The sequence below is a fragment of the Paenibacillus sp. RC84 genome (assembly GCF_041260495.1).
In the GTDB taxonomy this organism is placed as follows: domain Bacteria; phylum Bacillota; class Bacilli; order Paenibacillales; family NBRC-103111; genus Paenibacillus_F.
This window is the reverse complement of sequence record NZ_JBGBYL010000007.1, coordinates 1-57,671: the sequence shown is the minus strand read 5'-3', so window position 1 is coordinate 57,671 and position 57,671 is coordinate 1. Positions and strand designations below refer to the sequence as shown.

Here is a 57,671-nt window from a genome sequence, read left to right as displayed (position 1 = left end):
ATAACTTTGTTGGCGGCATCTTTGTGCTTCAGCAAGTTTCTGGACACGATATCGTAGGTTAACCGCAGGTCATGCAGCGCCTCCAGCTTGCCCACTGTCTCCAGAGGATAAATAGCCGCAAGGAATAAGGCGGTATAGGTTGCCGATTCATAATGCTCGAGCCATTCCGAATAATGACCGGCGCGCGCCATCCCGTCTTCCAGTACGGCGAGCTCACCGACCATACGATCGAACCCTTCCCGGTACAAGGAGAGCAGGCGGCTTCGCAGGGACGGCGAAAGACACAGGTACGTAAAGAAAGTGGACATGGCGAACAATTTCAAGTTGATAAACTGCCCTTCATCGTCAAAATGGACACGATAGTTTACCAGCTTCCGGAAAATATCTTTCCATTCGGGGTCATTAAATTGAGCGGTCAAATCTTCAACGGCAGAAAGCGGATTATGCGAAAAATCGTACGAGCTGTCTAAAACAAACCGGATGATGTGAAAAATCGTTTGGTAATCGCTTTGCTGAAGTGCGCCGTCTTCGACGGATTTTACGGTCATATAACAGGTCCAGGTTCCGGCTACCTTCTCGTAATGAGTGCGGAAACGATAAGCCTCGAACCAGTCGTTGCACTTGTTCATAAAGGACGCAAAAGCCGATAATCTCGCGATTTCGTCGTCATGTACGGAAGGAGGCTCGCTAAATTCGACAGAAACGGAATGCTTGTAGAACATAAACCCTGCCTTGTGCGTACACATCGCCAGCTCGATTTCAAAAAAGTCCTTTTGCATCCGCAGCAAACGGTTTTCCTGTTCGGAAAAAGATTGGGCGAATGCCACCATATCTTTGACGAAAAGAGGCATATGAGCGCCATTGGACGCGGGAACCAAATATAGCGACCACTGGTGCAGCACATTGTGCAGTTGATGCAAATTGGTTAACGACAAGTCTTCGGCAATACCGGCCTCGGCTTCTTGTATTCTTGTTTTCCAATGAATTTCTTCCAGGAAGTAATCTTCGATTTCCGCTTGCCGATCTTCTTGGACCCCGATCCAGTCAAGGAAGGTTTGAATCACTTGCTCGTTCTTATCGAACTGCCGGATTAAACCGAGCCATTCGGTTAACAGTCTGAGATACGCTTGATAATAAGACGGACTCCCGTCATCTATCACACTTAAAAGAATTTCTTTGGCCGATTTGTCATACGTTTCGACTACGGTATGAAAAATAGAGCTGCTTAACTCGCCGAGCGACTCGTATTTATTCATCTCGTTGTTCAAATCAACGAAAACCTCATTAAAATACGGGAATCTGCCGATGACGCTCAAATCGTACGGAATGATGGCAAACTCTTTGCTGACTAGAGAATAATTCCGGTAGAGATCGAACAAGTGCCGGTTCTCTATGGCATGCTTTAAAAATTGGCACAGGTGACCCGCGTTAAAAATCCCGTTGCGGGCTAGATCCAGAACGATCGGCAGGTCTTCATCCTTAACGGAAGAAAGAATGCCGATAAAGCTTTGGATCAGCGCCTCTTCCTCTCGCTTCGAATAAATGCACAAGGCGTCCAGATATTGCTCGAATAAAAACAGCACGTCCAGCCGCAGCTCGATTACGGCCGAATTCACGTTCATTTCCGCACGGACCCGCTCCAACAGCGTTTCCCGGTCCCGGCTGCTGCATTTGGCCAGCAGATGATGGATGCGCAGCACTTTCCAGTACACGAGCGTTTCATTAGACCGGCCCCGGTCTTCCGGCTGCCGTTCGAAATAAGCGGCGATGTTCCCGTCTTTGAGCAAGTTTTTCGCATGAAACAAGGCCAGGAAATAATTCGCCGATGCTTCCGGCCACTCACGGCTTTTTAGAAATGCGTCAACCGTTTCAGCCGTCAACCGTTCGGCCTCATTGGCGTAGTAACTCGGTGAGCGGACACCCTCTTCTCCGTGAAAAATGAAGCCGTAATCCGGATAGGCGCTATTTGCCGTCAAATGCTGTTTAGTCTTTTCCGAGAAGAAGGGCTTGTTCAACGCCTCGTTAAAGTGCTCGTCCGCCGATACCGCCATAGCTTCCCGCTGCTGCTTCTCTTCGCGATCCTGAACAAGAATGCAGTTATCCGGAAGAGGAATAATTTCCCTGGTCTCGTATTGCAATGCCTTGACTTCTTTGTTGTGGCTGTACAAACGGCACTGCAGGGAAAACGGATCAAGTACGATATAATTCATACTTTCCGGTATAAGCGTAATTTCGATACGAATGACCGGGATTCCGACCTGGTTAAACATAATTCCGGCATGTTCCGTTCTCGTGCCGAATTCCACCAGGATAGCGGCAATATCCTCCTTAACGTCTTTGCTGGTGTACTGAAGATAGGCGTTCCAGGCTTCGTTCAAGGTAACCGCCTTAATAAACTTGCCGAAGAACGGCTTGCCGCCCTGCGAGATGAACTCCTTTGCATCCAGACAAAGGGCGGCGTCCTTTTCCAATTCCTTTTTGGAGGAAGCCGACAGCTCGTAGACATGCTGGAACAAGCGGTAGTTCTTGGCCGGTCTTGTCTGCACCAGAAACAAGCTTTGCAGGTTCACTTCCTGAAAAATATGCCCCTGCCACAAGTTCAGCTCGTCGCCCGGCAGCAGATACCGGACACTATTGTTCGCTTTCACATGCTGCGTAGAGAAAAGATCGAATCCGAAAGCAATCTGCCCCGTAAGATTTCCGTCGACAAGTTCCGTTAAGCTTGTCATGGAAATCGTTCCGAAATCCGAGTCCCCTACCCATTCGCAATCAAGCGCATAGTCCGGCATGGTGCTGTGGAGGTTTTTAAGCAGACCGATGATCGTTTGTAAATCCTCTCCCTTGACATAAGGGGTTGCCTCATAAGGAACGGGATGGCCCGCATGCTCCGATTGGACCAACGGCTGGACAAAAACGGGAATAGGTTCATGATCGTGCAGATGCCGGTTCACGAAACGTCTATTCTGGTTCCTGGCGTGCTCCGTGCTTCCGCTGAGCATGACCTGCGCAAGCACCTCGTAAAAGTTATCCCTGCGCTCACAAACTAAACTGAGATAAGCGCCGGCATTCGTCGTTTCGTTTAAGTCTTCTTCCCCGGAGCTTCTGACAATCCATGGCAGGTCCCCGCAAACTTTTTTAATTTGATCGAACCGGGATGGTTCGCGCTGCTCTATGTACCGGGCCAGCCTACCTGGCAATTCTTCCTCGGTACCGCTGTATTGTTCCAGAAATTCAACGGCAGCTATAGGATCGATCGGATAAAGAGGGGGAATATGCGCTGTAAACGTTTCATTGTTCCGCAGCTCCAACAATCTCTCGCATTTTATTCCGAAGCTATTCATACAAAGCCTCCTCAAACATGTGCGTGGTTTCGTTCGACCGTGACAGTTATCTTACATCCGAAAGCTTCGGCTTCATGGCCTGAAGATATTCGAATGATTGCATCGCTTCCGACAAAATCAGTCCTTTCGGCAAACGGCTTTCACCCTTCGCCTGTTTTAAAAGATTCGCGACTTGTAGGATGCAAGCGATCGGCAGGGCATCGGTAACCGCTCCGATGGTTAAGGATTCGGCTTCTTTTTTCACCTGGTTTACCAGCAGACGGAAGTCCTCGGGCCTCACCCTGTTTTCCAAAAGAAACGAAGCCAGCTCCACCTCGATGCTGGAAGTGCCTCCCCAGGTGGAATCGATGTGAAAACGGTACGTTTTCAAGCGTTTCCCGGCTGAAAGCCTCGCTTTCCAGTGCCCATACCGGTTGGCGTAAGGCAAGGACGTGTAAACATGAGCGGACGAGGTCCATTCGGTATGCAAACTTTGTTCGAACCAATCCAGATCATAAGGCAGCTTTCTCCCGATGAAGTCCTCCATCTCTCCAAGATGGGCTTGCCAATGATCGGCTAAAGGATGAACGGGATGACCTCCCCTTACTTGGCACGAATCAAGCAGCGTTTTCCAGTAACCGGAAATGTTTTGGCAAATCTCACCTGTCACGGCTGAAGGCATGTTGACGAACATATCTCTCATTTCCCGTAATCCCGGTTCATATTTGGTCATCACATAACCGTCCCGGTACGCTAAAATATCAGAGGAATACTTTTCAAACTTTTTCAGCTGATGAAATTGAAAGTCGCCGAAAAGATCTTTCCCGATAAATTTTGCGAATACGACCGGCTCATTCGTGCTTTTTCGTCGGATGAAAAACGGAGTTTTCTTCGGATTAATCCGGAAGGGAACTTCACGGCGATAGATCGGATCGTTCCAATGAGGCACGGATTTATAAGGGACCGCTTCCAAATCCGCCGGACGCGCGTCAGATAAACCGATCTTCGGCAGAAGAAACTCCACCACTTCTTCCGAATTGCCGAGCATCTGCCAGATGCGCTTTCTTGTCGCCGTATTTAGAGGAATACGATCGATGCACTTCGCAAGCCGGCCGTTCTCGACTTTGAACAACCGGCCCGGAGAAGAAACCCAGACAGGCTTGTTCAGCAGATATTTCACGCTAAGTCTTCCGGCCAGCTCCAGAACGGTCCCGCCCGTATGCGGCTGATCTTCCAGGATCACGATGTCCGTATCCGGCTTTATTGCCGCCGGCAGCATCGAGAGTTCCTCGGGCAAATACAAGGACGCGCCCGGATCGGAAGGCTTCCGCAGAGCCCTGACTGTGTGATATAGGGCTTCATTCCCCCACCTCTGCTTCAAAGCCGATGCCCATAACGGAGCGTAGAAAGCCCCTCCGGTTCGAACGCCGATGAGTATAGGCGGTGAAGACGGATCGGCATGGTCTCTCAGCCAGTGCAGAGCATCCTCCCGGCAAACCTCCAGGTCGCACAAATCATACCCGGAGCATTCCGGGGTACGAAGCTCCTGCATCACTTTGATTAAAGAGAGCAGCTCCGGTCTTTTCTGCGTAACGGAGGATTTGGCAGCCTTGTAGTCCTGCCATGCCGGTGTACTTCCACTCGCCTTCTGCGTACCTTCCGCAATGTCGGAAGCAGCCTGCACGCAAAGGCTGCGTTGAGAGGCCAGCCGGACAGCCAGACGATCCCTGTCTTCAGGATGTACGCCGCACCGGCTCAGCAAAAGCAAATCCGCCAATCGCTGCTCCAGGATACAGGCGTACATGTAACGATGAAGAGGGTCCTTGCTTCCTCTGACGTAGCTTTCCAATTCGTGAAACAAAGAGATCGGATTATCCTTCATGGACGGCAGCCTCTTTTGAAGCGTACAAATTCAAATAATTCGGATACACGCAGTGAGGCAAAAATTTACTGACAACTTCGGGTCTGGAATGGAGCCTCAGGGACTCGGCAACGGAGTCGTTCGTCAATATTTTATAAGCCTCGTCAGCGATCCCCAACACGTCGCTCGGGTCCGTTAAAATCGCGGTTTCACCGTGTGTGAAAATATCGGCGGGGCCTCCGTTATTGGTCGAGATGATCGGAACTCCCGCAATGGCCGCTTCGATCAGGCTTCCGCCGAATTCCTCATGGTGGGAGGGCAGCAGGAACAGCTGGGCATGGTGCAGATAGCAGGAGACGAATTTATGTGAAATAAAACCGGTGATACGGAATTGGTTCTGCAAATTCGCCGCTTTAATTTGTTCTTCCATCGCCTCGCGCTGGGGACCGTCCCCGCACACGATGAATTGCAAATCGCCGATTTTGTCCGCGAGCTCTTTCGCAACGCTTACAAAGGTGGCCCAGCCTTTCTCGTGTGCGATTCTGCCCAGAAACAAAACCGTTTTTTTGCCGAGAAGCTCGGTTTTTAATTGGTTGCAAAAAGGACAATCGATGGAATGACTGAGATGATTCGATCCGATACAATCGCTGATCGCCGTCATTTTCGACGAATCCTCAAGCAGCCGGTTGTAGCTGTCCAGTCTCTTATCCGTAAGAACGACGGCTTTATGGCTGAGTTTGATGCTCTTTAATTCCACGGATTTAACAAAATCGTGAACGAATTGATCCCACTTGTTCATGGGCTTGTACGTAAATATCCGGCTGCAATGTATCGTTAAAATCAACGGCTTTTTTAAATATTTTTGAGCGAACATTCCGGCGAGTAACGGCCACACCACTCCGCTTGCATGGACATGAATCGCATCGTAGTTCTTCTTTTTCCCGTTCAGAACGATCCATTTGACAGCGCCCATGAACCAGCTCTGATCGAGAAACACCGTTCCCGTTTGGCTGGACTTAAAGGGCAGCGTCATAAAACGGACGGAATGGACGGTCAACCGGTCGCGAAGTTGTAACGTTCGGGGGATGCCGGGAAGGCCGGTTGTGAGCACATCCTGCCGGACTCCTTGATCGGCCAGCCATTCCGTTAAATTCGTGATTTGAACCTGCATGCCGCCCATCGGATCAAACCGGCTCGGCCATTCGGTAGTCTCAAAGTAGTAATGAGGGGTAAGCCGCAAAATATTCAAACGTACACCCCCTCTTCGTTACAGCACATAATCGTATTGTTCTTCCGTCTGCACGCTTACATTGTTGCAATTTTTGCATAGATCCGATTTGCCTCTATGCCCTTCTTTTAACATTTTCCGGAAGGATGTAAATTTTTCATTGTTCCAGATATCGGAAATATGATGTTCGCTGATATTGCCCATAACCATCTTTTGATTGAAATCTTCAAAGCATGGAAGCACGTTCCCCAAAACGGTAACAACGGCCAGATTGGATGGCACCATGCACGACATGTTGGCTTTCGAAGCTTGAGGAATATTATCCAGAATCCCGCCCCGATTGGATAAAATCAGATCCGAATGATCGAGATAGACCACTTTTTCTTTGTCCGCTCCCGCCAGTTGGTCGTATACGCCTCTGAATTTGTGCTTGGCTCCGGCATGCTGGGTCACAATGAATTTTTGTATGCCCAGTTCCGTTAAAGTCTGTAACCGTTTTTCGGTAAGAAAATCGCCGTTTGTGTAAATAATGGGCCTTGCTCTAGGGATATATTCCGTTGTCATGCCCACGAACAGATCGAGATTTTTGCACAAAAGCGGCTCCCCGTAAAAGTGAAACGAAATACGTCCCGCAAAATCCAGCGAACTTAACTGTTCCATCAGCGTTTTATACAAAGCGGGGTCCATCTCTCCGTTCTCTTTACGCTGAGATACACTGTTGGGGCAGTACCAGCACGTGCGGTTGCATTGAGAATTGACTTCTACTTCGATCATCGAAAACAGCTTATCCATCCCAATTCCTCCTCGCTAATCATCCTTCGTTAATGAGTCACGCAAAATTTCCGGGCAAGTTCGGCTACGGCATCGACCAGAAGCGACAGATGTGAGGGTTCAGCCAGTAAAATAGCATGGTGGATAACGATGGATTGCTCGGAAGCCCTTTCGGAGACCGGGTAATGAAGCCCTCTCCAATAAGCTTCTGTCTTACGAACCGATTTCAAATAACGGTTTTTTGTCCAAGGGCAGAACAACGGATTTTTGTGTACGGGAAGATACGGCGGATGCAGGTAAAACGTCCCCATATTGAGCTTTTCACGAAGAATTTCACAGAACTCATCCGCATTCAACCCGCCGAATTTTACCGGATCGAACCGGAACACATACCCGTAATAAGTTTGTCTGCTGACTTGAGGAGGACGCTTCATCACCTTAATGCCGTCAATTTTGCTTAAGGCATCGTTCAAGAACATGGCGTTCTTTTCCCGGATCGCATTCTTGTCATCCAGCTCCTGAAGTTGGTCGAGAAGGATGGCCGATTGAAATTCGGACAAGCAATAGTTGGAGCCTTGAATGTCCCCTTTTTTGACCAGCTGCATGTCACCGTGCATCAATTCGGAGGAGTCATCGCAATAAACCCTGGAATCCGCTCGCAATTGTTGGATGAGTTCAAAAAAACGGGGATTTTTCGTCACGATAATCCCCCCTTCTCCGGCCGTTAGCACTTTGCCCTGCTGACAGCTGAACGCCCCTATATCTCCAATCGTTCCGGCACGCTGGTTGTTCCATACGGAACCGTGGCTTTGCGCGCAGTCTTCAATCACAAAAAGGTTGTGTTCTTGCGCAATTTCGTTTATTTCATCCATATTCGCCATACTTCCGAACAAATGGACCGGGATAATGGCTTTCGTTTTATCCGTAATGGCCGACTTTATCAAGTGAGGATCGATACAATAGGTATCCGCCTCGACATCCACAAAAACAGGAAGCGCATTCACGTTTAATACGGCGGTAGCGGTTGCAATCCAAGTCAGGCTGGGAACGATGACTTCGTCCCCTTCGCCTATTCCGAGCGCTTCAAGGGCAAGCATTAAAGCCGTGGAGCCGCTCGTCGTCGGCACACAGTAAGGAACCCCGTTGAAATCCGCAAAAGCCTTCGCGAATTTCCGTTCCATGCTTTCCTCGCCCGTCCAATATCCGCTTATCGCCCATCTGTTCGACTGAAACACTTCTTCAATTTTCTGACGGGTACGATCGGAGTGTTGAGGCCATTCTGGCCACTGGTCAAATGGAATGGTCATGATAACTCTCCTTTGGGATATTTAAAGTCTATTAATCGACTATAGTTTCCATAATGTGTTATTTATGGATACATTTACATCCTATAATTACCAAAATTAAATGTCAACTACCATTTTTGGAAATTAATTGGTTTTTAACTTTTGTTTTAGAACTAAAATGAATGATATATAAACCTTAAATATATGATTATTTCCTATATTTGGATTTTCTTTCTTCTGCTTCTACGCACAATCCGTGTTTCGGTTGCTCATTTTGCAGAAAATAAGGCTTGAGTCACAACGAATAGGTCCGGACTTTCAACCGGCTCATTCTCTTCTGCTTCTTTCGTACCTAACGCTTGCCGGTTCCTTAATCGGCATTTTACGACAATAACCGGTAAAAAATTAGCTCTTAATAGTCTCAACGCATTATATGCAGGGTCTTAAATCCGTGAAATTCCGTTGCACAGGTTCATTTCGGATAAGAAGCGGATAGAGCCGATCGCCTACTTGCTCCTATGACCTACGGTATTTCCTGTTTTTTCAGCTGCACAAAAAACGGCTCCTTAAACAAATAGGTACCGTGTCCACCATCCGTAAGGAACCGTTTTCACTTTCCTTTTCGACAAAAAAAGGCCCGTTTCCAGGCCCTCATCTCCGTGCGATATAGTCCGTTACTCCTGTATTTGCAGCGAATTCAGAATCTCTCCGATCTCCTCGGTTCCAGCCTCAAGTCAGCCGATAACTTCCACTACGTTTCCTTCGCTGTCCTTAATGTTTGTTTTCACGATGCGAATGACCGTTCCCTGCAAGGACGGAATCTCAAGCACGCTTTCTTTAGGCATTAAGCCTCTGCTCAGCTCGCCGGCAGCCTTCTCATCGAGAATGATGCGGACCTCGCCGTCTCCGGCGACACACTCCGGCTTTTCTCCCGCCTTAAAGATCACGCGGACTTCCGGTCCCACGAGAGTGAGGTCTTTTCCTTTCAAAATCCGCCCTTGCAGCAGCTTGCCGATTATGCCGGCTTGTTTGGCCCCCAGCGTCAGCGCTGCGGGAGTTTTGCTCAACCAGCCTTTTTTACCCGTTTCCCAAGCGAGCTGATCCACAAACAAAAAGCCGGTATTGGAGCCGTCTTCCCGCATTCCTTTCTCAGCGGCTTCGGAAACGGCTTCGACTTTAAGCAGAGAATCCCGCGATAAATTCGTTATGTAGTGCGGCATATACGGCAAACAGGCGGACAGCATACCAAGCGTATTCCACGTTTGCATGGCTTCCAGCTCATCTCTCGTAATTCCGACCATCTGGATAAATTCCACCCGTCCGTTAGGCGTATCGATTGCAGGAAGCTCCGGATCTTGGATAAAAGCCAGAGCGGTCAGCCGGGTATCGGAACCGAGGCAAATCGGACCGTTGGCGTCCATGTAATCGCCCGACCGAAAAATATTGCCGCTGTTGAATACGTATCTCCCCATATTTTGCAGCAGGTTGATCGCCCAAGCCGGAGGCTCTTCCTCTTCTGCCCCGCGGTCCAGCCGAAACGTCAATTCGAATCCGTAGCCGCTCTCTTCCGGATGAGCGGATTCCTTATCGTAAAGTTCCGAAAATCCGAACGTTACGAAATGCCAATGCGGGGCAGGTTCGTCCGTTTTGTACGCACTGATTCCATCCAGCGGATCCGGTCCCCCCAGCGCATAGGAGATAAGCGTACCGTAATGTTTCGGTTCCTGATCTCCGTAAAGCTTTACGAACTCCTTGTCAATGGCGTCCCAGCCCGCCGTATTCGGTTCTGTGCTCATGTCCGATTCCTCCCAAGTTCTCACCATGTGTCTGTTTGGTACCAACCATTCCCATTATACTCTCCCGGAATCCGAACGTCACATAAGCCGAAGTTCCCCGTGTGAGGAGCATCGGCTTTGTTTTTTACAGGGAGGCCTGCATCTTCTGTTTCATTTCGTTAAGCATTCTCTGCCGGGCAATCCGGGGATCAAGCTCGGGAGCCAAGATATGCCGGATATATCGCTCCGCGCTGCTCTCGATCTGTTCGTCCGCCGCCTGATTCGCACCGTGAAATTTGAAGTGCGGAAGCATCGTCATGCCGATCTGATTGGCAAAAGCTTGCAGAGGGCGGGTCAATTCACTGATCGTGTAGCCGATCAGGCCGCCTGCCTCATAAGTCTCCTCCGCCCCTCCGATAGAAACGGCGAGCAGGAGTTCTTTTCCGGCAACGGCTTTACCGCCCGGACCGAACAACCACGCCGTTGTGAACACTTCGTCGAGCCACTGCTTCAGAAGCGGCGGTGTGCTGTACCATTGAAGCGGAAACTGCAGCACGAGACGTTCACATTCCGCCAACAAAGCCTGCTCCCGCCCGATATCCAATACCTTCTCCGGATACGCGCCGTACAGGTCTTGCACGGTAACCTCGCCGGAATGTTTTCTCAATTCCTCCACCCATCGTTTGTTGACGCGGGACTGCTGCAAATTCGGATGAGCCACGACGACTAGCGTTTTCAGACAAACATCACTCTCCTTTACCACATTTTATTTTTGATTGAGTTACAAGTCAATATTAAAATAAAAAAAATTAGCGCAGCCTTAAGATGGAAACGGACGACTCCACCACCTGATTCAAAGCCTTCTCCCATTGTTCCTTCTTTTCCGTCTCCGGCATGCCGTTTGCCATCCATTCCTGCCGGGCCTGATCCAAGTAATTCATCCCTTGCGACACGGCTCCCCAGAACTGTCTCGCCATAAGATCGGAATTACCCGGCCGAATCGTGCCTTCTCCGATCCCCTTTTCAATGGCCTGAGTCATCTCCTGCAAAAAGCTTTTCACCCACGAAAACGGAGAGAATTCCTCCGGCGTATACAAATGATGCACATCCAAACTAATCCGCATGTAAAAACGCGGGATCACGGGATCAACCCTGACCCGTTCGCAGACGACCCGGGCATAACTCTCGAACAGGTCTGATACGGACCCCTTTTGCTCAAAATAAGATTTCGTAAAGTGTTTGGATTCTTCCATCATGGTTTCGTAAAGCTCGCGGAACAATGCTTTCTTGTTTTTGAAATAATAATAAACGAGACCGTGAGCGAGCCCCGCCCGATCCGCTATCTCCCCCATTTCGGCCGCCGCATAGCCTTTCTCGACATAGACCTGAATAGCCGCCTGCAGCACTTCTTGTTTGCGCTGATTCCGGATCGCTTCGTTTTGTTCTTTAGTACGTGGAGACATGCCGTTTCACCTTTAGTTCCGTCTTTAAAATCCATGCCATTATAGAAAAAATAAAACGGTGTTGTCAACCGGCGTCCGCCTCGACAAGCATACACCCGACTACCGCCAAGCTCTCGGTTATCAGGTGTATGGCCGTCTCTTCCGGATGTGCGACGGTTATTTGACGGAAAGCAGACTTTCCGATATGAATTTCAGCTCCGCTTCAAGCGATACCGGGTCATTGAACGTGTCGCCCTTCGAATTCGCTGCCGCATAATCATGTACCCGCTTAAAGCACTTGCTAATGTTTTCACGCCTAAACCGGCTTCAGCAGCCTGCTTTGTGAAGGTAAACTTATCATTTGCATGCATGTTGTAAGATGAAATTGTATTCCATAAAATGGTTAACGTGAAGGGAGTTTACAACTAAATGCCTACAACCCAAGCATTAAGCGATTTCTTGAAAGAACAGCCGCAAAACAAAATTGGGGCCGTCGCCGCCTTTATTGAATCTCATGTTCGCGAGAACTGGCAGGAGATTCTGGTTAAAGAGCACGACCGGCTGCTGAAAGCTTACGCGGAAGCGGGAGATCCGGCTTACGGAACGTACTTGAACCTGCTTTTCCTGCCGGTACACCGTCAGCTAAGTGAAGCCGGACTGAGGCCGGAACCCCGCCTGCCCGGTAATTTTGATATTTCACGCGAATGGGGACGGAATCCGGACCAAAGCGATCAAGAGCGCTGGATGTGGAGTACGCTTCATCCAACCGAGGGTCCGCCTGTCGGAACGATTGTCACCATTACTTATCATGACCATACCCGGTTTCGTATTCCCCGCCGGCCGGGAATTATCGCGCTTACGGAGACGAGTCAGCAAGACATCGTAGAAGCCTTGTCCCGCTTGTCCTCCGATTTCAAACAAGCGCTCGAATTCAGCGTCGAATATGAGAATTATTTGCGCAGCCTGGAGCAGTAAACAAGGCTGACGGGCGTCACAGGTTCAGCTATTCGCATTCAGTGCGGCAAAAAACCGTACCGGATATCCGGTACGGTTTGGGTTGGTTTGTTTCTCACTCCGGAAGAGCGGTTTTCGATATAAGCCGCACCTGTACGGCTCACGCCCGATCAGGGATAAATTTTTTCGCCCCGCTCAAGCATTTCGATAAACTGTAAAATGCGTTTTTCCCGGGTTTCCTGCTTTTTAACATTCTGGATTCTAAAATGGATCGCAAACTTGTTTTGCTTGTTTAACGTGTCGTAAAACGCTTTAGCCTGCGCATTAAGCTCCAGCCTGGCGGCAAAATCTTCCGGCGCGGCGCCGCTGCTTTGCGGTTCGTAGGCCTTGTCCCACTGACCGCTGCGTTTGGCGTCTTCAATCGCCTTGAGGCCCCCCGGCTTCATTCTCGCGTCCGCGATAAGCTGCTCCGCTTTGTCTTTATTCACCTTGGACCAGATGCTTCCGGCCCCGCGCGGCGTAAACCGCTGAAGCCACGATTGGTCGTCGAATGTTTTCTTCTGGCTGTCGATCCATCCGTAACAGAGCGCGCTTTCGAGGGCTTCCTGATAAGAAACCGTCACAAGGCGGGCATTTTTTTTCGCGATTTGCAGAAGGATTCCGGGCGATGCTTTATGATTGCTTTCGAGCCAAATCTCCAACGCTTCTTGATTCTCAAAACAAAGAACCGGCAGCTCGGGGGCTTTCTTGCTCATGGGTTCCGCTTCCTCCCTGTCCTGGATAGTTATGCAAGATAATTCAACTATACGTCAAGAGAAGGTTTGATTCAATGCGGGTCAGGCTTCCTTCATCCCGCCCCATCTGTTGGCCGCAGACAAGGGTACGCCCAAGCCCGGGCAGGTCCGCTATGCCGAGATTGATCCGCCGATCGAATCCGATACCGCGATCATTACGCTTGAGCACCAGATTGTGTCCCAAGCGGCCCGCAGCTTCAAAAAGCTGCTGATCGACTCCCTACACTAATTTCTGCATGTCAGTTGCTCGGCTGGGGAATTATTGCAGTCATGCGACACTAAAAATCCAGCTCGCCGGCAGCTGCGTGCGGGGTAAAGAGTGATGGACGGCTTACTTTAGCCCTCTGCGGCTGAACGTCGTGATCCAGCACCACACTGTGTGACGGAGACTCCAGCGGCTTGAAAAGGTAGCTGCCGCGTCCTTTTTCCATCGAATCATTCATCCCTCCGACAGCGGCAACCGTACCGGCCGAAAGGATGATCGTCATCAAAACAAGCCGGACCATGCCCTGCAAACTATCCCGGCTGCCGGGAACTAAGCGCTGCGCCCAGAAGCCTACGGCAGCTCCTAACGTATTAATCACGATGTCATTGATATCGAAAGCCCCCAAGCGCGTAAGCATTTGCAACGTTTCTAGAAACGTGATCGACGCCAGGAAGCACACCATAAACGGGACGAATTTGCAGCGGAACAAGAGCGGAATGAGCAGCCCGAAAGGAACAAAAGCGGCAAAGTTGCCGAATTCGAAAAACCAGCTTTGAAAGTCTCTGCCCATCGGAAAATGAAGCGGAATTCCATGCGGAGTCAGATTGCAGCGCATACCCCGGTCTGCAAGATGCGAACTGCGGTTAAATCCGATATATAAGAAATAGAAAATCAATCCGGTGTATAAGCCTAACAAGAGAAGAGTCATTTTACGCAGCTTACCTTGATACATAGGTGGGTATAATCCTTTCTTGTCTGCAAATTAGCGGCCGCACATGCAGTTCTTCGATAATGAATCGGTCTACAGGAGACGTTTGTTTGCATTATACAACGGAGGGCCGCTTTCATTCCGAAACGAAAAATAAAGCCTTTATTAAGGAATTGTTACTTTCCTCTATACAATCGTTTAGAAAAGAAAAAAACCGTTCAGAAACTGAACGGTTTTTTAAGAGATCCTCTCGCTTCGCGAGTGTGTTTTTTCAAGAATTGTTTTCCGGTGCACAAGTTTGTTTAGTCGACGGAATAGACGTTCCGGCCCGGCAGCTCGAGGCAGTGCAGCACCCCTCCGTATACGGCTCCGCCGTCGATTCCGATGATGTTGTTGTCGCCGAAATAAACATCCCGCTTGCCGTGAAGGGTTTCCGTTATTGTGTGCCCGAACACGACCGTTTTCTCGCCCCGGTAGCCCTTGTGAAACTCGTCGCGGATCCACATCAGCACATAAGCATCCGTCTCTGCAAGCGAAGTCGAAGGATGCACCCCGGCATGAACAAAAATGGTATCTTCGGTTTCATAATAGGTTTGAAGGCCGTCCAAAAAGGAAAGGTGTTCCTCCAGCAGAGGCGTAAGCTCCATTGTTTCGGGAGCAGGAGCTTCCGAAACGGCCCCCGCATGTTCATAGCTGGTTAATGTTGCACGTGCCCCATTCCGGAACCAGCGTTCGATGAATACAGGGTCCCGTTCGAACGATTTGACCATCATATGATCGTGGTTCCCTTTGAGGACGATCGCGCCTTCCCGGTGAAGCTGCATCACCTTCTCCACCACTCTTCTGGAATCGGGCCCCTTATCCACATAATCGCCGAGCAAAATCAACTGATCCCGAAGGGGATTGTAGCTCACCTTTTCCAGCAGCCTTGTTAATTTGTCTATTTCCCCATGTATGTCACTGACAACCAGCGTTCGTTTCATATCGTTCCTTCTTTCGTGTGTAGATGACAGACGGATGAAAAATGATTCCGCGAAATAGTTAATGAGATTAAATATATCAAATAATTAATACCATTAATTAATATCCGTATTTAGGTTGTACGACTACGTCCTCCCTTCCATCCTCTCCACATGCCGGACAGGATAAAGAAGGTCCCGACATCTAACCGGACTGCTCCGCTTACGCGAATAACGCCGCTTCCAACTTCTCCTTCAGCAGGCGGAATGCTTCCCGGATCTTGTCTTTGGGCACATTCTCGTACCGGTCGCCCACGCTGATCTCGGTGTAGCAGGTTCCTTCTTCACGCTCATGCAGCCAAGAAGCCAATCCTACCCCCGTGGCCTCGGATACTGCGGTGAGAATCGGAAGAATTGCCGTCTCCGGCAGCTTAAAATGGATATGGAACATGTTGGACACCGGAACCGCGGGTTTTGTATAAACGCCCTCGCAGTCATTGAAGAAAGCGGCGAGTTCCTTCGCTTCCTCGAAGTACTGTGCCATCCTGCCGATCCGCCGGTCGAAATAATAATCCGATGTGATTATGTACGGGTAAAGACTAATCAGATCGCCGCCGTGGCGTCTTTTCCACACTTTGGACCGCTCCGTAAAATCACGGCCGCCCGCCAGTACGGCCCCTGCAATTCCGCCTATTCCTTTGTAAAAGGACACGTAGACGCTGTCAAACAGCGCACCTATCTCAGCGGCCGATTTTCCGTAGTAAGGCGTAATTTCGAACAATCTCGCCCCGTCCAAATGAAGCTTAATGCCTCTTTCGCGGCAGGAAGCAGAAATGGCCTCCAGCTCTTCGAATGCCGGCAGTTGGCCGCCGATTTCCCGCTGCGGCAGCTCCAGAAGCAGACAGGAAATTTCCCCGTCTAACTGCTTCACATCCTCAAGCGTAATCAGCCGGTCCTTGTCGGCCAGCAAAACCGGCTCTATGCGGTGCAGCTCCTTCAAGCCGTCTTCCTCATGTATTTCAAGGTGACAGAGCGGATGATACGCGACCCGCCTGCTTCCTTTTTCATCGCACCAGATTCTTAGCGCAATTTGCTGCGCCATCGTTCCGCTCGGGAAAAATACGGCCGTTTCCTTGCCCAGGTAGGCGGCTATTTTGCTTTGAAACTCCTCAATCAGCGTCCCCGTTCCGTAAACGTCACTTTCCAGCGTTCCCTCGATCTCGTCAAAGACCTGCTTCAAGATTCCGATATCCCGGGGCCCGTTGCCGCCCAGCGGATAAGGCGCCCGTTTAAAGGCCTCTTTTAAAGATTCTTTATCGTTCAACCAGCATCCCCCCTACGGTAAAGTCTTATCTATTAGCATACTAAATCCCGCCCGTCAAAGATATTGATTTTTGCAGGAGCAAATGACATTTTTCATATATAACCCCACGATTGGGTCGTCCTTTTTCATTGATAAGCAATAAGACTGGGTACATAAGAAGGAAGTTCCCAATCAAGAACGAATACTACTGTTTTGCATAAAAATTTAAGGTGGTAGTTGAAATGGGAATGTCTGATTACTATAAAAATCTGCGAGAAAAAGCGGGCAGTGAATGGATCTTCATGCCAAGCGTTGCGGGAATTATTCGTAATGAGTCGGGAAAAATCTTATTGCAAAACAAAGGAAACGGTGAGAAATGGAGTCTGCCGGCAGGAGCCATTGAACTTGGGGAGACGCCTGCCGAGGCGGTAGTTCGCGAAGTGCGCGAAGAAACGGGACTGTATGTTTTCCCGAGCAAGTTGATAGGCGTATTCGGCGGAAAGGAATACCGCTATCAATATCCGAACGGCCATAAAGTGGAATATAACGTTTTTATGTTTGATTGCGCCGTTCAATCCGGCACCTTGAATCCCTTAGACAGCGAAACAGCCGAACTTCGTTATTTCAGCCCGGAACAGATGCCTGAACTGGCTTTGCCATACCCTAAGCATTTGTTTTCGCATAAGGAAAATAACGAAGTTTATTTTCAGTGGAAAGATGATTATTTGAAAAATCTTATGTAACGAAGCTGTAAGCCAAGTTGTTTTTCTAAGCGATATCGAATACTATTAGAGTCAATCACGCAGGAAAGGAGGCAAAAAGCGATGGAAACGATTTTCGTTCCGGTAAAAAATAAAATCAAAAAATCCGGAGATCAACCTGCAACGGGATCCGTCTGCCTTTTTTCGTGCAATGTTAAAACGAAATTTCATAGTTACAACCACCGGATGCTTTTTGCCTCGCGTAATGGAATCTGCAAAGTGAATGGACGTTTCTGATTAACCAGCAGATTTTAATTTAACACGCAACGACTTGGCGCCGGTTTGTTGAGGCGTCTTTTTTGCGTACTTTTTTGCCCTTGTTCTTCTGCCTGAAGGGAGGTGACTGTTCGTGATAAATAAAACATGGGAACCCCCTCCTAAGATTGAACCCACTTTAATTTTAGGAGGTAAACACAAATGAACGTTCAAGCCAATTCTAAAAGAACCCGGCAGCTTCCCCTGCTGCTTGTACTTGTCTTTTCCTTATTCGTGGCCTGTATGACAGCCGATATGGTCAATCCGGTTCTGCCTCTCATCCGCAAAGATTTCGGAGCTTCCGATGCTCAGGCAGGCTGGGTAGTCACCGGGGTTCTGCTCGTGATCGCCATCGGTGTCCCGTTCTACGGCCGAATTTCGGACTTTTTCAGTTTACGGAGGCTTTATCCGCTTGCTCTCCTGATATTTGCGGCCGGAAGCCTCGTCTGCGCAGCCGCCCCTACCCTTCTGATTTTGGTACTGGGCCGTATGCTGCAAGGGGCGGGCTCCGCGGCCATTCCGGTCCTTTCCGTCATCACGGTCTCCCAAGTTCTTCCGTCCGGAAGCAGAGGCGCCGCACTCGGCATCCTTGCAGGCAGCATTGGCATCGGAACGGCAGTCGGGCCGATCTTCGGCGGTCTTGTCGGTCAACTGTTCGGCTGGCCCGCGCTCTTCTGGATCACTCTTGTGCTGCTGCTGGCGCTTCTTCCCTGCGCTCTTTATGTGCTCCCGGGCGGACATCCCGGAACCGAAACCGCAAAAGAGCGCCGTTTCGATCTGCTTGGCGGGATCTTGTTCGGCCTGGCGGCGGGTTTATTCCTTTTCGGCGTCACCCAGGGACAGGCGGAAGGATTCCGGTCGTTATCCTCCTGGGGCAGTCTGGCAGGCGCTAGTCTTATGATAGCCGCCTTCATCTGGCGAATTTTCACGGCGGAGCACCCCTTCCTTCCACCTGCCTTGTTAGCAAACAAAGGCTATATGGCGGCAGTCTTGGCCGGTTTCTTCACGATGTTCGCTTACGTCTCGTCGCTCGTCTTCGTGCCGCTTCTGATCGTCGAAGTCAACGGCCTCTCCCCCGGGGCAGCCGGACTTGTCCTGCTGCCGGGTGCCGCGGCTGTAGCCGTCTTTTCCCCTGCGGCCGGCCGTCTTTCCGACCGGATCGGAGCTAAAATACCGGTCGCCGCCGGACTTTCGGTCATGGGCATTTCACTTTTGTTCATTTCCACTTTTGCAGCGGGGAGTTCTCCTCTGTTGGCTGCGACCGGAATGCTCGGGCTGGGCTTCGGCGTCGCCTTTACGAATTCGCCGGCGAACAACGCTGCTGCAAGTACGCTCGAAAACGAACAGCTAGGCGCGGGGCTCGGAATCTTCCAAGGGGCCTTATTCCTCGGGGCCGGAACAGGCGCTTCCGTTATCGGAGCCTTTCTGGCGGCGCGTAAAGAAGCCGCGCAAGATCCGCTGAATCCGTTCTATGTTCTGGACGCCGCTCCTTACTCCGATGCTTTTCTGGCAATAGCTGCCGCGGTGATCATCGCGCTTGTGTTTTCAGCCGGTCTGCAGAGCGGCAAACAGAAAAATTCGAGTGAAACTTCACGTTAATTAAAGCAGATCTGCATGTTTCCATTCTCTTCCATGCAAAAAAAGCACCGGGACATTCGAGCCAAACGAAAACGGCCCGCTTCCCGGTGCTTTTCTTTCCTACAATACTGGTTGCGATGGGACGCGTATAACCTTCCTCATCCAATCAGCCCTTCCGTCGGCCGATTTCGAGAACCCGGTCCACCCATCCCTCATAAAATTTCTGTTCATGAGATACCAGAATAAGGGTGCCGCCGAAGTGAATAAAGCATCGCGCAAAGCGTCTTTCGCTTCCGCATCCAGATGATTGGTCGGTTCGTCCATGATGAGCACATTACAGGGCGAAAGCAGCAAACCGCATAGTTTCACTTTCGACTGCTCCCCTCCGCTCAGCGTACGAAGTGTTTGGGAAGCTCTCGTTTCATTTACTCCGCATTGTGCCAAGTGACGCCTGATTTCTTTGTTGTTCAGCTGCGGATAACAGTCCGCTAAAAACCGAACCGGTGTCAGAGCGTCGTCTTCCCAGATCAAGTCCTGCTCATAGTAGCCGGTCTTAACATGTTCCCCAAAACGGAATTCGCCGGAAATAACCGGAATCCTTCGCATGAGCGTTTTGAGCAGCGTGGATTTTCCGATCCCGTTAAATCCGGTGATGACGATCTTTTCCCCGCTTCTGACGGAAAAAGTTAACTTGGGCAGCAGAGGCGCCGCATACCCGGCTTCCAGTTCGTTTACACGAAGAGCCGTCTGAGACCCCAGCGGCAGTTCACTAAAGCGGATGAACGGCCTAGCGACAAAAGCAGGCGCCTCGATCCGCTCGATTTTATCCAGCTGCTTTTGGCGTCCGCGGGCGATTCTGGAGTTAACTCCGGCCTTATTTTTACGGATATACGCCTCTGTCCTTTGAATCGTTTTCTGCTGGGCGTTGTACTGCCGGATATGATCCTCCCGTAAATGCTCCTTTTGCCGGAGGAAATGCGAATATTGGCCCGGGTATTTTTTGATCGATCCGCCTTCTATATCGCAAATGCCGGTCGTGATTTTATCGAGAAAGGCAGCATCATGCGAAATCACGACGAAAGCGTTAGTTAAGGACGTTAAATAATCCGCCAACCAGCTGACATGCTCTTTATCGAGAAAATTCGTAGGCTCGTCGAGCAGCAGCACATCCGGTTTTTCCAGAAGAAGCTTGGCCAGAATGACCTTGGCCCGCTGCCCTCCGCTCAATTCTTGAATGGGACGGCCGGTACCGATGGCGCTCAGCCCGAGTCCGTTCGCGACCTTCTGAATTGTACTGTCCACCTCATAAAATTGCTGCCTCTCCAGCTCTTCCTGATAGTGTGCGGCTTTCAGCAGCGGTTCTTCCACTCCGGTGCTTGCGCTCTCTTCATAGAGGGCGTTCATTTTCGTTTCCAGTTCGAACAGGGAGGCAAAAGCCGTTTTCAAATACTCCCTTATTGTCCGGTTTCCGTCGATGACGGCGTACTGGTCGAGATAACCGATCCGGATGTTCGACTGCCATCGGACCGTTCCCTCATCGGATATAATTTTTCCCGTTAAAATGCCCAGCAGGGTGCTTTTTCCTGTGCCGTTCTGCCCGACGACACCCAAGTGTTCCCCTTTAAACAATTCAAAATCGACCTGTTTATATAACGTTCTGTCTCCGAACGAGTGGGACATGCCTGTAATCTCCAGTAAGCTCATGTGTGTCTTCTCCTTTTCCTCATAAAAAAAAGCAGAAAGATTGCGCCGATACGGCACAAGCCCTCTGCTTTCTGTATTTTGCGTGCAAATACAGCAATACGATCTTCAGCCGGAAACTGAACAAGGTATCACAAAAGGCTGCAGACAAAATATTGTCTGCAGCCTTAATCTAACCGGCGGACAGCAGTTCAAATAAGCACGAAGGTTTCATGCGAAATTTGAATGCTATCAGCCGATGAATGAAAAGCGTTTCGCTTCTCGATTAAGCTCCGGACAACGTTTCATCGTTTGGTTCCGATTGTTCGGAGCAGCGTTTTGGATATCGTTTTTCAGTTTCCCAGCGGTTCATGCGGAATACTTCCTTTCATTTGGAGCTATTCTATAACGCTCTTGCGCCCTTGTCAATACGTGGATTTGGATAAACGAACCTGATTGAGAATCCGCTCGCAAGCAACTTGGAGGGGGATGGTTTCTTTCAACCCGCTTCTGCGTTCTACAAACTCCACCTTGCCTTGCCCGGCGTCTTTGCCGATTACAAGGCGGAATGGAATCCCGATCAAGTCCGAATCCTTGAATTTAACACCGGGGCGTTCGTCTCTGTCATCCATCAGCACCTCGATCCCGTTCTCTTGAAGACGCCGGTAAATGTCATTCGCCGCTTGAACTTGAACGTCGTCTTTGATAGAGACCGGAATGAGATGAACCTGATAAGGCGCCAGAGCCAGAGGCCAGATTATGCCGTTCGTATCATGATTCTGCTCGATCACGGCGGAAAGAATACGGGAAACGCCGATTCCGTAACAGCCCATGATCATGCGGGTGCTTCTGCCGGCCGCGTCCAGGAAAGACGCTTCCAGTTTATCGCTGTACTTCGTTCCCAGTTTAAATACATGCCCGATTTCAATCCCGCGCGATAATTTCAGCACACCTTCGGTACAACGCGGACATCTGTCTCCTTCTGCCGCTTGACGGAAATCGCCGACTTCCGAATCCGCCAAATCACGGCCCGGATTGAGGTTTCTGTAGTGATAGTCCGCTTCGTTGGCCCCTGCGATTCCATAAGCCATTCCGAGGACCTCTTCATCGACCAGGAGGGGAATGTTCAGGCCCAAAGGCCCGACAAAGCCCGCAGGCGCGCCGGTTGCTTCCTCCACAGTTGCTGCATCCGCTATGGAGAGATCATCGGCCCGGAGATAATTTTTCACTTTAATTTCGTTCACTTCCCGGTCACCTCTTACGACAACGGCGACGGTTCTGGTATCGGCCGTATAAACAATCGTTTTCATGATATCGGAAGGAGGTATGCCCAGCGACTGAACGAGCTGACCGATCGTACGGATGTCAGGCGTATGAAACTTAACGGCCTTTTCCTCCGATCGTTCGACGGAATCCGTCCGCACGGTCCGTGATTCCGCTCGTTCCAGGTTAGCCGCATATTCACAAACGGTGCAAGCGGCAATCGTATCTTCCCCGATATCGGCCAGCGCCATAAATTCGTGGGTGCCGCCTTCTCCGCCTATCGCACCCGCATCGGCCTCGACTGCACGGAAATTTACTTCACAACGCGTTAGTATCCGGCTGTAAGTTTGAAACATCTGCCGGTACGATTCATCCAGCCCTTCCCAATCGGTATCGAAGGAATAGGCGTCTTTCATAAGAAACTCGCGTCCGCGCAGCAGGCCGAAACGGGGACGACGCTCATCTCGGAATTTCGTCTGGATCTGATAGAGCGTGACCGGCAGTTTGCGGTAAGAATTTATCTCCCCCCGCATGATCGAAGTAATGACTTCCTCATGTGTCGGTCCCAGCGTGAATTCCCGGTCGTGCCGGTCGTTCAGTCGCATCAATTCCGGGCCGTAGACCGAGTATCTTCCCGATTCTTTCCACAGCTCGGCAGGCTGCAGAACAGGCATAAGCATTTCCTGGGCCCCCGCCCTATCCATCTCCTCGCGTACGATCTGCTCCGCCTTGCGCAGAACTCTTCTTCCTAGGGGCAAGTAAGTATAAATCCCGGCCGCCAGTTGGCGGATAAATCCCGCCCGCAGCATGAGCCGGTGACTGATCACTTCGGCGTCCGCGGGAGATTCTCGTAAAGTTGTCAGCAATAATCGGCTTTGGCGCATTGTTCCCTCTCCTTTGTATGATCATGTTGAAGCCCGAAAAAAAACAAAAAGACACATCCGTCAGGGACGAATGTGTCGTGTTACCACCCTAATTCAACCGCGCAGGTGTGCGAGGTCCTCATTCGGATAACGGCATGACCCGGTAACGGTTAACCAGCATTCTCAATTGAGGTTTCCGTTACAGCTGGCAAGGCGGGAGAGAGTCCAATCGCTTCGTGAAACCTTTCAGCCGGCGGGTTTCATCTCTGTACGGCGATCGCTGAACTCTGTATCCTTGTTCAACGCTTTTCACGTGTAATTATTTTTATCAATTTACATGAAAGTTTTGCCGCCGTCAAGCGGGTAATACCAAGGGCCTCACTTTGTGGCTGGTGCGGACCACCGGTTCAGGTTAATCTGCCCGATTCAGGGAGGCGTAATTTTAGTCGAATATGAGGTACCAGTACAGCGCAATTTCATTGCTTTGTTTGTCGAGACCTTTATACAAGCAGGAGTCGAATCCGCCTAGGACAAACCCGCAGCTTTCATAAAATTTGCAGGCCCGCACGTTATTGTTTTGCGTCTCCAGCATGATCCCCGCCAATCCCCCTGCCCTCGCCCAGTTCTTGGCCTGGTCAATCAGCCTGCGGCCGACGCCGTATCTTCGGTAGGCGGGGTCTACTTTAATGTCCTCGACATAAGCGTACCCGTTCCAGTTCTTCCTAAGCAAAATTTGACCTGCGATCCGGTTATCCATGCAGGCCAGATACATGACTTGATCGGGATTTCCGATATAGCCGGCATACCCGGTGTCCTCCGTTTCCGCGTCCGGCTCGTCCGCATACCTTTTCGTATAGCGGGGCACTTCTTCAACCGCATAGCCGATCCGCCGGTCCTCAAGAGTAAGGACGAGAACGGAATCGACGATAAAGCTCCCGTCCACTTCAATGCCCTCGAATTCGTCCTCCGCGGTTAATTCTCTGATCCGAATATCCATGTCCATCCTCCCGACTGTTTGTTTTTGCAACCGCACAAGCATGAGGAACGAACGGATACCGGTGGTCCACGGACTTAACGAAACACGTAGTTCTCCTTCATCTTTCAGCCTCCCCAATCGAATTTCCAGGCAGCTTTCTTCTCCGGCAACTCGTCCGAGGGCGGCAAATAGGCCGTCTATTCGGCACCAGGCAATCCGTACTTTTGTATCCAGCCATCTATATTTTTCTCAAACTTGCTCCGGGTCAAAATCTCGTGTGTGATAAAATGGCCGTTATAAAACAAGCTGTAACTGGTGTAAGGCGTTGGCGCGGATTGCGCTTCTCCGGTGGATGCGATTCGTCTGGTTTCAACCGGAATGGAACGCTCGCGTGCGCAATCCTCAAGCTCTCCCACGTAATGATCCGTATAGGGGCACTGGGCGGTGTACAGAACCTGAAATCCTTTTACAACGTCCACTTTCTGCTCATGAACGCTTTGTTTAAATTTCGGTGTCGGGGCGTCTTCCTTGAATTTCTGCACGACTAACTCGAAATAAGGAGGCGCCTGATCGCAGACTTCGAATCCGTTATGGGTAAAAAAAGATTTGTCGGATAAATAGGGCCGCTTCGTCCGGCTCGTTACCGCTATCGCCCCATTCGTCGCACCCGCTTCCTCCAGGCATTCCCTTAGAAGCTTTTTACCGTAGCCCTTGCCTTTGTATGAGCCGGCTACCCAGAAGCAATTGATATAGATGTAACCGGGAGCTTCCACCGGACACCAGGCATATTCCGCCGGAATATATTCGATGAATACTTTCTGCCGGACATCCAGCTTTTTGAAACGCAAACCTTCCTGAAAGCGCTGCTGCAGCCATTCCTTTTTCAACTGGACTCCGTTGGCGCATTTCTTATCCGATATCGCACAGCAAATATGTTCCCGGTTGATATTCTCGGTGTTTAACGTAACCATTCCCGGTTCGTTCATCCCGGCCCCTCCCTGATTCGTATATGTTAAGCTTACCTCAGCCCGGCGAAAAAAGCACGGACAGGATGGCTTCTATCAAGTACGCGGCTGAGGCAAAAAAAGACGCATCCAGTAAGAATGCGCCAGCCGGGTATTCAAGATGATCTATCCATTTACTTCCAATTACACCGTGCGTTTTAGTTAAACCTCAAGCCAGCACTTTCAAGACATCGTCGATTTTTTTGCCGCGAGAGAGAATGCCATAGTTCATCCAAGTGAGGAAATCGACCTCATAGACGCTGTTGTTCCGCACTCCGGGCAGCAGGGCGAGCCGCTCGTCTTCACGGGCTCCGGTTGTGTGTCCCCAGCGCCTGTCAAACGTCACAAACAGATGATCCGCATCCAGCTTGGCCAGCCAATCCGGAGTCAAGACGACACTTCTGCGCGAGCGGCCCGTTAATTGGCTGACGAGGCGGTGCGGGGTCAGTCCTAAATCTCCGTAAAGAACGGGACCCGTGTAGCCTTGCTCCGGCCCGCCGTACAAGATAACGGCTTCGGCTGAAATGCGCAGGAACGCCACCGTCTGATCGCGAACGGAGCGTTCGAGGGCCTGTCTTGCTTTGTCCGCCCTGCTTTCGTACTCGCCGATAATATCCCGGACGCGGCCTTTCTTTCCGAGCAGGTCCGCCGTTTTATCCAGCGTGGATCTCCAGTCCTCCCCCGGATGAGCCATCCGGTACGTGGGGGCGAGGCGGCTGTAGCCGGAAGGATGCGTACCGCTGTCCAATAAAATGAAATCGGGCTTCTCCTTCGTAAGCCGCTCCAGACTGCCATCCGAAACGTCGAATACGGGCACATCACCCATGCCCAGATAATCCTGCTTTCCCCATCCCTCGCTGTACCACTGCATAACCGGCGTAATCTCAAGAGCCAGCAAAAAATCTTCCAGGCACGGAGCGAACACCCGGACATGCTCCCGGTGATTGCGCCGGTATTGTCCCGGCGTAATGCCGACCGTCTGCTTAAACCGCCGGTTGAGATAATATTCATTGTTGAAACCGGCATCTCCGGCTATGCCCGACAAAGGATCCTCGGTCAGCACGAGCAGCCGCTTCGTTCGTTCGATGCGGATCCGGTTCAAAAAATCGAGCGGAGTCGTTCCCGTCCGTTCTTTAAACAGACGGGAATACTTCCAGCGGTCCAAACCGGCGGCCGAGGCCAGCCCCTCTACCGTTTGCGTGCTCCGGTAATTATCCCGGATAACGGCAATCGAGCGTTCCACCGCCTGCATCGGATCGTGGCCGCCGGAACCGGCAGCGCGCTGCTGCAGGAGGAAGCGCAGAAATTCCTGAAAGCGCACGTAGGAATCGAACGATTCGAATTCGGTGGCCGGCCGGCGGCGCTCATACAGCGCCTCCAGCATAGTAACGCAGGAGGCAAAGGACAGGCAGACGATTTCGCCCGGTTCCAGCAGGTTCTCCTGCTCAGCTTCCCGCATCCGGGAGGGCACCTCGTCGCGTCTGTCGGCCGCGTCCGCGAAGTCGCTTGCGGCTTTCTCGCCAAGTGTTTGCCTAGCCAGGACTTCGAATTTCAAGAGGTAGAAGCTTAAATCCGCTGCGGCCGATTGGATGCACGCACCGCTTCCGGGAGCGGCCAGGTAGCACTTCCCGCGCCCGGCGGCATAACTGTCTCCGTTCAGCGCCATGCCGCCGCTTCCGCCCGTTACCGCCATAACGTAATAGCTGTCCGCTCCGGCAGCCTCCTGTTTCCATCCGGAAGAAGCCGTTTCTCGGCTAATACCGGTCAGCTCGTAAAACGAGGCGCGCCGAGTAAACGATCTGTCTTGATTGTCATTCATGATCGCTCATCCTCACGAGTTACTTAACCAGTAGCTTTAGCAGATCGTCTATTTTCATACCGTTAGCCAAAAAGGCGCCGGTTTGCCAGTGAGTACGTTCCACTTGGTAAACGTGTCCTTTTTTGACCGCAGGAACCGACTTCCAAAACGGGCTTTTTAGAAGCTGAACGGCTTCTTTGTTTTCTTCGGAAGCCCAAGTGCCGTTGGAAGGCAGCAGGATAATATGATCGGCGTCAATCTGTGGAATCATTTCTTCGGAGATGATTTGCTGGAACTCCTTCATCTCTTTGACCATCGGAGGCGGAGTAAGTCCCAGATCGCGGTACAGAATGGAACCGATAAACCGGTTGTTGATGCCGAACAGCGTAAACGTTTTTTCTCCCACGTTCAAACGGATTACGGCCACCTTTTCAGTGCCGACGGCTTTATCCAGAGCCGTTTTCGCATCGTCGACCTTTTTCCGGTATTCCTTGAGAATAGTATCTGCCTTATCCGGCATTCCCAGCAGATCCGCCGTAGTTTTAAGGATAGCGGATGCATCGTTCAGCATTTCGTCAGGCAGCCGGTAAGTCGGAGCGACTTTAGAATACATGTCATATTTGGCTTTGTCTGCCCCTCCATCTACGACAATCAGATCGGGAGAGGCATCTAAAAGAGCCTCAATACTTCCGGACATATCAAACTTCGGCACATTCAGCTTCAAATATTCCTGAATCCCCCAGTTAGGATGATACCACTGGACAACCGGAGTGACACCCAGAGCCGTTACGTAATCTTCCAGGTAGATGGCCGCCACCCTTTTCGGCTTGGCCGGAATTTCAACTTCGCCGAAAGCGTCTTTGACGACGCGTTTATCTTCCGTTGATTTCTCCCCTGCGGGAGTACTCTGTACGGCCGCTTTTTCCACGCTCTCTCCTTGTCCCCCGCAACCGGTTAAACTTGCCGTTAAACCCAGTACTGCCAGCAGGTTCCACACGGCCCTCTTCGAACGTTTCTCTCTCATGTATCCATTCGCCCCTATCAATGATTTTGATAATCATTCTCAATTATTTAGGTTTAGTCTACTTCACTTTCGCAGATTTCCGCAATACACATCGGGGATATTTTTTTATACATCCGTGAAAATACATTATTTTTGATAGAGTACGGGTATTTAATTGTAAAGTATCATTTTCCGTTGAATTTTATTATTTACGAAATTCAAAACTCAAATTAACATAAATATGTATTTTTACTAATATTGGTAAATTGAATTTTTAACATTTATGGAAAGGAGGTCGTATGGCATGTCAAACCTATATGAAATACTCGCTCACAACCGTATTTTCGTGCAGGAAAAACAGGCTCTCCCCTTTCAGACAATCCGATACCCGGAAACCAAAATAGTGATCCTCACCTGCATGGACACTCAGATTCCGGAACTCCTGCCCAAGGCGCTCGGATTTCGAAACGAAGATGCCGAAGTTATTCAAAATGCCGGCGCAGTCGTGTCTCACCCATCCGGAAGCATCCTGAGAAACATCCTGCTTGCCATTTGCAAACTGAAGGCTAAGGAAGTATATGTGATCGGTCATCACGAATGCGGGTTGGCGAATTTTAGAAGCGCCGATGATAGCGAGAGCGTTCGCCAATTCGGTGTTTCAGATCCTTATATGCAGACGCTGTCGGATGCCGGCATTGATCTGGACGGGTGGCTGAGCGGATTTTCCAGTATGGAAGAAAGCATTGCATACAGTGTCTCCATGATACGATCACATCCGCTGTTCCCGGAATCGGTTCTTGTACACGGGCTGGTTATTCATCCGGTTACCGGATGGCTCGATGTAATCGTTGAGGGAAAACACATTCAGCAGAAAGAAGGTGTGTCCGCACTTCTGAATGCAGAAGCCGCTCCATTAGACGCCACAATTGAAAGGGGGAAATGACTAGCGCAGCAGAAAAAGGAAGGGGTGCCCGCGGAATTTGCGGGCACCCCTTCCTTTTTCTGCTCCCTGCCGGAACGGATACGGCTTCTTTTACCGACATTTTTAAGCACAAAGGCTTGTCCTGTCCTTTACTTATCGTTACCGATCTCGAACGATTTTTTTCCCCGTTCGCTCTTTATGATCCGCCTGCGCACGTAGAGGAAACCGACAAGCGCGCAGGATAGACCCAGTCCGGCATAAATAACGGTCGAATAGATGTCCATATAGCCCACAATCGTCTCCCAAGATGCGCCTACGGCAGCCCCGACATAGACAAGGACACTGTTCCAAATAAGCGAACCCGCCGTAGTGAGAAGCAGGAAAGGAACGAAGCTCATGCCCGCACTTCCGGCCGGAATTGAAATCAGACTGCGGACCAGGGGCACGAGCCGTCCGAGAAACACGGCCCATACTCCGTACTTGTCGAACCAGGAGCCCGCTTTTCCGATGTCCTCCGGTTTCAGACGGAGAATCTTACCGTGCCGCGCAGCTAGCGATTGCAGGCGTTCCATCGACATCAGCTTTCCGGCCCCGTACAAGCAGACCGCCCCCGCAACGGAACCGGCGGTTGCGGCCAGGATAACACCGAATGCGGTCAATGCGGATGTGGTCGTCATGAAACCGCCTAAGGTCAGGATGACCTCCGAAGGAATCGGAGGGAACAGGTTTTCCAGTGCGATCAGCAGGAAGATGCCGAAATAGCCGAACGCCTCCATCGTTTCCGTAATCCACTGCTCCATTCGCATCTCTCCTCCCCGTCTTTTGTTAAACGAACGGAATCCCGCATCTCAACTCTGTCAGACTGCCGTTTCTTTTTTTTCTTTCGACAGAAACCAGCCGCACAAGGCAATAAGAACCAGAACGGCATAAAACGTATATTTCCAGGCCGGCAGCTTCGCAAATCCTTCGGGCAGAACGGAAAGCGCCGGATGCGATAAGGTATACACAATCAGCTTGACCCCTACCCATCCCACAATGACAAACGCCGCAATTTCCAGGCCGGGTCTCCGGTTAAGAAGATTCACGAAGTAGGAAGCGGCAAAACGCATAATGATCAATCCGATGAGCCCGCCCGCAAAGACGATGAAGAATTGTCCCCCGTCCATCCCACCGATTCTGGGCAGGCCGCTTTCCGGCAGGGCCACCGCCAAAGCGACAGCCGCAAGAATGGAATCGACCGCAAAAGCGATGTCGGCCAGCTCGACCTTGAAAACCGTCGCCCAAAATGAAGAGCCCGCTTTGCCCGCTTTCTCTTTTTTGCCGCCGTTTTCACCCTTCTTGACCAGAACTTTGCGAAAAATATGATTGAGTGCGATGAAGATCAGATAAACCGCGCCGATGGCTTGCACCTGCCAGACGTCAACGAGAAAAGAAATAATGAACAGCGATAGAAAACGGAAGACGAAAGCGCCAGCCAATCCGTAGAAGAGCGCCCTTTTCCTTTCTTCTTCCGGTAAATGTTTGACCATGATGGCAAGTACGAGGGCATTATCCGCCGCGAGCAGTCCTTCCAGACCGACAAGCACGAGCAGCACCCAGCCGTATTCGAGAATTAGCGAAACATCCATACGTTATCCTCCTGCAGTTTTGAGTTTGAGTTAAATCTTTGCGCGGGCGGATTATTTCAAGTCTCTGAGCAGCCCGTTCATTTTCTTGTAATGACCGCTTACCCTTTCGGCGAAAACCGAGTGAGCCAGCTGATTTTTAGCCATCAGGGACATCTCGTAATCCATATCAACACTATTTCCGTTGGTATTGAAAACATACGGCCCGAGAACCGTGGTGTTAATGAGACCGGCTTCTCCTGAACCGGAAATCTTGAAATGCCGCTTGTGGGATGTAATCCCTTCCAGAGGCCTCTTACCTTCCGTCGCTTTCTCCAGCTCCTCCTCGAAGGAAACAAACCGACTCTTGTAACCGGGGGTATCCACGTTTGCAAGATTGCTCAGGATCGCCTGATGCCTGGCCGCCGCAATGTCGAGCGCTTTCTCGTTCATCCGGGTCGTCGAAGAAACTAGCATGGGGTTGACACTCCTCCTCGTGTAATCTTGATGCTGCGTTAATGAGATGAACTCGATAAACGGCGCCGCTTTTCCTCCCTCCCCCGAAATAGGGCCAAAATAAAAGCAGCCTTCACCGGTTGGCCGGCAAAGGCTGCTGTTTTGCTAAAAAATAAAAGACCATTGCCGTAAGGGCAAAGGTCTCGCTAACAACGTGATCCATCTTACGTCGCATGCAAAGCCGGAGGCGATCAAGCCACGTAATGACGACTAAGCATGTATAAGCTACTCCCCTTTGAAGGGTATGAAATTAATCTCAAATTAACAGATTCGTCTAGCCGTGTCAATCTTTTTATTAAAGAAAAATCGTTATATTCCGCCGAAAATGGCACGTTGTGCAAATTCAGCTTGCTGATACCGCTGTTTCTTCGCTTTTAACGAATCTTTTAAACAAATATCGAGCAGTCGGACCTACAATAAGGAGCTGCAGAGGCAGAGCAAAACTAACGTTTTTAACTATCAAAGAAAAGTAACTTTCAAGCAGTGATGTTCCTACCGGAGGGTTAAGCAAATAAGAAGTCGCGAGTCCATACATTGACATGATCAGAACCATTCCGATGACCATAAAAAATGAAAGGGACAGAATGACCAATATCTGCTTAGACTTGTCAAAAGGCAGGGAAAAAGCGATTCTCTTGGCTACAGGACCGACAATAAACGATTCCACTAGGAACGCAATAATGAAGCAAAGCACGAATTGAACAAGGATTCTTTTCCAGGTTATCGTGCCGATCAAGCCGTTTGTAACTAAATTATAAGACATCATACCCACGACCATCCCACAGCACATCATCAATCCGAAATAAACATTTTCTTTCTTCGTTGTCGGCAATTCCATCATCCTCTCTGTTTACCTTTGTTAGTATAGGGATAATGGAAGGCTCCGCATAAGTGACAAGTTTATGAACATTTTGACGCAGAATGTTTCCCGCTTTTGTCCGCAGCCCCCGCTATGCTGTCTAACTGCGCTCAACCAAACGGGAACGAGCACCCGCCAATTGCCGCAGACTCTTGAGGTTGATCAGAAGAATGCCCGCAATAATGGTAACGCCTCCTGCCAGCGACAAAAACGAGAGAGGTTCACCGTAGAGCACCACCCCAAGGCTAAGCGCGATCAACGGAGAAATATAGAGCCAGGTGGACGGAAAAACGGGATTCGTTTTGGCTACAAGCCAGTAGAAGATCGTGTGCCCCATCATCGACCCGAAGACGATCAGATACAGCAGCGAAAAAACAGCTTCGGGAACGAACATTGCTTCCATATGTACCTGCTCCGTGAATAGCGACAAAAGCAGAAGCATGAGTCCCCCGTACAGCATCTGCGCCGCATTCAGTGCGATCGGGGACGTATCGGAAAATCTTCGGATAACCCGCCGGGAATACACTGTGCCCGCGGAATAAAAAACCTGCCCCGTCAGGACCGCGATGCAGCCCGCCACCCATACCGTGCTGAATGCGACGGTCATTCCGGGGACGAGCAGAATAACGACGCCGGCAAATCCCACCAGACAGCCCGCCCAGGATGAAGCGGACATTTTCTGCCGGGTCATGCCCGTCTGCAGCAGCATCTCTTTGCGGAGCAGCAGCGAGAGCCGCGCCTTTTTTTGTGCGACCATGACAATAAAGAGGATAGCACCGGCAAGAAAAAACCGGACCCCGGCCGAGAAGAAGGGGGATGCCCCCGCATCGATCCCCACTTTGATGGCCAAAAAAGTTGTCCCGAAAATTAAACACATCAGGATATAGTTGAACGGGATCATTTCCATTCCTCCTTTTCCCCCAGTATAAACGGGAACAAACAGAACAGTTTCCCATGAACAGAACAGATTTGCGCCGAAATCGGCTATACTGGAGAAAACCAACCTGAGGAAAAGAGCGATGTGTTGTGGAGAGAGAAAACCGTTCGAACGTCCATTCCGATAAGCTTTTCGAACAAATTTACGATTACCTGCTGGAAAGAATTCGGCGCGGGGAATGGAAGGCGCATGACAAGCTCCCTTCAATCCGGTCGCTGGCCGCGGACTTTCGGGTGCACCGGCTGACGGTTTTTAAGGCTTATCAGCTGCTGAAGCGCAATGGGGATGTGTACGTGAAGGATAAATCCGGATACTACGCGCATCCCGGCAGCCAGTCGACGCTGGGTCCGCTAAACGATCCGATCGTTTCCGCCTATGTGCATGAAAGCCACCTTTCGGAAATCCATCAGGTGCAGGCGGACTATCAATTTTCCAAGGCGCTGCTCGATCCTAATCTGCTGCCGAATCTTTATTTGTCGGAGTATGTAAAAAAAGTGTTCGATCTGTATCCGAAAGTGCTGGGCACCTACTCTACCGTTCAAGGAGACCAGGAGCTGCGTGAGGCGCTTTGCGGTTATTTCACGACAGGCTTTCATTTCTTCGTGTCTCCCGATGAATTGTTGATCACCTCCGGTTCCCAGGAGGCGATCGACTTGGTGGCCAGAGTCCTCGTAAGGCCGAGGGATGCCGTCATGCTGGAGCGGCCTACTTACAGTCCGGCCATAGACGTTTTCAGCCGCCAGGGCGCCCAGATCATCCCGGTCGATATTCATCCGTCCGGCTACGATCTGGAGCAGGTGGAACGGATTATGCAGACCGATAGGCCGCGCCTTTTTTACCTCAATCCCACTTTTCACAACCCGACGGGGTTCACGGTTCCCGCCGAGCAGCGCAAAAAATTGGTGGAGCTGGCGGAAACGTACAAGTGCCTGCTGATCGAGGACGATCCGGGACGCGATATCTATTTCGGCGATGAGCCTCCCCTGCCGCTCTTTTCCTACGATACGGCAGGATACGTCATTTATCTCCGCAGTTTCAGCAAATATATCGCTCCCGGACTCAGCATTGCCGCCGTAGCCTGCCGTCCGTCGTTCATGAACTACCTGATCCGGGCCAAATCGTTATCCGACAGCGGGGCTCCCCTGCTGAATCAGAAGATTTTTCTGCACTATTTCTTTTCCGAACGGATGCAGCAGCATTTGGCGAAACTGAGAATTGCCCTTGCCGTACGCAAGGACATCATGGAGGAGGAATTGTCCGGAACCGGGTGGCAATGGACCAGCCCTGCGGGGGGCTTTAATCTGTGGGTGGAGCTGCTGGCTTCGGTGCCGATGGACCGTCTGCTCAGCCGCTGCATGGAACAGTCCCTCACCTTCGTTCCCGGTACGATCTGCGATCCGCTGAGAGAGCCAACATCCCGGGTGCGCATGAGTTATTCCTATTTGAATGAAACAGAGCTGCGCGCAGGGTTAAGGCGGTTTAAAGAAGTGGTTTTTTCTTTGTTAGAGGAAGTCCGTTAGAGGAAAAATCGGGGAATGTTGCGATTGTCTGAAGCCGATCCGGGGCGCGACGGTCTGACATACTTGCGCCGCGCTCCGATTGGAGTTGAAGGGTCAGAAAAGAACAGGCAGACTGGTGAGCGAGCGCAGCTTTCCGTAGTTATAAACCAGCCGCTCCGGTTCGACTGCCAGACGCAGGTCCGGCAGCCGCCGCAAAAGCGTGCCGAAAGCGATCTCCCCTTCCAGGCGGGCAAGCGGCGCGCCGAGGCAGTGGTGGATCCCTTTGCCGAAGGCGAGATGTTCATTCTCTTCGCGGGTGATATCCAGCGTATCCGCATCGGAAAATTTCTGCGGGTCCACATTGGCGGCGGCAAGAGACAGCAGCACAATTTCGCCTTGGCGGATGACTTTGCCGTGCATGGCGATGTCCTCTCCGGCAAATCGGCTCGCGATGACAACGGGCCCCTCCATGCGCAGCATCTCTTCTACGGCACCCCGAAGAAGAGATGGAGTTTCCCGGAGCAGGCGCATTTGTCCCGGATGCCGAAGCAGCGCGAGCATGCCGTTGCCGATCAGGTTGACCGTCGTTTCATGTCCGGCGATGATAAGCAGCCAGATCGTCGAGAGAAGCTCGTTCTCGCTCAGCTTGTCGCCCTGCTCGTAAGCCTGGACAAGACCGCTCGTCACATCCGTGCCGGGATTGAGGCGTTTTGCGTCCAGCAGCGTCCGGATGTACCCGATGAACTCCTCCAGCGTCTCTTCCACCGCGGAACCTTGGCTTGGGTCCACTGCGGCTTGCAGGAGCTTCTGAGTCCAGCCCCGGAAAAGGCTGCGGTCGGCCGCCGGAATCCCCAGCATCTCCGAAATGACGATAATGGGCAATGGAGCCGCGAAATCCGCGACAAGATCCATATCCCCCCGCTCCTGGACAGCATCCAGCAGCTCGTCGGCGATCTGCTGGATGCGGGGACGCAGACCCTCGATCATCTGGGGCGTAAAAGCTTTCGAAGCGAGCCTGCGCAGCCGGGTATGATCGGGCGGATCGGCTGTAAGCATATTCGGCATGTTCCTCAACCATTCAAACAGTTTGCCCACATACGTGCTTGCCCCCGCTGCTTCCGGCTCGTTCTGCGGCACGTATTTCCTCATATCCTTGACCAGCCGAGGATCTTTCAGCATCGCGGCCACATCATCGTGACGAAAAGCGATCCAGGCCCCTCCCATCCCGTAAAAATCGTCCAAATGGATAAGAGACTCCTTCTGCGCGGCCAGCCGCTTATAGAACGAAATGATATCACGCATCGTTTCGGGCGAATTAAGATCGCCGCCAGTCATTTTTTCCATGGATTTACTCCCTTCTATAAAAAGCGAATAAGCGGAAAAACGGCAAACGTTTATGCGGGAAATAGCCTGCTGCAGCCTTTTAAACGTGATCCTGCGCGATTCCTTGACGGATCATTACGCAGAACTCATTCATTTTCGTGAACATGTTTTCGATATAATGGTCGTCGATGGCGCTAAGATCCGTGACCTCCGCTACGAACTTATTCTCGAAATGCTCCAGGGTAATCACAATCAGCTCAAAAGCGTGCTTGCGGTCCACTCCGCTCCGAAGGGGCACTTTGTCAAATAACCGCTCCCACACCTCATTCTTGGAAGCAAGCACATGCCCGTATTTCTTGGCAATGTCTTCTTTCAGCTCTTCCGGTGTTGAATAATAGACCTCGTAGATCAATTTCATTTCGTCCGGATGCTTGCGGAAATAATCGAGTTTTTTGCGGCTGTACGCATCAATCGCTTCAAAAAAATCCCGGTAGTCCGGAATGGTGTCCACCCGGAGTTCTTCCCTCGCCTTCTCGAAGCAGTGATCCAGCAAGCTGAGATACAGCATTTTTTTGCTTTTGAAATGGTGAAAAATCAGTGCCTTGGAAATTCCGGCCGCCTCCGCCAGCATTCCGGTCGAAGTGTCTTTATACCCGTTCCGCGCGAAAACGGAAAGACAGGCTTCGAAAATCTCTTCTCTTTCGTAAAGTTGTAAAGGCAACCGGTATCTTCCTTTCTTTATGCTAACCGATCGGTTAATAAAAGTGTAACGGATGCTGACCGGTTAGTCAATATAGAGATCGACGCGATCCGAACAAAAAAACGGCCTCAAGAAGGGCCGCTTCTTGTTGCTTTAAGGCGATTGCCTGGAGGTACCAGGGCTACCGGTTTGCCGCTTGTCGCTTGTCGCGTGCCGATTGCTATCCGCGCATCCGCGAATTTTCGGAATCCGCCGCTAGATCCGGCTTTCCCAGGATTCCGCAAGCAGCTCGGCGTTTATCCCTACGGCGGCCAAGGACCCGAGAGAAGCGGCAGTAATCGCCTGATACATTTCGGTTGCGGCATCGCCGGCGGAGAAGACGCCCGGTACGTTCGTTTTACCGAATGGATCGGCCGTGACCGAGCCCCCTTCCGTGATGCGGCAGCCGATCTCACGCGGCAGATCCGAACCGGCAGCGAGTTTGGGCGCGAAGAAAATCCCTTTGCACGGGATTGCGCTGCCGTCTTCAAGCACAACCTGCTCCACCATACCGCCGGTCGATTCAATGCGCGCGATGGGCGAATCGAAAACCGGTATATGATGCGCCTTGAGTTCCTCGCGCTGCTCTTCCGTCAGCTCGTCGGGACCGTTGGTGCAGATCGTCAGCCGCTCCGACCAGCCGGAAACCGTCCGGGCCGAATGCAAGGCGGCCCCTCGCTGAGCACTCATTCGTTAACCCCCTTAACTATCCAATGTATGAATAGTATGGTAAATTTAACCTAACGGATTTAAGGAGGATATCTTTTATGAAACTGAACCATACGGCGTTTATTTTAATTTGGTTAGTCGGGGCAGGGATTGTCTTTTACGGAATCGGAACGCTGGAACTGTATCTGGATTACAAACGTGCAAACTCCGTTTACTCAAACATTTTCGCTCTTGATAGTTTCAAAATTTTGTTGTACATAGTAACAGGTATTTATAGCGGCACGCTGTTCATGACAAGCAAACTGACGGTTCACCGGGCTTTGTTTTTAACGATATTTATTCTGTTTTTGCTTTTAAGTTTTTATCCGCTCCTGATATTTGCCGTACCTTTGCCTGGGATGGATGTTATTTATCCTAATTATCAAAAATTCGCGTTCATAGCAGGTTTAAGCTTGTTTATGACGCTTTATAAATTCAGGATAAAATCCCCGTCCCGCCCACAGCCGGCAGGAGAACCCGCAAATGGCCGGGCCGCAGGCTTCCGGGACTGACGGCAGCGCCTGACTTTAGACGATAAAAAAAGACACGCCCTCTTATAAGAGCGTGCCTTTTTTTGTCCGTAAATTCAGAGCCTAGCCGATTCAGCCCGCTGCTTCCCTTTTAACTTTCCCCGGCAAGCTTGCGGATCAAGCCCGGCAGCCAGTCGTCCAGATGACGGAACGTATACCCGGCTGCTTCGGCTTTGGACGTGTCCATATACCAGGACTCCGGTACACCGAACGGGGACATGTGCTCTTCTTCCGTTTTGTCCGAAACGTGCGCTTTCTTGTTCAAGGCCTCCCCGATAAGGGAGACGATTTCACCTGGCGTAATCTCTCCTTTGGAGCAGGCGTTCACGGGTCCTACCAGCGAAGATGTGCCGAGCCAGCCCAGGAAAGAAGCCGCCTCATCCGAGTTGATGAACGTCAGAAGCGCCTCGCGGTTCGGGATACCGAGCGGAAGTCCCCGCTTGATATGCTCGATATGAAAATGCAGCCTGCGCGTATAATCATCCGGGCCCAGGACGATCGGGAACCGTACGGCCGCTGCCGGAAAAGGCGCTTTGCGGAACAGAACGGCTTCAACGAGCCGTTTGCCTTCCGCGTAATCCGGTTGGTCCGGGTAAACGGACGGCAGCGGATAGCCGTAAGGATCGAAATCGCTCTCTCTTTTGCGGGGGCCTCCGAACGGATAGACGCTTTTCGATGAAGTCACGATGTACCGGCCGATGCGGCCGGCAAACAACTGCACCGCATGTTCCGCATCTTGAGGCGTGTAACAAATATTGTCGTAGACCACGTCGTAATCCGCAGATCCGATCGCCTGACGCAGTGCAGCCGCATCCGTGCGATCGGCATGAAGCCTTTTGACACCCGGACCGAACGAATCGGCAGCATTGCCTCTCGTAAGGATGGTTATATCCGCCCCGCTGCGGAGCAAGTTCGCGGTCAGCTTTTTACCGAAAAAGCGTGTTCCGCCCAAAATAAGCACGTTTTGCATAGTCGATCCCCTCCTTTCGTAAATTTTACCATCTTCTTTCCCCAAACCCCAAAAAGAAAAGACTGCCTGGCGGCAGCCCTTCATTCAAGCAAGCAAACCTCTATTCCACGAGCTCCTCCACTTTATCCGCCAAAAACAGCGAATAAATGCGCACGATAATGATTTTCAGCACAATGTAGGCGGGAATCGCCAGAATGACGCCCAGTATCCCCGCAATATCCCCGGCAACCAGAAGCAGAATGACGGTCGTCAGCGGATGGATATCGAGTCTTTTCCCGTAAATGTGAGGAGACAGCAGATTTCCTTCGATTTGCTGCGCGATAACCGTAACCACAAGCACCCAGGCGACCATGGCGGGCGAAACGGTAAAAGCGACGATAATCGTCGGGATAGCTCCGAGAATAGGCCCGATATACGGAATGATATTCAAGATCGTAGCCGCAATGGCCAGCAGAAGCGAGTACGGAAGATCAATGATCAGAAATCCTATGTACAGCATGACGCCGAGCAAACTGGTGATGATAACGCGCCCCACGATAAACCCGCTAAGCGCAGAATCGATGTTAGCGAGCACCTCTTTCCCATCCCGGCGGTAGCGCCTTGGAATGACGGTCAGAATCGAGGACGGGATATGTTCGCTTTCTTTCAGCATGTAATACAGAATGATCGGAACGGTCGCAATAATGATCACGAAATTCGTCAAGATCGAAATCACATTGGTCACATAGTCGGAAGCCGCCGTAATGCCCCTGTTCAAGTATTCCGAAAGCTTCGTCGACAGATCCGATTCGCTTCCCGCGAACATGGAGAACATCCGGTTCTGCTGCAGCCTGCCCATCTGTTGTTTAAAATTCTCGATCAGTCCCGGAACTCCGTTCACGAAATTTTCCACCTGGTGCTGAAGCGTCGGCCATACCCCGACAACGAAGATAATGACAATCGCTGTCAAGACGAAATACACCAGCAGAATGGACAGGACTTTGTTCAGTTTCCGGGACGTTAAATACTGGATCACGGGACGGAGCAGATAATAGAAAAAGCCCGCCATCATAAACGGAACGATCAAAATATTGATCATCGTGATCAAGGGGTTGAACACAAAACTGATTTTACTGAAAAGCAAAATAATCAGAAGCACGGAGATAATTCCCAGACATACGCGGAAAAAACGGCTCTGAATGTACATGTTCCTCTCCCCCTTTCCTTTTGTACGGCAAGCGCCGAATTACGTTATGCCATACATTACCCGGATCGGAGGAAACTCAATACAAGAAAAAAACACAGACCGGGACTCGGAATTTTGCCGCCGCGTCAGGCCTGTGATAAAGTGAATTTGCAGAGGAAAGCAACTATTCTTTTCTTGCGGGAGGAAATTCGATTTTATGGATTTGAAAAAACTGCATTATTTTATCGCAGTGGCGGAAGAGCTTCACTTCAACCGGGCTGCGAAAAAATTGAATATGACTCAGCCTCCGTTAAGCCAGCAAATCCAAGTCCTGGAGGAGGAACTCGGGGTTAAGCTGTTCGAGCGTACCAAAAGACAGGTTCGGTTGACTCCTGCAGGAACCGTGTTTCTGGAAGAGTCAAGAAGCCTAGTCGCTCAACTGGAACAGTCCATCAAAAAAACACAGCTCACCGGACAAGGCAAAATCGGAAATTTATCTATCGCATTCGTGGATTCGGCAGTCGGCGGTACCATGGTCAATGTTTTAAAAGCGTTTCGCGAACGGTTTCCGGATGTTCAGCTTACGCTGACGGAAATGACAACCGCCCAACAGTTGCAAGCTCTGCACGATGCAAAAGTCGATGTCGGCTTCTTGCGCTCGGCTGACCCGTCCCCTCATGTAACCTCAAGGCTTCACGCAAATGAATCCCTGCTTGCCGCAATGCCCGTCACGCACCGGTTAGCTAAACAAGAGTCCTTGTCCGTACATTCTCTGGCAGATGAACCTTTTATTTTGTTCCCGCGTGATAAAGGAGCTTCTTTTCATGATCTTATTCTTGATTTTTGCGGGAAGCATGGGTTTCAGCCCCGTATTGTCCAGGAAGCGGTTCAAATGTATACGATCGTTAATCTGGTAGCTGCCGGGATAGGGGTTTCAATCGTTCCCTCTTCGGTATCCGCCTTCCGGCGAGAGGATGTCGTCTTCCGCTCCTTTAGTGAAATAGCGCCGTCCGTTCCTCTTTATGCTTCTTGGAAAACAGACAGAAACGAAACGGTTCTGATGAATTTTCTCGACGTTCTGGAAGAAAAAACAGCCGGCGAGGCTTCCCGGACCTCCCATCGTTAACCGGTTTTACTCGGATCAAATTCCGCAATGCCGCTCAGAATAAGGTCGATTTGCCTCATGACCTCCGCATCCAGCCGGATTCCCGCCGCCTTTACATTTTCTTGTACCTGCTCGGGCTTCGAGGCGCCGATAATAGCCGACGATACTTGCGGGTTTTGCAAAACCCAGGCCAGCGCAAGCTGCGGCATGGTCAAACCGGCTTCTTCCGCAAGCGGACGAAGCCGACCGACGGCCTGGAGAACTTCTTGATGCAGCCACTGTCCGGCCAAACGATTGAAAAACGGGGCACCCGCCTCCGCTGAAGCGCGGGAACCTTCCGGCACCGGCTTGCCGGCCGCATATTTACCTGAAAGAATCCCCTGCGCAAGCGGCGACCACACCACCTGTCCGATTCCTTCACGCTCGCAAGCCGGGATAACTTCGCCTTCAATCACACGCCACAGCATGGAATATTGAGGTTGACTCGCCACGAAAGGAACGTGCAGTTCTCTTGCCAGAGCCGCACCGCGCTTGATCTGTTCCGCATTCCACTCGCTGACTCCGATATAAAGAACTTTCCCCTGACGGACGAGGTCCGAAAACGCTAAAAAGGTTTCTTCGAGCGATACGTCCGAATCGAAACGGTGTGCGTAATACACATCGATATAATCCGTTTGCAATCTGCGCAGAGAAGCGTCGCACCCTTCCAGGATATGTTTGCGGGACAATCCTCTATCGTTGGGCCCGCTGCCCGTGGGATGGAAGACTTTCGTGCAAAGCTCTATGCTGTCACGCCGTATTCCCTTAAGAGACACTCCCAGAACGGATTCCGCTCTCGTCTCCGAATAAACATCCGCCGTGTCGAAAGTCGTGATTCCGGCATCCAGTGCGGCATTCACACAGGCTTGCGCCGTGCGGTCATCCACTTGAGCCCCGTGTGTGATCCAATTCCCAAGAGCCATTTCACTAACCGACAAGCCGCTTTTGCCCAGTTTCCTGTATTTCATTTTTCGTTCCTCCCTTCCGTTTGAATCCGATTATAACAAGCCCCTTTTGATATTAAAAATATATAATAATCGATAGTTTAATATTTTTTTCGTATTTGTAGGCGATCCCTAATAAAAAGGCTGACCGCCCGGTTCCGGTGCGATCAGCCTCTTGCGCCTACCGGTACAAGTTACCGGCGTCAGTGCGCTATTCGTTCCGCTGCAAATCGCGCAAATCCCGCCATTTGATCAGCTTAATATTCTCTTGTGCAAGAATGTGCCGGATATCGGGATCACGAAAAACTTCATATTCCTTCTGACGCACAGGCCATGTATCTGTGATTTCCTTTAACTCCTCGGTTTCGACAGAAGGATGGAAAATCAGCTCCGTCACACCCGGCTGCAAAGGCGGCTCTATCAGAATATGATACTTATAATCGTCGCCGACAGAAAGCTTACGAGAGCCGCACCGTACAAGAGCTTCAGCCCAAATCCGGCCACTACGTTGCCCTGTTTCTCGTTCAGCCCTTTAACGGCGCCGACGATTGTACCGATCGATCCGAAGTTAGCGAACGAGATCAGGAATACGGACACGATTGCCCGGGTACGTTCACTGAAATCGTTTTGGATTTTCACAAAATCAAGCATAGCCACGAACTCGTTCGCCACGATTTTGGTAGCCATGACACTTCCCGCTTTTACGGCCTCCTGCCAAGGGACACCTAAGAGGAAAGCGAACGGAGCGAGAACATACCCGAGTATATTTTGAAATGAAATTCCGAATATACTGCTGAAAATGCCGTTAATCATGGCGATGAGAGCAACAAACCCGACCAGCATGGCGCCGACGATTACGACAACTTTGAAGCCGTCCATAATATACTCGCCAAGCATCTCAAAGAACGTCTGTTTCGACTCCTCCCGGACTTCCAAAAGATCTTCTTCCGGCTTCACCTCGTACGGATTGATGATCGATGCGATAATAAACCCGCCCAGAAGATTCAGCACCAATGCGGCCACCACATATTCCGGCTTCAACATCGTCATGTAGGAGCCGACAATCGACATGGATACGGTCGACATCGCTGACGCGCACAACGTATAGAGACGGTTTCGCGGCAGCAGCCCGATCTGCTTTTTGATAGAGATAAAGACTTCGTTCTGTCCCAGAATCGCGGAAGCGACCGCATTGTAAGATTCCAGTTTCCCCATTCCGTTCACTTTACTTAAGGCAAGCCCGATGTATTTGATAATAAAAGGCAGTATTCTGTAATACTGCAGGATTCCGATCAGAACGGACATGAACACGATCGGCATCAGGACGTGGAAGAAAAACGAGTGAATTCCTTCGTTTACGATTCCGCCAAAGACGAAGTCCGTTCCCGCGTTGGCAAAGCCGAGCAGCTTGGCAAACCCGTCCGCGAATCCTTTTACCAGAAATTCTCCTACGCCTGTTTTAAGCAAAACCATGCCTAAAATGATTTGCAGAGCAATCATCACGAGGACCGGACGGTACTTGATGTTTTTCTTGTCCGAACTGACGAGCCACGCAAGCGACAAAATGACGATAAGGCCGATCAGAGCCAGCGCATATTTCATACGGCATCCTGAGTGATCGTCTGCAGGGCGACTTCGGCCATCTGATTGAAAGATTGCTCGCTGTCTTTGTGCGCGGAACGTTCGTTTGTAAGAAGCTGACTGCCCACCGTCAAAATACTCAGCGCCTTCACTCCGTATTTGGCGGCAAGCGTATAAAGCGCGGTGCTTTCCATCTCGACGGCGAGAACGCCGAACTCCATAAACGTATGCAGCCTGTCGAGGGTATGGCGGTAAAATTCATCGGAATTGTACACATTTCCGGCAAATACGTTGGCGCCGCTCCGCTTGGCTCCTTGATATGCCTGCATCAGCATGCCGAAATCGGCCGTTGGGGCGTAACTGCAGCCATGAAACATTTTGTCCGTCATATTGCTGTCCGTGGAGACCGCTTGGGCCAGTACAAGATCGCGGATCCGGATATTTTTTTGCATCGCGCCGCAAGTGCCTATCCGGATCAGTTTCTTGGCTCCGTAATCCCGGATTAACTCCGTCACGTAAATGCTCATTGAAGGATTACCCATGCCGGTACCTTGAACCGAAACGGGAACTCCTTTATATAACCCGGTATAGCCGTACATCCCTCGCACTTCGTTATGGCAGCGCACCTCATCCAGAAAATGCTCGGCTACGAATTTAGCGCGCAGCGGATCTCCCGGCAGCAGGACGCGTTCGGCGATTTCTCCGGGTTTGGCTTCCAAGTGGATACTCATGTTGTGTTTCCTCCTCGATTGTCGTGGATCGGCGGTTCGCAACCGCTTTCAACCACAGCATAAAAGAATCCGGGGCCGGAAACTAGACACATATAAGCCGTTGAATACGGAACAATCGGGACCAAGCGTTTACTCGAGCAGTTCTTTGCGAATGTTTTCCAAGTCTCTTTTCGTCGGTATGGCGGAAATAATCACGGCCGGCACGGTTTTCAGCGCAACGGGCATCGTGCTTATAATAAAATCAATCTCCCGCTCACGGACGGTTTCATCGCTTAGTTCATGCAAGATGGAAGTTTCGATCGTCAACTCGTCGCCGATCTCTCTTTTAATCCGGTTGGCCACATAATGACGGACGGAAAATTCTTCACCGATAATGAGAAAAGCCTTTTTGCTTTTGTACCGGACATTGGAGCTGACGATAAAACCGAGCTTGACGAGATGGTACGAGCTGATCGATACGGCGGGGTATTCACGGCTCCACCCGTTTATACACTCCGTTACCCCTTCGTAAATAAGAGGCTCTTCCTGGCGCATGTAGGCGATCAGCCGGCTTTTCGATACCGCCATCAGTTCGGGAATGGCATTATCGATCATCAGCTTCTCGAAAAACTCGCACATTTCCATTACAAACCGGTGGCCGGCACCTAACGATGGGAAGGTTTCCCTGAGCAAGGGTAAAAGGTTGTTCATCATCTGGTATTTGGGATCATCGTTCCTAAGGAGAGCCTCCTCCTGCTCCAGGGCCATTTCCCTTTCGTTCCGGTAATGATATTGACTTAGGCTGCATAACGACTGCAGAAAATAAATTTCTTCCCCGGCAATGTCCAGGCCGTATTCTTGTCCAAGTTTTCCGGCTAAACGGCGGACGGATTCATGGAAAGCGCCGTTTTGCCAATCGTAAAGCTCCCCGCTTACCGAAACGGAATGTCCCTGCCGGATTCTCTCCAGCGTAACGGCAATCAGGAAAATCAGGCTCCGTTTGGAATTCAGAAAATAAACGATCCCTTGTTCCTCTTCCAATTCCGTTATCCATTCCTGGATTTGCTGAAAATCAACCTCTGCGAACGGCCAGCCTGTATAAGGGTGTGAATCAGAAAATAATTTCCAGTAAAAATACCGGATGTGAATTTCATTTCCTTTAAGCGCCGGAGAAGAATAAGCGAGCCGCAGGCAGGACGGCTGGAGATCTTCCCGATTCAGTTGAATAATGAATTTTTTAAACGACGAAGCGCTCATATAAAGGAACTCCGCAAGCTCCTCGGCGGAAGCCTGACCGCCGTAGATGAACAACCTGTGCATGAGACGGTAATAAGATGTCTGCCTGAACTGCTCCACAAGGACTTCCCGGATAGTCGGCCCGTGACGTTCGCGGCGGAAGAAGATGCCCTTGCCTCTGGAAACTTCGATACTCATTGTGCCGGGCATAAGCGCCGTTATCTCCTCCACCACTTTCCGGACGGACTTGTCCGATATGCCCAGCTGCCTTTCGGCCTCCCCGAAAGTAAACCACCGCTCTTCGGAATCCAGCAGCTCGATCAGCGCTTTCATCAACTTAAAATCCTTGTTCATTTCATCACCTTCCAGACCCGGTATCGCACGACTTTCGTACCCTCATTATACCGGTATGGAGCGAATTATCCATGCTTCCAGTCCGGATCAGCGTATACATAACAATGGCTCTTCAACAGTTGTTCCCTTCCGCACGCAAAATAACCGCAGTCCGGTTAACCGGACTGCGGTTAAGATGTTCTGCCCTGCGCGGGCATAAGGGCACAACTTTCTGCCGGGTCCGGGACTGTCAGCCGTACAGCCTCGCGTAATAGCCGCCCTTAGCCAGCAAATCCCGGTGCGTTCCCCGCTCCACAACCGTGCCTTGGTTCATCACGGTAATGGAATCCGCCTTCTCCACGGTGCTTAGGCGGTGGGCGATCAGAATCGTCGTCCGCCCTTTCATCAGCTCGTTCAGAGCCTGCTGCACCCAGTGCTCCGACTCGTTGTCGAGTGCGGACGTCGCTTCGTCCAGGAGCAGAATCGGGGCATTTTTCAGAATGGCTCTGGCAATCGCGATACGCTGTCTTTGTCCGCCGGACAAAGACGCTCCCCGCTCCCCCGCCTGGGTTCCATACCCGCCGGGCAGCTCCTCGATAAAATGATGGGCATACGCGGCCTTGGCCGCCTCGATCACGTCATCCGCCGTCGCTTGCGGGTTGCCGTAACGGATGTTCTCCTCGATCGTTCCGCTGAACAGAAACGGCTCCTGCGGCACATAAGCGATCTGCCCGCGAATTTCGTCCAGCGTGTAGCTGCCGAAGAGTTTGCCTCCGAGCAAAATTTCCCCGCTGTCCACGGGATAGAAGCCGAGCAGCAGCTTGATCAGCGTGCTTTTGCCGCTCCCGCTTGCGCCCACGATAGCCGCGACCTGTCCCGGATATACCTGCATGGACATCCTGCACAGCACTTTTTTGTCCGCCTGGTACGAAAATTCCACATCCCGGAACTCCACCATCGCCTCCGAGGACCTCTTAGGATCGGGCAATCCCAACCTTTCCGGCTCTTCTTCCTCCGATAAAATTTCCTCAATCCGGTGGGCTCCGGCTAACGAATTTTGCGCCATAGACAGCACCGTCCCGAAATTCATAATCGCATGGGTCAGATTGATCTGGAGAACGGCAAGCGCCGCAACACTTCCCATCCCGATCATCCCGTAAGCATACAGCAAACTTCCGATGACGATAATTCCGCAGAACGTGACATAGCTGACAAAATGGTTGACGGCGGCCTGCAGCCCGTTCTTCCTTGCGGTTCGCTCGGCAAGCCGGGTCACTTCTTCGTTCAGGCTCCGGTACTGGGAATAAACCGGACGGATATGAAACAATTTCACGAGCTGAATGCCTCCGATAAAGTCTTTAAACTTTTCGGTCATCCGGGCTAAAGTTTGCAGCGACTTCTCGGAAAGGACACGGATTTGCCGGGCAAACCGGGCGCTGATCGAGAAAGAAACAAGCAGAACGAGCAGCGAAACGGAGGCGAATCTCCAGTCGATCAGCACCATCGAAATGATGGAGCCGACACTGAACACCACTTGCAGCAGCAGCATGAAATAAATGCTGGAAAAGGTGAGTTCCACCGCGGCCACATCGTTATTTACCCGTGACATCAGGTCTCCGTGGTGCGTCTGTTCCAGATATTTCGGCCGGAGCCGGCAAAATTTCCGGTAAAGGCGCTCACGCACGTCCACAATCGTAAATTCGACGCTGCGCTGATACAAGTACGTAAACCAAGGGGAAATGACATTTTCCAGAAGCAAAGCCCCCGCAAGGATGTAAAAAGCCCGGTACATCAGGGCCGAATCGCGGTAATCGGCAAAGTTGACCAGATTTTGGACAACCAGGCTGAAAGAAACGAGAAACAGCGTCTGGTTGACCGCCGTAATACCGAGACCTGTGTAGTACTGAATTTTGCGTCTGCGGCTCATGAATCTCATTAAGTACACGAGTTCTTTTACCTGTGAGATTAACCCGCCGCTCTTCATGTGTAGACCACCTCCTTGCTTTCCGCAAGACCGGTAAACTCCTGGAGGAACGATTGGGCGTACAACCCTTTCTTCTCCAGAAGCTGCGCGTGAGTCCCGGCTTCCACAAGCCTTCCCTGCTCCAGAACCCAAATTTCATCCGCATTCTGAACGGTAGACAGCCGGTGGGCGATGACGATTGTCGTTCTTTCGCTCATAAGAACTTGCAAAGCTTCCTGCACAGCGCCCTCGGATTCCGGATCCAACGCGGATGTAGGCTCATCGAGCAGCAGAATGGGAGCATTCTTGAGAAGCGCCCGGGCAATGGCGATCCGCTGACGCTGGCCCCCGGAAAGAAAGCCGCCCCGTTCCCCGACGTACGTCTGATACCCCTCGGGCAGACTCATGATAAACGCGTGCGCTTGCGCCGATTTTGCAGCCGCGATCACTTCGTCCATGGACGCGTCTTGCCGGCCGTACGCGATATTGTCGGCCACGGTGCCGCTGAACAAGTACGATTCCTGGGTCACAACGGAAAAATGGGAACGCAACTGCTCCGGGTTGCTGCCGTTTACCTGCTGACCGAATACACAGATGTTTCCCTGCCCGTCCTCCAGCGGGTAAAAGCCGCACAACAGCTTGAAAACCGTACTCTTGCCTCCGCCGCTCGCGCCCACCAGAGCGATCGTCTTTCCTTCCGGCACCGTGAAACTCAAGTTTTGAAGAATGGGAGATCCGGTTTCATAAGAAAAAGAGACGTTCCGGAACTCGACCGGCGGCGAGGCGGTTTTTGTAATCGCGTGCCCCTCCTGATTTTCCGCAGGCTGTTCCAAAATATCGGAAACCCGCTTTAAAGCGCCGGACATCTCGAACGTACGCGTGATCAACTCGGGAATATGATCGAGCGGCTCCAAACACAGATTCAGTAAATAAAGAAACGCGATCAATTCTCCGGTGCCGAGCTCCCCTTTGGAAATCAGATAACTTCCGTAGCTCACGGCAAAAATGATCGGGCTGAGCATCAGCGTGGACAGGAGGGGATTGACCCACGATTCCCTTTTTTTCACGGCCAGTTTTTTCTGAGCCGTCAGAAGCAGAAGTGATTGATAGGAGCGGAACAGCAGCCCCGACAGCAAATAACTTTTCACCACCGGCATACCGCCAAGCGTATCCTGCAGATTCATATTCATCCGTCCCATGTTTGCCTGAGCCTCTTCCGTCAGCTGCTGAAGCTGCTTGCCGATCCAGTGCGACACAAGCAGCGAGACGGGAAACAGCAGCAGACTGTACATCATCAACTCCCATTGAATCCAGATCAGATAAGTGAAACAGCCCACGAACAGCAGCGGATGATAAAACCACTGGGCCAAATCCCGGCTCATAAATTGATGAATAAGCTGAAGATCGCTGCTGATCCGGGACAGAATATCGCCGGAATGCTGTTTTTCCACATAATGAATAGGCAATTTGCCGATATGATTCATCACATGGTTGCGAATATCTCTCACAGCCAACGCGCTGCTCTTCTCAACCCCGTAGATCATCAAGTATTTCGCGGGCACTCCGATCAGAATGACGAAAAAAACGGTACACACGATTTCAATGACAACCGGCCCCGCTCCGTTCTCGGCCTGGGATGTCAGTTGTTCGATCAAACTGCCCGTCCACACTTCGATGGTGGCCGCCGCAATCGCGGATACGGTACCTGCGATCATCCAGCCTCTGTGACGGTTTATAAACGTTAATAACCAGCGGAATGCTTTCCATGCAGCGTATACGCGTTTGCTTTTTTGTGCCGCCATTGGGTCCCCTTTCCCGGCGATGGACCGGCCGTCAGTTTCCATGCAGCACCTTCGATGATGCTCCGTTCCGCTGAGCGATTTCCTCCAGAATCCGGAGGATGACTTTGGCCGTCCCGTCCAGGCATTCCGGCTCAAGCAGCTTCTCGTGCGCGCCCGCAAGCTTGTACTCCGTGTAGGTACCCTGAGCCGCTCCGCGCCATGACGGCAGACCGTGCTCCAGACGGAAAGCATCGCTGTCTTCGGCGATCAGCTCGTGGACACGCCCTTCGACCGTTCCCCTGTTTATGAGCTGCGCTTCATACATCAAAGTTGCGCGCACCTTCATGCTGACACGCTCGCGGATAAGGGGGTTCGCCATCATTTCTTTTTCCGTATCCGACAAATCCTCCAGTATTTCCTGCCATTCGCTTTCAGTCGTCTCTGCGGGCGTCAAAGTCTCCTTAATCCAGGAATCCACCATGATCAAGTCCGAGACGCGATAGCCTCTCTTCTCCATTCTTTGAGCGACTTCGAACATCAAATTCCCGCCGAAACAGTAGCCGAGCAGCACGTAAGGAGCTTTCTCCTGAATGCGCGCGATTTCGTCGACATAGTCGTCCAGCATCGCTTCGTAACTTTCCGAATCTTCGATGAAATCGGTCCCGTACAAGACGAATCGGTCGTCCAATAGGTTCGCAAGTTCCCGGTAGCCGATGCCGAATCCGCTTCCCGGCGGAAAGCAAAATACATTCAAGGCTCCGTTTTTATTGAGCTTGATAAACGATTGGCCCTTCTCCAAGCCCGTTTCTCCGCTCCCGAACGCCATCGCTTCCACGGTGAGATTCTTGAACTGCTGGTTCAGCGGTACTTCGATTCCGGTTTCGTCATAGACCGCCTGAATCAAACGCATGAGGCTCAGAGAACTCCCTCCGAGATCGAAGAAATTGTCTTTCACGCCGACCCTCCGGAGACCGAGCACGTCCTTCCAGATTTGGGCTATCTTCACTTCCATCAGCGTGCGGGGCGCGATATATTCCGCTGATTGCTCCGCGCTCTCTTCCGGGGCGGGCAGCGCCTTCCGGTCGATTTTGCCGTTCGGCGTCAGCGGCATACGGAGCAGCTGCACGAAATGCGCCGGGATCATGTACCCCGGCAGCTCTTTAGCCAGCGCTTCCTTCAGCCCTGCGGCCGTCAGCTTCGATTGCGCCACGAAGTAAGCGCACAACTGATGACCGTCCGCCTCCTCCCGGGCGATGACGATCGCTTCTTGTACGGACGGTACTTTCAGAAGCTGCTCCTCGATTTCGCCCGTTTCGATCCGGTAACCGCGGACTTTCACCTGATGGTCGATCCGGCCCCTGTATTCGATGTTTCCGTCCGGCAGCCACCTAGCCAGATCTCCGGTCCGGTACATCCGCTCGCCGGGCGAAAAGGGATTGTCCACGAACTTCTCGTCCGTCAGTTCGGGACGGTTCAAATACCCTCTCGCCAAGCCAGCGCCCGCGATGCACAGCTCACCCTCTACTCCCGCCGGCACAAGCTGCAGACGGTCGTCCAGAATGTAAATCCGGTGATTCTGAATCGGACGGCCGATCGGGACCGATTTTAGTCCGATATCGTCGGTGCGGGCAGTCCAAACCGAGGTAACGATCGAAGCTTCCGTCGGACCGTAGGCGTTGAAATACCGCACTTTGTCTTTCCATTGCTGCACGAATTCGGCCGATACGGCCGAGCCCCCGGTAATCAGCTTTTGCAGCCTCGGCATATGATCCGGGTTTAAATAGGCCGCATACGTCGGCGGCAGGATGGCGGCCGTAATTCCGTTTTCGTGCATGAAACGCTCGAACGACCGGTTGTCCAGAATGGTCTCGGCTGTGGGGATGTAGAGAGCGGCCCCGAAAAACAGCGCCTTGAACACTTCCCAGCACGACGCGTCGAACGACAGACTCGCGAATTGGACGACTCTGTCCGTTTCGGTGATGCCCAGCGTGTCCTCGAACATGTGCTTCAAGCTGACCAGTCCGTGGTGTTCCACCATCACGCCCTTCGGTTTCCCCGTAGTGCCGGACGTATAGATAACGTAGGCCAGATGGTCCGGCCCGTTAACCGGCTCCAGATTGGTGCCGTCGGCACTGTAAGAGCTCTCGTCGTCGAGCGCCAGTACAGTTCCCGCATACGGGACGCGATCCATCAGCCGCCGCTGAGTCAGCAGCAGCTTCGCACCCGAATCTTCCAGAAGATAGCGGATGCGCTCCTCGGGATATTCGGGATCGATCGGCACATATGCGCCTCCGGCTTTCATAACCGCCAAGATGCCGACCACCATTTCCAGCGAGCGTCCGGCCATCAAGCCGACAAGCTGATCCGGCTGCACACCGGCCGCACGCAGCGTACGCGCCAACCGGTTCGCCCGCTCGTTCAGCTCCCGGTAAGTAAGGCGTTCCTGTTCGAAAACCACCGCTGTCGCTTCCGGAACGCGGGCAGCCTGCTCTTCGATCAGCCCGTGAATCGTTTGCTCCCGTTCATAGCGCGTTTCCGTGTTATTAAAATCAACAAGCAGCTGCTGCTTTTCGTAAGGCGAGAGCATATCCGCGTCACCGAGCTCAAGATCCGGCTGAACTAACAGGACGGACAAAAGCTGCACGAGATGCCCGGCGGCTTTTTCAATAAAATCGCAGCTATAACGCCCGCTGTTAAAACTCACGTTTATCCCGATAGAGTTTTCATTCGAATCGAATTGAAAAACAGTATCCGCAGCGGCTTTTGCTTGAATATCCGCTTTATGGATGTTTTTGTAGGTAACTATCGTATTCAGAATAGGGGTCCCTTCGGGAGTAGTTTCGATAGTCAGGGAACCCGTCATTTTACGGAACGGAAGATGCTGATTTTCCAGCGCTTCGCCGATCGCCAGCTTAACTTGGCCAAGCAGGGATTTGAACGTGCTTTGACGGTTTATGTACGTTTTAATCAGGAGAAAATCGTGGATCGCCGGTCCGTCTCCGGGGCCCGTTTCCGCCGGAATCCCCACGAGCACGTTGTCCCGCTTAGCGTAAGTGTGGAGCAAGCAGTTTACTCCCGCCAGCACGATCATAAAAACTGCCAAATCCGAACCGTTGGCAAGTCGGAGAATTCTTTCGGACAGCGCGGGGGGCAGCCTGAGGCTGACCACGTCCGGACTCCCTTCAGAAATCGGTCCTACTGCGGCTTTGGGGGATAGATTGTAAGGAAGAAAGGTCAAGCTGTCATCGGCATTGAATTTTTCTTTCCAATACATTTCTTCCTTTTCAAACAACGATTTCATGCGTACCTCCCCTAAAATGATATCGGCTCATACCCGGAGTGCATGCCCTCGTTTTTGGGCACACACTCTTCAGGCATGAACAACTAGTACCTGGCAGGGCTTTGTCTAAAAAGCGAATTCAATCGCTTCTACCGAACTCTTCGTGCCGCTCGAAAGCTTGAGGCATTGGATCTCGCTTAACCGGCTTTCGGGATTTTCGCAAATCTGGGACAAGATATGCAAGTAATCCTGGACCATTGTCCGGATTCTCGCCTCTTTGAACAATTTCGTCCCGTAAAAAAACCCTCCGCTGAGCGCGCCGTTGTCTTCCGACATGAACAAGGTGAGGTCGAATTTCGCTTCTTCCAGATCGTCCAGCTCATAAGGCTTGAGACGAAGAGTTCCGAGCGAAGCCTCGTGTTCCTCGATATTCTGCATATCGAACACCGTATCGAACAGCGGATTGCGGCCTGCTTCCCGCTTCACATTCAAGCGCTCCACGAGCTCTTCGAACGGATAGTCCTGATGCTCGAAAGCTCCCAGCGCAGATTCCTTCACTTCCTCCAGGAAGGAAAGGAAGGTTTTGTCGCCGGCAGGCCGGTTGCGGATCGCCAGCGTGTTGACGAACATGCCGATAACCGGTTCCAGATCGGCATCCGTTCTGCCTGCAACGGGCGTTCCGACAATAACATCTTCTTGTCCGCCGTATTTGGACAGCAGCACGTTGTAGGCGGATAAAAGGATCATAAACAGGGTGCTTCCCGACCGGGCTGCCAGAACACCCAGCTCAGTGGTGAGATCCGCGCCGACTTCAAATTCCAGATGAGCGCCCTCATAACTACGCACCGGCGGCCGCTCATAATCGGCCGGCAGCTCCACGTCGGGCAGATCGCCGGCCAACGCTCCCAGCCAGTACGACTCCTGCTGCCGTGTACGCTCTTTGTACGTCTCGCTCTGCTGCCATGCCGCGTAATCCTTGTATTGAATTCGCAGCGGAGGAAGCTCCTCTCCCCCATACAGCCGGGAAAATTCGTCCACCAGTATCGCCATGGAAACACCGTCGGAGACAATATGGTGCATATCGAACATGAGAATGTGCAGCTCCGGACCCAGTTCGATCAGACCTGCGCGAAGCAGAGGCGGTGTCTTCAAGTCGAACGCGCGGACGAAACGGCGGACGATCTGTTCCGCGTCTTCTTTTGCGGCTTTGCTCGTTTCGACTGTAAATTCCACTTGAGCGTGTACCCGTTGAACCGGTTCTCCGTGAACCATTTCAAATCCGGTGCGCAGCGTCTCATGCCTTGCGATCAATGTCCGGAAAGCTTCCTCTATCCGGCCGATATCCACCGGCCCTTCCAGCTGCAGCATTTCAGGCATGTTGTAAAGCTCATCCGCCCCTTCCAGCGTGTGCTGGATAAAGAGCCGTTTTTGCGCCGACGAGAGCGGATAATAGTCCCGCTCTTCGGCAAGAGGAATGGAGACATGCTCCTGCCGTTCCATCCGCGCGATTGCCGCTGCCATTTCTTCAACCGTCGAATGACGGAAAACATCTCGCAGCGGCAGATCGACGTTCAGTTCTTTGTGCACTTTGCCGACAAGCGTCGTTGCCCGCAGGGAATGTCCGCCCAGGTCGAAGAAGTTATCGCGGATGCCGATTTCCTTCTGAAGACCGAGCACGTCCTGCCAGATGGCGGCCAGCTTCGCTTCCAGCGGCGTCCTTGGCGCGATATACTCCGCGCCTCCGTCCGCACCCGCTTCCGGCGCCGGCAGCGCCTTGCGGTCGACTTTCCCGTTCGGCGTCAGCGGAATCCGCTCCAGCCGGATGAAATACGACGGGATCATGTACCCCGGCAATTCCTGCGCCAGCGCGCTTCGCAGCCTGCTTGCGGCAAGCTCGCCGCCCGCCGTGAAGTAGGCGCACAGCGCTTTCTGCCCGCTGCCGTCTTCGCGTACGATGACGACCGCTTCGCGGACGCCGTCCGTCTGGAGCAGCTGCGACTCGACCTCACCGGTTTCAATCCGGTAGCCCCGGATTTTGGCCTGGTGATCGATCCGCCCGATAAAATCGACGTTGCCGTCCGCCGTCCACCGGGCCAGGTCGCCCGTGCGATAGAGACGTTCACCCGCGACGAACGGGCTGTCCACGAACTTCTCCTCCGTCAGATCCGGACGGTTCAAGTACCCCCGTGCCACGCCCGGTCCGCCGATGCACAGCTCGCCCAGGACGCCGACCGGCACTGGATTCAGGTGCGCGTCCACGATGTAGAACCTCGCGTTCAGCCACGCTTTGCCGATCGGCACGCTGCCCGTCTCCGGCAGCTTCGCCAGCGGCTCGTCGTAGAAGCTCGAATCGATCGCCGCTTCCGTGACGCCGTAGCTGTTGATGATCCGGAACTGCGAGCCGAAGCGCTCCTGCAGCACGCGGTAGTCGCCTACGCTGCAGCTGTCGGAACTGGTGATGAGCAGCTCCATCGAGCTCATATCCAGCGCGTGCTGCGCCACATGTTCCATAAACGGCACGATGAGCGCCGGAGTCGATTCGAACACGGTAATCTGCTGTTCTTGGATCCAGCCGTGCAGACGGGCCGGGTCGATCCGGTCGTCTTTCGGCACGATGACCATGGTGCCGCCGTTGTACAGCGTCCGCGCGATATCGCCAACGAACACGTCGAAGGAGAAGCTCGCGAGCTGGAGCAGCCGTACCGGGAACCGGTCCAGCCGGTATTCCCGGCGGTAGGCGGCCGCCGTGTTCACAAGGCTGCGGTGCTCGATCATGACGCCTTTGGGCCGTCCCGTCGTGCCGGACGTGTAGATCACGTAGGCGAGATCGTGCGGCTGGGTTTCGGCTGGGACACCGTCCGGCGTGCCTGATGCGGACAAGCTTCCATCTGATCCGCTGTCAGCCGTGCTGCCCAACGCAGCGCCGTCTCCTTGATCCGCAGACACCCGGCTTTCATCAGCAGCCCCAATTACGCTGCCTTCCAAAACGACTCCGATAGCCGCATTCTCTCCGTCCCCGCTGTACGACTTCTCGTCGTCCAGACAAAGGATCGTACGCAGCGCCGTCTCTTCCGCGTCCAGCCAAGCCTCGGCGCCTTCTCTTAGAGAAGTCTGCGTCAGCAGCACCGTTGCCCCGCTGTCTTCGAGCATAAACCGGATGCGGTCGGCCGGATAATCCGGGTCAAGCGGCACGTACGCGCCTCCCGCTTTCCATACCGCGATCACGCCGACGAGCAGCTCCACCGAACGCTCGGCCAGTATGCCGACGATGGACTCTCTGCCGACGCCGCCGGCGCGCAACTCACCAGCCAGCCGGTTCGCCCGTTCGTTCAGCTCCCGGTACGACAGCTGCTTGTCTTCGTAGACGACGGCCGCCGCATCGGGAGTGCGCTCCGCCTGTTCCTCGAACAGCCGGTGGAATGTCTGCACCTTCTGCGGAAGCTCGGACATGGCCGGATTGAACGCTTCGAGCAGCTGCTCTTTTTCGGAAGGCGTAAGCAGTTCCAGCTCGGCGATTTTCGTATCCGGCTTTTCCACGATGGCACCGAGCAGCTGCTCGAAATGCTGCGCCATCCGTTCCACCGTTTCTTTTCTGTATAAAGCGGTCGAATATTCAAAGCTGTAATCCAAACCTCCGCTGTCTTCCATAACATCCAGGCTCAAATCGAATTTGGCCATGGCGCTGTCGCTCGGATACGAGGTCAGCCGGAGACCTTCAAGTTCAAAGTCTTTGTTATCCGTATTTTGCAGCGTGAACATGGTATCGAAAATCGGATTGCGGCTTAAATCCCGGGCAATCTGAACCTTTTCCACCAGCTCCTCGAACGGATAGTTCTGGTGTTCGTACGCGCCGAGAGTCGTTTCCTTGACCTCTTGCAGGTAGGAGAGGAACGTTTTGTCCGCTGCCGGATAGCTGCGGATCGCCAGCGTATTGATAAACATTCCGATCAGCGGCTCCACGTCACCGTGGTTCCGGCCCGCAATCGGTGTGCCGACAATAAGGTCTTCCTGCCCGGTATATTTATGCAGCATAACGGTATAGGCCGCAAACAGAACCATGTAAAGCGTGGTTCCGGTTTCCGCCGCAAGCTGCTTCAGAGCATCGCTTTTCTGGGCATCCAGGAAATATTCGAGCGTCCGCCCTTCATAACTCTGCACGGCGGGACGGGCATAATCCGTCGGGAGTTCCAGCACGGGCAGTTCTCCTTGGAAAACGTCAAGCCAGTAAGCTTCCTGGCGTTTTAGCTGCTCTTTCTGCGTTTCGGACTGCTGCCAGACGGCGTAGTCCTTATACTGAATGCGCAGCGGCTCCAACGCTTCTTCGCTGTATAAGCGGACGAACTCTTCCACCAGCACGTCCATCGAAACACCGTCGGAAACGATATGATGCATATCAAACAACAGAACATGCCGCTCTGCCGCCATCTCCACCAAGCCTACGCGCAGCAAAGGAGGTTTGGCCAAATCGAACGGTCGGACAAAATCCCGCACCGTTTCAGCCGCTTCTTCCTCGGCCGCCGAAAAATGTTCCACGAAGAAGTCCACGGCCGCATATACCCGCTGCACTGCTTCCCCGTTCACCATTTCGAAGCCCGTGCGCAGCGTCTCGTGCCGCTCAATCAGTCTGCGGAATGCTTCCTCGAACCGGTTTTGGTCCAATGCCCCTTCGAGCAGCAGCGCTCCCGGCATGTTATAGCTCAGCTCCGCTCCCTCAAGCTGGTTGAGAATGTACAACCGCTTCTGCGCCGATGATTGCGGATAATGGTCCTGTTCTTCGGCAAGAGGAATGGAGACATGCTCCTGCCGTTCCATCCGTGCGATTGCCTCTGCCATTTCTTCAACCGTCGAGTGACGGAAAACATCTCTTAACGGCAGATCGACGTTAAGCTCTTTGTGCACTTTGCCGACAAGCGTCGTCGCCCGCAGGGAATGTCCGCCGAGGTCGAAGAAGTTATCGCGGATGCCGATTTCCTTCTGAAGACCGAGCACGTCCTGCCAAATGGCGGCCAGCTTCGCTTCCAGCGGCGTCCTTGGCGCGATATACTCCGCGCCTCCGTCCGCGCCCGCTTCCGGCGCCGGCAGCGCCTTGCGGTCGACTTTCCCGTTCGGCGTCAGCGGAATCCGCTCCAGCCGGATGAA

43 protein-coding genes and 2 pseudogenes (1 of these 45 running past the window's edge) are annotated in these 57,671 nt (G+C 52.0%); 9 read left to right on the top strand and 36 right to left on the bottom strand.

Annotation, left to right across the window (positions count from 1 at the left end):
* The 8 genes from ABH899_RS16735 to ABH899_RS16700 all read right to left on the bottom strand — a co-directional run.
* Nucleotides 1–3,341, bottom strand: the 5' portion of a protein-coding gene (locus ABH899_RS16735; RefSeq protein WP_369998380.1) for a hypothetical protein. It extends 334 nt beyond the left edge of the window; 3,341 of the gene's 3,675 nt are visible here — the first part of the coding sequence; it begins with the start codon at nt 3,339–3,341; the stop codon falls past the left edge of the window.
* Between the two features lie 46 nt (nt 3,342–3,387).
* The gene (locus ABH899_RS16730; protein WP_369998378.1) at nt 3,388–5,202 is read right to left on the bottom strand and encodes a Neamine phosphoribosyltransferase; all 1,815 of its coding nucleotides are present in this window, start codon (nt 5,200–5,202) and stop codon (nt 3,388–3,390) included.
* Complete coding sequence (locus ABH899_RS16725; protein WP_369998376.1) at nt 5,192–6,430, bottom strand: glycosyltransferase family 4 protein; 1,239 nt, start codon at nt 6,428–6,430, stop codon at nt 5,192–5,194. The genes ABH899_RS16730 and ABH899_RS16725 overlap by 11 nt, the downstream gene beginning before the upstream one ends.
* A gap of 18 nt (nt 6,431–6,448) precedes the next feature.
* On the bottom strand, nt 6,449–7,201 hold the full coding sequence (locus ABH899_RS16720; RefSeq protein WP_369998374.1) for an SPASM domain-containing protein: 753 nt from the start codon (nt 7,199–7,201) through the stop codon (nt 6,449–6,451).
* 29 nt (nt 7,202–7,230) lie between these two features.
* Entirely contained in the window at nt 7,231–8,487 is a 1,257-nt protein-coding gene (locus tag ABH899_RS16715; protein WP_369998371.1) for a DegT/DnrJ/EryC1/StrS aminotransferase family protein, read from the bottom strand.
* A 713-nt stretch (nt 8,488–9,200) separates the two neighbouring features.
* Complete coding sequence (locus tag ABH899_RS16710; protein ID WP_369998368.1) at nt 9,201–10,262, bottom strand: suppressor of fused domain protein; 1,062 nt, start codon at nt 10,260–10,262, stop codon at nt 9,201–9,203.
* A gap of 124 nt (nt 10,263–10,386) precedes the next feature.
* Complete coding sequence (locus ABH899_RS16705) at nt 10,387–11,004, bottom strand: NAD(P)H-dependent oxidoreductase (RefSeq protein WP_369998366.1); 618 nt, start codon at nt 11,002–11,004, stop codon at nt 10,387–10,389.
* Nucleotides 11,005–11,050: 46 nt separating this feature from the next.
* A complete protein-coding gene (locus ABH899_RS16700) occupies nt 11,051–11,704 on the bottom strand; it encodes a TetR/AcrR family transcriptional regulator (RefSeq protein WP_369998364.1) in 654 nt (217 codons plus the stop codon).
* Nucleotides 11,705–11,762: 58 nt separating this feature from the next.
* Here ABH899_RS16700 and ABH899_RS16695 point away from each other — a divergent pair, with 58 nt between their 5' ends.
* Together ABH899_RS16695 and ABH899_RS16690 are read left to right on the top strand one after the other, a co-directional pair.
* A complete protein-coding gene (locus ABH899_RS16695; RefSeq protein WP_369998362.1) occupies nt 11,763–11,960 on the top strand; it encodes a hypothetical protein in 198 nt (65 codons plus the stop codon).
* A 152-nt stretch (nt 11,961–12,112) separates the two neighbouring features.
* Nucleotides 12,113–12,658 carry a DUF6022 family protein gene (locus ABH899_RS16690; protein ID WP_369998360.1) on the top strand — a complete coding sequence of 182 codons (546 nt, stop codon included), beginning with the start codon at nt 12,113–12,115 and terminating at the stop codon, nt 12,656–12,658.
* 149 nt (nt 12,659–12,807) lie between these two features.
* Here ABH899_RS16690 and ABH899_RS16685 read toward each other — a convergent pair whose 3' ends face one another.
* A complete protein-coding gene (locus ABH899_RS16685) occupies nt 12,808–13,392 on the bottom strand; it encodes a YdeI/OmpD-associated family protein (RefSeq protein WP_369998357.1) in 585 nt (194 codons plus the stop codon).
* A gap of 109 nt (nt 13,393–13,501) precedes the next feature.
* Between ABH899_RS16685 and ABH899_RS16680 the strand changes: the two genes are divergently transcribed.
* On the top strand, nt 13,502–13,660 hold the full coding sequence (locus ABH899_RS16680; RefSeq protein ID WP_369998355.1) for a hypothetical protein: 159 nt from the start codon (nt 13,502–13,504) through the stop codon (nt 13,658–13,660).
* Between the two features lie 49 nt (nt 13,661–13,709).
* Here the strand turns inward: ABH899_RS16680 and ABH899_RS16675 are convergent, their stop codons facing one another.
* The 3 genes from ABH899_RS16675 to ABH899_RS16665 form a co-directional block, all read right to left on the bottom strand.
* Nucleotides 13,710–14,369, bottom strand: coding sequence for a VanZ family protein (locus ABH899_RS16675; protein ID WP_369998353.1), 660 nt, complete (start codon nt 14,367–14,369; stop codon nt 13,710–13,712).
* 278 nt (nt 14,370–14,647) lie between these two features.
* Complete coding sequence (locus tag ABH899_RS16670; protein ID WP_369998350.1) at nt 14,648–15,328, bottom strand: metallophosphoesterase family protein; 681 nt, start codon at nt 15,326–15,328, stop codon at nt 14,648–14,650.
* Between the two features lie 199 nt (nt 15,329–15,527).
* Nucleotides 15,528–16,628 (bottom strand): threonine aldolase family protein, encoded by a 1,101-nt coding sequence (locus tag ABH899_RS16665; protein WP_369998347.1) that lies wholly within the window; start codon nt 16,626–16,628, stop codon nt 15,528–15,530.
* Nucleotides 16,629–16,849: 221 nt separating this feature from the next.
* Here ABH899_RS16665 and ABH899_RS16660 point away from each other — a divergent pair, with 221 nt between their 5' ends.
* Nucleotides 16,850–17,350 carry an NUDIX hydrolase gene (locus ABH899_RS16660; protein ID WP_369998344.1) on the top strand — a complete coding sequence of 167 codons (501 nt, stop codon included), beginning with the start codon at nt 16,850–16,852 and terminating at the stop codon, nt 17,348–17,350.
* Between the two features lie 435 nt (nt 17,351–17,785).
* A complete protein-coding gene (locus ABH899_RS16655; RefSeq protein ID WP_369998341.1) occupies nt 17,786–19,222 on the top strand; it encodes an MFS transporter in 1,437 nt (478 codons plus the stop codon).
* Between the two features lie 145 nt (nt 19,223–19,367).
* Here the strand turns inward: ABH899_RS16655 and ABH899_RS16650 are convergent.
* The 6 genes and pseudogenes from ABH899_RS16650 to ABH899_RS16625 form a co-directional block, all read right to left on the bottom strand.
* Nucleotides 19,368–20,905 (bottom strand): annotated as a pseudogene (locus ABH899_RS16650) (ABC-F family ATP-binding cassette domain-containing protein).
* A 401-nt stretch (nt 20,906–21,306) separates the two neighbouring features.
* The gene (locus ABH899_RS16645; RefSeq protein ID WP_369998338.1) at nt 21,307–23,028 is read right to left on the bottom strand and encodes a proline--tRNA ligase; all 1,722 of its coding nucleotides are present in this window, start codon (nt 23,026–23,028) and stop codon (nt 21,307–21,309) included.
* 421 nt (nt 23,029–23,449) lie between these two features.
* Entirely contained in the window at nt 23,450–24,004 is a 555-nt protein-coding gene (locus tag ABH899_RS16640) for a GNAT family N-acetyltransferase (RefSeq protein ID WP_369998335.1), read from the bottom strand.
* A gap of 176 nt (nt 24,005–24,180) precedes the next feature.
* The gene (locus tag ABH899_RS16635) at nt 24,181–24,969 is read right to left on the bottom strand and encodes a GNAT family N-acetyltransferase (RefSeq protein ID WP_369998332.1); all 789 of its coding nucleotides are present in this window, start codon (nt 24,967–24,969) and stop codon (nt 24,181–24,183) included.
* A 187-nt stretch (nt 24,970–25,156) separates the two neighbouring features.
* Nucleotides 25,157–26,806 carry an AraC family transcriptional regulator gene (locus ABH899_RS16630; protein WP_369998329.1) on the bottom strand — a complete coding sequence of 550 codons (1,650 nt, stop codon included), beginning with the start codon at nt 26,804–26,806 and terminating at the stop codon, nt 25,157–25,159.
* 19 nt (nt 26,807–26,825) lie between these two features.
* Complete coding sequence (locus ABH899_RS16625; protein ID WP_369998326.1) at nt 26,826–27,809, bottom strand: ABC transporter substrate-binding protein; 984 nt, start codon at nt 27,807–27,809, stop codon at nt 26,826–26,828.
* Between the two features lie 283 nt (nt 27,810–28,092).
* Here ABH899_RS16625 and ABH899_RS16620 point away from each other — a divergent pair, with 283 nt between their 5' ends.
* Complete coding sequence (locus ABH899_RS16620; protein ID WP_369998323.1) at nt 28,093–28,731, top strand: beta-class carbonic anhydrase; 639 nt, start codon at nt 28,093–28,095, stop codon at nt 28,729–28,731.
* 128 nt (nt 28,732–28,859) lie between these two features.
* Here ABH899_RS16620 and ABH899_RS16615 read toward each other — a convergent pair whose 3' ends face one another.
* The 5 genes from ABH899_RS16615 to ABH899_RS16595 all read right to left on the bottom strand — a co-directional run bounded on the left by ABH899_RS16615 (nt 28,860) and on the right by ABH899_RS16595 (nt 32,590).
* On the bottom strand, nt 28,860–29,510 hold the full coding sequence (locus tag ABH899_RS16615) for a DedA family protein (RefSeq protein WP_369998320.1): 651 nt from the start codon (nt 29,508–29,510) through the stop codon (nt 28,860–28,862).
* 57 nt (nt 29,511–29,567) lie between these two features.
* A complete protein-coding gene (locus tag ABH899_RS16610) occupies nt 29,568–30,338 on the bottom strand; it encodes a TerC family protein (protein ID WP_369998317.1) in 771 nt (256 codons plus the stop codon).
* A gap of 51 nt (nt 30,339–30,389) precedes the next feature.
* Nucleotides 30,390–30,791, bottom strand: coding sequence for a flagellar basal body rod protein FlgB (gene flgB / locus ABH899_RS16605; RefSeq protein ID WP_369998314.1), 402 nt, complete (start codon nt 30,789–30,791; stop codon nt 30,390–30,392).
* A 382-nt stretch (nt 30,792–31,173) separates the two neighbouring features.
* The gene (locus ABH899_RS16600; protein WP_369999025.1) at nt 31,174–31,662 is read right to left on the bottom strand and encodes a DUF2798 domain-containing protein; all 489 of its coding nucleotides are present in this window, start codon (nt 31,660–31,662) and stop codon (nt 31,174–31,176) included.
* A 127-nt stretch (nt 31,663–31,789) separates the two neighbouring features.
* Nucleotides 31,790–32,590, bottom strand: a complete 801-nt coding sequence (locus tag ABH899_RS16595; protein ID WP_369998311.1) for a DMT family transporter — start codon at nt 32,588–32,590, stop codon at nt 31,790–31,792.
* Between the two features lie 125 nt (nt 32,591–32,715).
* Between ABH899_RS16595 and ABH899_RS16590 the strand changes: the two genes are divergently transcribed.
* A complete protein-coding gene (locus ABH899_RS16590; protein ID WP_369998309.1) occupies nt 32,716–34,146 on the top strand; it encodes an aminotransferase-like domain-containing protein in 1,431 nt (476 codons plus the stop codon).
* 93 nt (nt 34,147–34,239) lie between these two features.
* Here ABH899_RS16590 and ABH899_RS16585 read toward each other — a convergent pair whose 3' ends face one another.
* From ABH899_RS16585 to ABH899_RS16575, 3 genes and pseudogenes are all read right to left on the bottom strand, one after another.
* Entirely contained in the window at nt 34,240–35,469 is a 1,230-nt protein-coding gene (locus tag ABH899_RS16585; protein WP_369998307.1) for a cytochrome P450 family protein, read from the bottom strand.
* Nucleotides 35,470–35,548: 79 nt separating this feature from the next.
* Nucleotides 35,549–36,169 (bottom strand): TetR/AcrR family transcriptional regulator, encoded by a 621-nt coding sequence (locus ABH899_RS16580; protein ID WP_369998304.1) that lies wholly within the window; start codon nt 36,167–36,169, stop codon nt 35,549–35,551.
* A 234-nt stretch (nt 36,170–36,403) separates the two neighbouring features.
* Nucleotides 36,404–36,862: pseudogene (locus ABH899_RS16575) on the bottom strand (FAD-dependent oxidoreductase); the annotation flags it as partial.
* A gap of 92 nt (nt 36,863–36,954) precedes the next feature.
* Here ABH899_RS16575 and ABH899_RS16570 point away from each other — a divergent pair.
* Entirely contained in the window at nt 36,955–37,407 is a 453-nt protein-coding gene (locus tag ABH899_RS16570) for a hypothetical protein (protein ID WP_369998301.1), read from the top strand.
* Between the two features lie 109 nt (nt 37,408–37,516).
* Here ABH899_RS16570 and ABH899_RS16565 read toward each other — a convergent pair whose 3' ends face one another.
* Nucleotides 37,517–38,395, bottom strand: coding sequence for an NAD-dependent epimerase/dehydratase family protein (locus ABH899_RS16565; RefSeq protein ID WP_369998299.1), 879 nt, complete (start codon nt 38,393–38,395; stop codon nt 37,517–37,519).
* A 100-nt stretch (nt 38,396–38,495) separates the two neighbouring features.
* Nucleotides 38,496–39,581 carry an AI-2E family transporter gene (locus tag ABH899_RS16560; protein ID WP_369998296.1) on the bottom strand — a complete coding sequence of 362 codons (1,086 nt, stop codon included), beginning with the start codon at nt 39,579–39,581 and terminating at the stop codon, nt 38,496–38,498.
* Between the two features lie 196 nt (nt 39,582–39,777).
* Here ABH899_RS16560 and ABH899_RS16555 point away from each other — a divergent pair, with 196 nt between their 5' ends.
* Nucleotides 39,778–40,686: a LysR family transcriptional regulator gene (locus tag ABH899_RS16555; protein WP_369998293.1), complete on the top strand. Its 909-nt coding sequence runs from the start codon at nt 39,778–39,780 to the stop codon at nt 40,684–40,686.
* Here ABH899_RS16555 and ABH899_RS16550 read toward each other — a convergent pair.
* The 8 genes from ABH899_RS16550 to ABH899_RS16515 form a co-directional block, all read right to left on the bottom strand.
* The gene (locus ABH899_RS16550; protein WP_369998290.1) at nt 40,683–41,672 is read right to left on the bottom strand and encodes an aldo/keto reductase family protein; all 990 of its coding nucleotides are present in this window, start codon (nt 41,670–41,672) and stop codon (nt 40,683–40,685) included. The two genes, ABH899_RS16555 and ABH899_RS16550, sit on opposite strands and share 4 nt — an antisense overlap.
* Nucleotides 41,673–42,068: 396 nt before the next feature.
* Nucleotides 42,069–43,250, bottom strand: coding sequence for a NupC/NupG family nucleoside CNT transporter (locus ABH899_RS16545; protein WP_369998287.1), 1,182 nt, complete (start codon nt 43,248–43,250; stop codon nt 42,069–42,071).
* A complete protein-coding gene (gene deoD, locus ABH899_RS16540; protein ID WP_369998284.1) occupies nt 43,247–43,960 on the bottom strand; it encodes a purine-nucleoside phosphorylase in 714 nt (237 codons plus the stop codon). The genes ABH899_RS16545 and deoD overlap by 4 nt, the downstream gene beginning before the upstream one ends.
* A gap of 129 nt (nt 43,961–44,089) precedes the next feature.
* A complete protein-coding gene (locus ABH899_RS16535; protein WP_369998281.1) occupies nt 44,090–45,529 on the bottom strand; it encodes an AcpB/EbpR/MafR family transcriptional regulator in 1,440 nt (479 codons plus the stop codon).
* A 229-nt stretch (nt 45,530–45,758) separates the two neighbouring features.
* Nucleotides 45,759–47,492 (bottom strand): ABC transporter ATP-binding protein, encoded by a 1,734-nt coding sequence (locus tag ABH899_RS16530; protein WP_369998278.1) that lies wholly within the window; start codon nt 47,490–47,492, stop codon nt 45,759–45,761.
* Nucleotides 47,489–49,273 (bottom strand): ABC transporter ATP-binding protein, encoded by a 1,785-nt coding sequence (locus ABH899_RS16525; protein ID WP_369998275.1) that lies wholly within the window; start codon nt 49,271–49,273, stop codon nt 47,489–47,491. The genes ABH899_RS16530 and ABH899_RS16525 overlap by 4 nt, the downstream gene beginning before the upstream one ends.
* Nucleotides 49,274–49,304: 31 nt before the next feature.
* On the bottom strand, nt 49,305–52,553 hold the full coding sequence (locus tag ABH899_RS16520; RefSeq protein WP_369998272.1) for a non-ribosomal peptide synthetase: 3,249 nt from the start codon (nt 52,551–52,553) through the stop codon (nt 49,305–49,307).
* Between the two features lie 105 nt (nt 52,554–52,658).
* The coding region (locus ABH899_RS16515) for an amino acid adenylation domain-containing protein (protein WP_369998269.1) at nt 52,659–57,671 on the bottom strand (5,013 nt) is incomplete at its 5' end.

Excerpts from the sequence above, each read along its gene's own strand:
- ABH899_RS16555 (WP_369998293.1), top strand. The coding sequence starts at position 39,778 with ATGGATTTGAAAAAACTGCATTATTTTATCGCAGTGGCGGAAGAGCTT.
- ABH899_RS16715 (WP_369998371.1), bottom strand. The coding sequence starts at position 8,487 with ATGACCATTCCATTTGACCAGTGGCCAGAATGGCCTCAACACTCCGAT.
- ABH899_RS16525 (WP_369998275.1), bottom strand. The coding sequence starts at position 49,273 with ATGGCGGCACAAAAAAGCAAACGCGTATACGCTGCATGGAAAGCATTC.
- ABH899_RS16640 (WP_369998335.1), bottom strand. The coding sequence starts at position 24,004 with ATGGATATTCGGATCAGAGAATTAACCGCGGAGGACGAATTCGAGGGC.
- ABH899_RS16710 (WP_369998368.1), bottom strand. The coding sequence starts at position 10,262 with ATGAGCACAGAACCGAATACGGCGGGCTGGGACGCCATTGACAAGGAG.
- ABH899_RS16570 (WP_369998301.1), top strand. The coding sequence starts at position 36,955 with ATGAAACTGAACCATACGGCGTTTATTTTAATTTGGTTAGTCGGGGCA.
- ABH899_RS16565 (WP_369998299.1), bottom strand. The coding sequence starts at position 38,395 with ATGCAAAACGTGCTTATTTTGGGCGGAACACGCTTTTTCGGTAAAAAG.
- ABH899_RS16685 (WP_369998357.1), bottom strand. The coding sequence starts at position 13,392 with ATGAGCAAGAAAGCCCCCGAGCTGCCGGTTCTTTGTTTTGAGAATCAA.
- ABH899_RS16730 (WP_369998378.1), bottom strand. The coding sequence starts at position 5,202 with ATGAAGGATAATCCGATCTCTTTGTTTCACGAATTGGAAAGCTACGTC.
- ABH899_RS16545 (WP_369998287.1), bottom strand. The coding sequence starts at position 43,250 with ATGAAATATGCGCTGGCTCTGATCGGCCTTATCGTCATTTTGTCGCTT.
- ABH899_RS16585 (WP_369998307.1), bottom strand. The coding sequence starts at position 35,469 with ATGGAAAAAATGACTGGCGGCGATCTTAATTCGCCCGAAACGATGCGT.
- ABH899_RS16630 (WP_369998329.1), bottom strand. The coding sequence starts at position 26,806 with ATGAATGACAATCAAGACAGATCGTTTACTCGGCGCGCCTCGTTTTAC.
- ABH899_RS16700 (WP_369998364.1), bottom strand. The coding sequence starts at position 11,704 with ATGTCTCCACGTACTAAAGAACAAAACGAAGCGATCCGGAATCAGCGC.
- ABH899_RS16520 (WP_369998272.1), bottom strand. The coding sequence starts at position 52,553 with ATGAAATCGTTGTTTGAAAAGGAAGAAATGTATTGGAAAGAAAAATTC.
- ABH899_RS16635 (WP_369998332.1), bottom strand. The coding sequence starts at position 24,969 with ATGAACGAACCGGGAATGGTTACGTTAAACACCGAGAATATCAACCGG.
- ABH899_RS16560 (WP_369998296.1), bottom strand. The coding sequence starts at position 39,581 with ATGTACATTCAGAGCCGTTTTTTCCGCGTATGTCTGGGAATTATCTCC.
- ABH899_RS16620 (WP_369998323.1), top strand. The coding sequence starts at position 28,093 with ATGTCAAACCTATATGAAATACTCGCTCACAACCGTATTTTCGTGCAG.
- ABH899_RS16660 (WP_369998344.1), top strand. The coding sequence starts at position 16,850 with ATGGGAATGTCTGATTACTATAAAAATCTGCGAGAAAAAGCGGGCAGT.
- ABH899_RS16675 (WP_369998353.1), bottom strand. The coding sequence starts at position 14,369 with ATGTATCAAGGTAAGCTGCGTAAAATGACTCTTCTCTTGTTAGGCTTA.
- ABH899_RS16610 (WP_369998317.1), bottom strand. The coding sequence starts at position 30,338 with ATGGATGTTTCGCTAATTCTCGAATACGGCTGGGTGCTGCTCGTGCTT.
- ABH899_RS16655 (WP_369998341.1), top strand. The coding sequence starts at position 17,786 with ATGAACGTTCAAGCCAATTCTAAAAGAACCCGGCAGCTTCCCCTGCTG.
- flgB (WP_369998314.1), bottom strand. The coding sequence starts at position 30,791 with ATGCTAGTTTCTTCGACGACCCGGATGAACGAGAAAGCGCTCGACATT.
- ABH899_RS16625 (WP_369998326.1), bottom strand. The coding sequence starts at position 27,809 with ATGAGAGAGAAACGTTCGAAGAGGGCCGTGTGGAACCTGCTGGCAGTA.
- deoD (WP_369998284.1), bottom strand. The coding sequence starts at position 43,960 with ATGAGTATCCACTTGGAAGCCAAACCCGGAGAAATCGCCGAACGCGTC.
- ABH899_RS16615 (WP_369998320.1), bottom strand. The coding sequence starts at position 29,510 with ATGGAGCAGTGGATTACGGAAACGATGGAGGCGTTCGGCTATTTCGGC.
- ABH899_RS16645 (WP_369998338.1), bottom strand. The coding sequence starts at position 23,028 with ATGCGCCAAAGCCGATTATTGCTGACAACTTTACGAGAATCTCCCGCG.
- ABH899_RS16670 (WP_369998350.1), bottom strand. The coding sequence starts at position 15,328 with ATGAAACGAACGCTGGTTGTCAGTGACATACATGGGGAAATAGACAAA.
- ABH899_RS16720 (WP_369998374.1), bottom strand. The coding sequence starts at position 7,201 with ATGGATAAGCTGTTTTCGATGATCGAAGTAGAAGTCAATTCTCAATGC.
- ABH899_RS16550 (WP_369998290.1), bottom strand. The coding sequence starts at position 41,672 with ATGAAATACAGGAAACTGGGCAAAAGCGGCTTGTCGGTTAGTGAAATG.
- ABH899_RS16535 (WP_369998281.1), bottom strand. The coding sequence starts at position 45,529 with ATGAACAAGGATTTTAAGTTGATGAAAGCGCTGATCGAGCTGCTGGAT.
- ABH899_RS16595 (WP_369998311.1), bottom strand. The coding sequence starts at position 32,590 with ATGATCCCGTTCAACTATATCCTGATGTGTTTAATTTTCGGGACAACT.
- ABH899_RS16690 (WP_369998360.1), top strand. The coding sequence starts at position 12,113 with ATGCCTACAACCCAAGCATTAAGCGATTTCTTGAAAGAACAGCCGCAA.
- ABH899_RS16530 (WP_369998278.1), bottom strand. The coding sequence starts at position 47,492 with ATGAAGAGCGGCGGGTTAATCTCACAGGTAAAAGAACTCGTGTACTTA.